At 59.7% G+C, this 57671-nt stretch carries 46 protein-coding genes (2 of these 46 cut by a window edge); 23 read left to right on the top strand and 23 right to left on the bottom strand.

The genetic code is table 11. The annotated features are described in order from the left end of the window. Window positions 1–1175 carry the 3' portion of an acetyl-CoA carboxylase biotin carboxylase subunit gene (locus ACZZ0G_RS11380; RefSeq protein ID WP_025112637.1) on the top strand. 241 nt of this gene lie to the left of the window's left edge, so only the last 1175 of its 1416 coding nucleotides appear in the window; its start codon lies off the left edge, out of view; the stop codon is at window positions 1173–1175. A 101-nt stretch (window positions 1176–1276) separates the two neighbouring features. After that, window positions 1277–3085 carry a sodium-extruding oxaloacetate decarboxylase subunit alpha gene (gene oadA, locus ACZZ0G_RS11375; RefSeq protein WP_322845322.1) on the top strand — a complete coding sequence of 603 codons (1809 nt, stop codon included), beginning with the start codon at window positions 1277–1279 and terminating at the stop codon, window positions 3083–3085. A 198-nt stretch (window positions 3086–3283) separates the two neighbouring features. Here the strand turns inward: oadA and ACZZ0G_RS11370 are convergent, their stop codons facing one another. Both ACZZ0G_RS11370 and ACZZ0G_RS11365 read right to left on the bottom strand, forming a co-directional pair. Next, on the bottom strand, window positions 3284–5467 hold the full coding sequence (locus ACZZ0G_RS11370) for an autotransporter outer membrane beta-barrel domain-containing protein (RefSeq protein ID WP_463556191.1): 2184 nt from the start codon (window positions 5465–5467) through the stop codon (window positions 3284–3286). A 198-nt stretch (window positions 5468–5665) separates the two neighbouring features. After that, window positions 5666–8623 (bottom strand): autotransporter outer membrane beta-barrel domain-containing protein, encoded by a 2958-nt coding sequence (locus tag ACZZ0G_RS11365; RefSeq protein ID WP_463556190.1) that lies wholly within the window; start codon window positions 8621–8623, stop codon window positions 5666–5668. 243 nt (window positions 8624–8866) lie between these two features. On the opposite strand from ACZZ0G_RS11365, the gene ACZZ0G_RS11360 reads away from it, so the two are divergent. Beyond that, window positions 8867–9145, top strand: a complete 279-nt coding sequence (locus ACZZ0G_RS11360) for a helix-turn-helix domain-containing protein (protein WP_463556189.1) — start codon at window positions 8867–8869, stop codon at window positions 9143–9145. A gap of 32 nt (window positions 9146–9177) precedes the next feature. On the opposite strand, the gene ACZZ0G_RS11355 is transcribed toward ACZZ0G_RS11360, so the two are convergent. Together ACZZ0G_RS11355 and ACZZ0G_RS11350 are read right to left on the bottom strand one after the other, a co-directional pair. Then, window positions 9178–10014, bottom strand: a complete 837-nt coding sequence (locus ACZZ0G_RS11355; protein WP_007912085.1) for an amino acid ABC transporter permease — start codon at window positions 10012–10014, stop codon at window positions 9178–9180. Beyond that, entirely contained in the window at window positions 10011–10832 is an 822-nt protein-coding gene (locus ACZZ0G_RS11350; RefSeq protein ID WP_463556188.1) for an ABC transporter substrate-binding protein, read from the bottom strand. The genes ACZZ0G_RS11355 and ACZZ0G_RS11350 overlap by 4 nt, the downstream gene beginning before the upstream one ends. A 113-nt stretch (window positions 10833–10945) precedes the next feature. On the opposite strand from ACZZ0G_RS11350, the gene ACZZ0G_RS11345 reads away from it, so the two are divergent. Further along, window positions 10946–11845, top strand: coding sequence for a homocysteine S-methyltransferase family protein (locus ACZZ0G_RS11345; RefSeq protein WP_463556187.1), 900 nt, complete (start codon window positions 10946–10948; stop codon window positions 11843–11845). A 112-nt stretch (window positions 11846–11957) separates the two neighbouring features. On the opposite strand, the gene ACZZ0G_RS11340 is transcribed toward ACZZ0G_RS11345, so the two are convergent. The 3 genes from ACZZ0G_RS11340 to ACZZ0G_RS11330 are packed head-to-tail and all read right to left on the bottom strand — an operon-like array spanning window position 11958 to window position 13722. Then, complete coding sequence (locus ACZZ0G_RS11340; RefSeq protein ID WP_463556185.1) at window positions 11958–12629, bottom strand: GNAT family N-acetyltransferase; 672 nt, start codon at window positions 12627–12629, stop codon at window positions 11958–11960. A 12-nt stretch (window positions 12630–12641) separates the two neighbouring features. Then, a complete protein-coding gene (locus tag ACZZ0G_RS11335) occupies window positions 12642–13088 on the bottom strand; it encodes an N-acetyltransferase family protein (RefSeq protein ID WP_463556184.1) in 447 nt (148 codons plus the stop codon). A 10-nt stretch (window positions 13089–13098) separates the two neighbouring features. Next, a complete protein-coding gene (locus ACZZ0G_RS11330) occupies window positions 13099–13722 on the bottom strand; it encodes an FMN-binding negative transcriptional regulator (RefSeq protein WP_463556183.1) in 624 nt (207 codons plus the stop codon). A gap of 92 nt (window positions 13723–13814) precedes the next feature. Between ACZZ0G_RS11330 and pdxR the strand changes: the two genes are divergently transcribed. Further along, a complete protein-coding gene (pdxR, locus tag ACZZ0G_RS11325; protein WP_463556182.1) occupies window positions 13815–15368 on the top strand; it encodes a MocR-like pyridoxine biosynthesis transcription factor PdxR in 1554 nt (517 codons plus the stop codon). Here pdxR and ACZZ0G_RS11320 read toward each other — a convergent pair. The 6 genes from ACZZ0G_RS11320 to aspA form a co-directional block, all read right to left on the bottom strand. Then, window positions 15325–19929, bottom strand: a complete 4605-nt coding sequence (locus ACZZ0G_RS11320) for a dermonecrotic toxin domain-containing protein (RefSeq protein WP_463556181.1) — start codon at window positions 19927–19929, stop codon at window positions 15325–15327. The two genes, pdxR and ACZZ0G_RS11320, sit on opposite strands and share 44 nt — an antisense overlap. A 151-nt stretch (window positions 19930–20080) precedes the next feature. Continuing rightward, entirely contained in the window at window positions 20081–21106 is a 1026-nt protein-coding gene (locus ACZZ0G_RS11315; RefSeq protein WP_463556180.1) for a histone deacetylase family protein, read from the bottom strand. 257 nt (window positions 21107–21363) lie between these two features. Next, window positions 21364–22359, bottom strand: a complete 996-nt coding sequence (locus ACZZ0G_RS11310; RefSeq protein WP_463556179.1) for an AraC family transcriptional regulator — start codon at window positions 22357–22359, stop codon at window positions 21364–21366. A 248-nt stretch (window positions 22360–22607) separates the two neighbouring features. After that, entirely contained in the window at window positions 22608–23612 is a 1005-nt protein-coding gene (locus tag ACZZ0G_RS11305) for an asparaginase (RefSeq protein ID WP_463556178.1), read from the bottom strand. Between the two features lie 167 nt (window positions 23613–23779). Further along, a complete protein-coding gene (locus tag ACZZ0G_RS11300; protein WP_463556177.1) occupies window positions 23780–25228 on the bottom strand; it encodes an alanine/glycine:cation symporter family protein in 1449 nt (482 codons plus the stop codon). A 530-nt stretch (window positions 25229–25758) separates the two neighbouring features. After that, window positions 25759–27183, bottom strand: a complete 1425-nt coding sequence (gene aspA / locus ACZZ0G_RS11295) for an aspartate ammonia-lyase (protein WP_463556176.1) — start codon at window positions 27181–27183, stop codon at window positions 25759–25761. A 180-nt stretch (window positions 27184–27363) separates the two neighbouring features. Between aspA and ACZZ0G_RS11290 the strand changes: the two genes are divergently transcribed. The 5 genes from ACZZ0G_RS11290 (at window position 27364) to ACZZ0G_RS11270 (ending at window position 31132) form a co-directional block, all read left to right on the top strand. Next, on the top strand, window positions 27364–28272 hold the full coding sequence (locus ACZZ0G_RS11290; RefSeq protein ID WP_463556175.1) for a LysR substrate-binding domain-containing protein: 909 nt from the start codon (window positions 27364–27366) through the stop codon (window positions 28270–28272). Window positions 28273–28562: 290 nt separating this feature from the next. Next, entirely contained in the window at window positions 28563–29054 is a 492-nt protein-coding gene (gene purE, locus ACZZ0G_RS11285; RefSeq protein WP_007920220.1) for a 5-(carboxyamino)imidazole ribonucleotide mutase, read from the top strand. Between the two features lie 10 nt (window positions 29055–29064). Further along, window positions 29065–30147 carry a 5-(carboxyamino)imidazole ribonucleotide synthase gene (locus ACZZ0G_RS11280; protein WP_463556174.1) on the top strand — a complete coding sequence of 361 codons (1083 nt, stop codon included), beginning with the start codon at window positions 29065–29067 and terminating at the stop codon, window positions 30145–30147. 109 nt (window positions 30148–30256) lie between these two features. Further along, entirely contained in the window at window positions 30257–30502 is a 246-nt protein-coding gene (locus tag ACZZ0G_RS11275; RefSeq protein WP_007920223.1) for a GlsB/YeaQ/YmgE family stress response membrane protein, read from the top strand. A 93-nt stretch (window positions 30503–30595) separates the two neighbouring features. After that, window positions 30596–31132, top strand: a complete 537-nt coding sequence (locus ACZZ0G_RS11270; protein WP_007920225.1) for a DUF3299 domain-containing protein — start codon at window positions 30596–30598, stop codon at window positions 31130–31132. 83 nt (window positions 31133–31215) lie between these two features. On the opposite strand, the gene ACZZ0G_RS11265 is transcribed toward ACZZ0G_RS11270, so the two are convergent. Together ACZZ0G_RS11265 and ACZZ0G_RS11260 are read right to left on the bottom strand one after the other, a co-directional pair. Beyond that, complete coding sequence (locus ACZZ0G_RS11265; protein WP_463556173.1) at window positions 31216–32115, bottom strand: D-hexose-6-phosphate mutarotase; 900 nt, start codon at window positions 32113–32115, stop codon at window positions 31216–31218. Between the two features lie 58 nt (window positions 32116–32173). Next, window positions 32174–32578 carry an acyl-CoA thioesterase gene (locus ACZZ0G_RS11260; protein WP_003229628.1) on the bottom strand — a complete coding sequence of 135 codons (405 nt, stop codon included), beginning with the start codon at window positions 32576–32578 and terminating at the stop codon, window positions 32174–32176. Window positions 32579–32954: 376 nt separating this feature from the next. Here ACZZ0G_RS11260 and ACZZ0G_RS11255 point away from each other — a divergent pair, with 376 nt between their 5' ends. From ACZZ0G_RS11255 to ACZZ0G_RS11220, 8 genes are all read left to right on the top strand, one after another. After that, a complete protein-coding gene (locus ACZZ0G_RS11255; protein ID WP_463556172.1) occupies window positions 32955–34253 on the top strand; it encodes an MFS transporter in 1299 nt (432 codons plus the stop codon). Between the two features lie 240 nt (window positions 34254–34493). Continuing rightward, window positions 34494–35495 carry a phosphate ABC transporter substrate-binding protein PstS gene (locus ACZZ0G_RS11250; protein WP_123454734.1) on the top strand — a complete coding sequence of 334 codons (1002 nt, stop codon included), beginning with the start codon at window positions 34494–34496 and terminating at the stop codon, window positions 35493–35495. A 422-nt stretch (window positions 35496–35917) separates the two neighbouring features. Beyond that, the gene (locus ACZZ0G_RS11245; RefSeq protein ID WP_463558843.1) at window positions 35918–37951 is read left to right on the top strand and encodes an ABC transporter permease subunit; all 2034 of its coding nucleotides are present in this window, start codon (window positions 35918–35920) and stop codon (window positions 37949–37951) included. A 16-nt stretch (window positions 37952–37967) separates the two neighbouring features. Continuing rightward, window positions 37968–39638 carry a phosphate ABC transporter permease PstA gene (pstA, locus tag ACZZ0G_RS11240; RefSeq protein WP_463556171.1) on the top strand — a complete coding sequence of 557 codons (1671 nt, stop codon included), beginning with the start codon at window positions 37968–37970 and terminating at the stop codon, window positions 39636–39638. Between the two features lie 93 nt (window positions 39639–39731). Beyond that, window positions 39732–40565 carry a phosphate ABC transporter ATP-binding protein PstB gene (gene pstB / locus ACZZ0G_RS11235; protein ID WP_042561817.1) on the top strand — a complete coding sequence of 278 codons (834 nt, stop codon included), beginning with the start codon at window positions 39732–39734 and terminating at the stop codon, window positions 40563–40565. A gap of 125 nt (window positions 40566–40690) precedes the next feature. Beyond that, window positions 40691–41452: a phosphate signaling complex protein PhoU gene (gene phoU, locus ACZZ0G_RS11230; protein ID WP_016985766.1), complete on the top strand. Its 762-nt coding sequence runs from the start codon at window positions 40691–40693 to the stop codon at window positions 41450–41452. A 177-nt stretch (window positions 41453–41629) separates the two neighbouring features. Then, window positions 41630–42586, top strand: coding sequence for a response regulator (locus ACZZ0G_RS11225; RefSeq protein WP_463556170.1), 957 nt, complete (start codon window positions 41630–41632; stop codon window positions 42584–42586). A gap of 206 nt (window positions 42587–42792) precedes the next feature. Then, a complete protein-coding gene (locus tag ACZZ0G_RS11220; RefSeq protein WP_158958408.1) occupies window positions 42793–43689 on the top strand; it encodes a peptidoglycan DD-metalloendopeptidase family protein in 897 nt (298 codons plus the stop codon). A gap of 113 nt (window positions 43690–43802) precedes the next feature. Here ACZZ0G_RS11220 and ACZZ0G_RS11215 read toward each other — a convergent pair whose 3' ends face one another. The 3 genes from ACZZ0G_RS11215 to phoB form a co-directional block, all read right to left on the bottom strand. Continuing rightward, window positions 43803–45143: a hemolysin family protein gene (locus ACZZ0G_RS11215; RefSeq protein WP_007920256.1), complete on the bottom strand. Its 1341-nt coding sequence runs from the start codon at window positions 45141–45143 to the stop codon at window positions 43803–43805. Window positions 45144–45253: 110 nt separating this feature from the next. Beyond that, window positions 45254–46540 carry a phosphate regulon sensor histidine kinase PhoR gene (gene phoR, locus ACZZ0G_RS11210; RefSeq protein WP_463558842.1) on the bottom strand — a complete coding sequence of 429 codons (1287 nt, stop codon included), beginning with the start codon at window positions 46538–46540 and terminating at the stop codon, window positions 45254–45256. Between the two features lie 139 nt (window positions 46541–46679). After that, window positions 46680–47369 carry a phosphate regulon transcriptional regulator PhoB gene (phoB, locus tag ACZZ0G_RS11205; protein ID WP_007896474.1) on the bottom strand — a complete coding sequence of 230 codons (690 nt, stop codon included), beginning with the start codon at window positions 47367–47369 and terminating at the stop codon, window positions 46680–46682. 151 nt (window positions 47370–47520) lie between these two features. Between phoB and ACZZ0G_RS11200 the strand changes: the two genes are divergently transcribed. After that, complete coding sequence (locus ACZZ0G_RS11200) at window positions 47521–47904, top strand: COG4315 family predicted lipoprotein (RefSeq protein WP_160042376.1); 384 nt, start codon at window positions 47521–47523, stop codon at window positions 47902–47904. Window positions 47905–48017: 113 nt separating this feature from the next. Here ACZZ0G_RS11200 and ubiA read toward each other — a convergent pair whose 3' ends face one another. Both ubiA and ACZZ0G_RS11190 read right to left on the bottom strand, forming a co-directional pair. Continuing rightward, the gene (ubiA, locus tag ACZZ0G_RS11195) at window positions 48018–48908 is read right to left on the bottom strand and encodes a 4-hydroxybenzoate octaprenyltransferase (protein ID WP_463556169.1); all 891 of its coding nucleotides are present in this window, start codon (window positions 48906–48908) and stop codon (window positions 48018–48020) included. After that, window positions 48908–49468 carry a chorismate--pyruvate lyase family protein gene (locus tag ACZZ0G_RS11190; protein ID WP_463556168.1) on the bottom strand — a complete coding sequence of 187 codons (561 nt, stop codon included), beginning with the start codon at window positions 49466–49468 and terminating at the stop codon, window positions 48908–48910. Before ACZZ0G_RS11190 ends, ubiA begins: the two co-directional genes overlap by 1 nt. 200 nt (window positions 49469–49668) lie before the next feature. Between ACZZ0G_RS11190 and ACZZ0G_RS11185 the strand changes: the two genes are divergently transcribed. The 3 genes from ACZZ0G_RS11185 (at window position 49669) to ACZZ0G_RS11175 (ending at window position 51472) form a co-directional block, all read left to right on the top strand. After that, window positions 49669–49836 carry a rubredoxin gene (locus tag ACZZ0G_RS11185; protein ID WP_003437744.1) on the top strand — a complete coding sequence of 56 codons (168 nt, stop codon included), beginning with the start codon at window positions 49669–49671 and terminating at the stop codon, window positions 49834–49836. Window positions 49837–49857: 21 nt separating this feature from the next. Beyond that, window positions 49858–51006, top strand: coding sequence for an NAD(P)/FAD-dependent oxidoreductase (locus tag ACZZ0G_RS11180; protein WP_463556167.1), 1149 nt, complete (start codon window positions 49858–49860; stop codon window positions 51004–51006). A 190-nt stretch (window positions 51007–51196) separates the two neighbouring features. After that, on the top strand, window positions 51197–51472 hold the full coding sequence (locus ACZZ0G_RS11175) for an HU family DNA-binding protein (RefSeq protein ID WP_003213368.1): 276 nt from the start codon (window positions 51197–51199) through the stop codon (window positions 51470–51472). Window positions 51473–51568: 96 nt separating this feature from the next. Here ACZZ0G_RS11175 and ACZZ0G_RS11170 read toward each other — a convergent pair whose 3' ends face one another. From ACZZ0G_RS11170 to tssI, 3 genes are read right to left on the bottom strand one after another with little or no spacing between them, the layout of a single operon-like run. Further along, entirely contained in the window at window positions 51569–52648 is a 1080-nt protein-coding gene (locus ACZZ0G_RS11170) for a hypothetical protein (RefSeq protein ID WP_463556166.1), read from the bottom strand. A gap of 13 nt (window positions 52649–52661) precedes the next feature. Then, entirely contained in the window at window positions 52662–53333 is a 672-nt protein-coding gene (locus ACZZ0G_RS11165) for a DUF2931 family protein (protein ID WP_463556165.1), read from the bottom strand. After that, window positions 53326–56673, bottom strand: a complete 3348-nt coding sequence (gene tssI, locus ACZZ0G_RS11160) for a type VI secretion system tip protein TssI/VgrG (protein WP_463556164.1) — start codon at window positions 56671–56673, stop codon at window positions 53326–53328. Before tssI ends, ACZZ0G_RS11165 begins: the two co-directional genes overlap by 8 nt. 715 nt (window positions 56674–57388) lie before the next feature. Between tssI and tssA the strand changes: the two genes are divergently transcribed. Beyond that, window positions 57389–57671 carry the 5' portion of a type VI secretion system protein TssA gene (gene tssA / locus ACZZ0G_RS11155; RefSeq protein ID WP_463398312.1) on the top strand. Its footprint extends 1280 nt past the window's final position, so the window shows 283 of its 1563 coding nt (coding positions 1–283); the start codon lies at window positions 57389–57391; its stop codon lies beyond the right edge, outside the window.

The following is a 57671-nucleotide window of genomic DNA, read 5'->3' as shown; positions in this document are numbered from 1 at the left end:
ACGGTTTCCTCTCGGAAAACGCCGAACTGGCAGACATCTGCGCTGAACGCGGAATCAAATTCATCGGCCCGTCGGCAGAAGTCATTCGCCGCATGGGCGACAAGACCGAAGCGCGCCGCAGCATGATCAAGGCTGGCGTACCGGTCACGCCGGGCACCGAAGGCAACGTGGCCGACATTGAAGAAGCTTTGGCCGAGGGCGACCGCATTGGTTACCCGGTCATGCTCAAAGCCACCTCCGGTGGTGGCGGGCGCGGCATCCGTCGCTGCAACAGCCGCGAAGAACTCGAACAGAATTTCCCTCGGGTGATTTCCGAAGCCACCAAGGCATTTGGTTCTGCCGAAGTGTTCCTGGAAAAATGCATCGTCAATCCCAAGCACATCGAAGCGCAGATTCTCGGTGACAGTTTTGGCAATGTGGTGCACCTGTTCGAGCGGGACTGCTCGATCCAGCGCCGCAACCAGAAACTCATCGAAATCGCCCCGAGCCCGCAACTGACCCCGGAACAGCGTGCCTACATCGGCGACCTGTCGGTGCGTGCGGCCAAGGCTGTTGGTTACGAGAATGCCGGCACCGTGGAGTTCCTGCTCGCCGAGGGCGAGGTGTACTTCATGGAGATGAACACTCGGGTGCAGGTGGAACACACCATCACCGAAGAAATCACCGGGATCGACATCGTCCGCGAGCAGATTCGCATCGCTTCCGGCCTACCGTTGTCGGTGAAGCAGGAAGACATCCAGCATCGTGGTTTCGCGTTGCAGTTCCGTATCAACGCCGAAGACCCGAAGAACAACTTCCTGCCGAGCTTCGGCAAGATCACCCGTTACTACGCCCCCGGTGGCCCGGGCGTGCGCACCGACACGGCGATCTACACCGGCTACACCATTCCGCCATTCTACGACTCGATGTGCCTGAAACTGGTGGTCTGGGCACTGACTTGGGAAGAGGCGATGGACCGTGGCCTGCGCGCCCTCGACGACATGCGTCTGCAGGGGGTGAAGACCACCGCCGCGTACTACCAGGAAATCCTGCGCAACCCGGAATTCCGTAGCGGCCAGTTCAATACCAGCTTCGTTGAAAGCCACCCGGAACTGACCAACTACTCGATCAAGCGCAAACCCGAAGAGCTGGCCCTGGCCATCGCCGCCGCCATCGCCGCCCACGCAGGCCTATGAATGAAACAGCTGCGAGCTTTTAGCTGCAAGCGGCAAGTAAAAGCAGATTGGCTTTTTCTTGCAGCTTTTAGCTTGAAGCTTGCCGCTATGAGGAGATACCAATGACTAAGAAGATCTTCGTTACCGATACCATCCTGCGCGACGCTCACCAATCGCTGCTCGCCACCCGCATGCGCACCGAAGACATGCTGCCGATCTGCGACAAGCTCGACAAAGTCGGCTACTGGTCGCTGGAGTGCTGGGGCGGCGCGACATTCGACGCCTGCGTACGCTTCCTGAAAGAAGACCCGTGGGAGCGTCTGCGCCAACTGCGCGCGGCACTGCCTAACACGCGTCTGCAAATGCTCCTGCGCGGGCAGAACCTGCTGGGCTACCGCCACTACAGCGACGACGTGGTCAAAGCCTTCGTCGCCAAAGCTGCCGTCAATGGCATCGACGTGTTCCGCATCTTCGACGCGATGAACGATGTGCGTAACCTGCGTGTGGCGATCGAGGCGGTGAAAGCGGCCGGCAAACATGCGCAAGGCACCATCGCCTACACCACCAGCCCGGTGCACACCATCGATGCGTTCGTGGCGCAAGCCAAGCAGATGGAAGCCATGGGTTGCGACTCGGTGGCGATCAAGGACATGGCTGGTCTGTTGACCCCATACGCCACCGGTGAACTGGTTCGTGCATTGAAAGCCGAGCAATCGCTGCCGGTGTTCATCCACTCGCACGACACTGCCGGTCTGGCGACCATGTGCCAGCTCAAGGCGATCGAAAACGGCGCCGACCACATCGACACCGCGATCTCCAGCTTCGCGTCGGGCACCAGCCACCCGGGCACCGAGTCGATGGTCGCTGCGCTCAAAGGCACCGAGTACGACACCGGTCTGAACCTCGAACTGCTGCAAGAGATTGGCCTGTACTTCTACGCCGTGCGCAAGAAGTACCACCAGTTTGAAAGCGAATTCACCGCTGTCGACACCCGCGTGCAAGTCAACCAGGTGCCGGGCGGGATGATCTCCAACCTCGCCAACCAGTTGAAAGAGCAGGGCGCCCTGAACCGCATGGCTGAAGTCCTCGCGGAGATCCCGCGTGTACGTGAAGACCTCGGCTTCCCGCCACTGGTGACCCCGACTTCGCAGATCGTCGGCACCCAAGCGTTCTTCAACGTCCTGGCCGGCGAGCGTTACAAGACCATCACCAACGAAGTGAAGCTCTACCTGCAAGGCGGCTACGGCAAGGCGCCGGGCGTGGTCAACGAGAAGCTGCGTCGTCAGGCCATCGGTAGCGAAGAAGTCATCGACGTGCGTCCGGCCGATCTGCTCAAGCCGGAAATGACCAAGCTGCGTGCCGATATCGGCGCACTGGCCAAGTCGGAAGAAGACGTGCTGACCTTCGCCATGTTCCCGGACATCGGTCGAAAATTCCTCGAAGAGCGTGCCGCCGGCACCCTGACGCCAGAAGTGCTGCTGCCGATCCCAGAGGCTGGCAGTGTTGCTTCGGCGGGCGGCGAAGGCGTGCCGACCGAGTTCGTCATCGACGTCCACGGTGAAACCTACCGCGTCGACATCACCGGGGTCGGCGTCAAGGCTGAAGGCAAGCGTCACTTCTATCTGTCCATCGACGGCATGCCGGAAGAAGTGGTGTTCGAGCCACTCAACGAATTCGTCGGCGGTGGCAGCAGCAAGCGTAAGCAAGCTTCGGCACCGGGCCATGTCAGCACCACCATGCCGGGCAACATCGTCGATGTGCTGGTCAAGGAAGGCGATACCGTCAAGGCCGGCCAGGCGGTGCTGATCACCGAAGCGATGAAGATGGAAACCGAAGTCCAGGCTGCGATTGCCGGCAAGGTCACCGCGATTCATGTGGCCAAGGGTGATCGGGTCAATCCTGGCGAAATTCTGATCGAGATCGAAGGCTGAGATAACGGCCGCGATCCAACGCTTTAAACCTCGGGGGGGCATGTGCTCCCCTTTTTTTTCATGCGGAATTTGTCTGCATCACATGAGGCCAGGGTGGGAGCGAGCCTGCTCGCGAAGAGGAGTGTCAGTCGATATTTATTCAACTGACAGATCGCATTCGCGAGCAGGCTCGCTCCCACAGTGACGATGTTCAATCCGTCAGAACGCCATGCGCCATTGGCCCATCACGCCGTGGGTGCGGCTATCAGTGGCCATTTCTGCGGTGAGACCAACGCCGACCGTGTGATTGGCAGACAGCCCGAGGTCGAGTCCTGCATCCACCGACAGACTGTTTCGATCCAGCGCTGCACCGGCAACCTCAAACCGCTTGCCACCCTTGACCAGTTGCTGACGGGTGTCGCTTTCGATCTCGCCAAAGGTGTGTTTCCAGCCGGCACTGAAACGCGGGGTCAACGTCATGCCGTTATCCAGCCGATTGATTTTTGCCGTGCGCAGGCCAAAGGTGCTGCTGAGGTTGTCGCGGGTTTGCCCAAAGACTTTCAGCGCCGCATCCCCGCCTTTTTCGCTGTAGCTGTCGCGCTGGTAGCGCTGATAACCGAGGCTGGCGAACGGTTCGAGCGTGGCGTTATGGCGGCCAATATTGACCGCCAGTTCGGCAAAGGCCTGTTGGGTGTTGGCGTCGTAATTGCCCTTGAGGCGATCGCTGAAGCCGTTGAAGGCCACGCGACGTTTGCTGTCGCCGTCATGACTGGCATAGGTCGCCCCGAGACGCAGTGAGAACGGTCCGTCCTGGCGCACGGCATAGGCACCGAGGTGCCAGCTGTCGAGGTCGCCATCGTATTGGCGGGCGTCGAGTCTGGTCTGCGATTTACCGCCGACCAGGCCGACATACCATTGCTCATCGAGCCGCCAGTCGGCGCCCATGACCAGACCTTGGGTGGCGTGTTTGAGGGTGCTGTCGAACTCGCGATCGACCTTGCCGCCATGACCGAGCGCCTGAATCCATACCCTACCGGAATCGGCCGCGCCGGTCGCCTGGCGGGGCGAGTTGCCCGAACTGTAGGCAGAACCGTAACGGCTGTTCAGCTGCTGCATGGCCGAAAGCATGCTTGTGCTCACCGGAGTGATGCTGCTCAACGTGGCTTTGGCGAGGTTCGCGTTGCTGCTGGCGGCGAGTTGTTCGATGGCGATGGGGGCGGTGGTTTTGTCGCTGGTCAGTAGTGCGGCGACTGCTGCGTTTGTGGGTTTTAGTGGCGCAGGGGCGGACTGTTCGACGGCCTCGTTAACTTGCGCAGTAAGAGGTTCGTCCTGCATTGGCGATGGGACGGACTCTGCAACGAGAGTCGGCGCCGATGGCGGAACTGGAACTGGAACTGGTGCGGATGCCGTCAATGGCGTTGGCGTTGGCGTTGGCGTTGCGAATGGCGCAGGCGTTTGTGGTTCGACAATGCTGTCGGCAACTGCACGGCCGTTGTCTGTCGTGGCAACGCTCGCAAGCGGCTCACCGTTACGGGCGTAAGTCAGCCCGACGGATTTTTTGTTGTATTGAGGTGTGGCGGTCATAAAGGCGAGGTTGTTAAGGACCTTGCCGAATTCGCCTTCTACCTTGCCGGCTTCGATGATTTTGTACTGGCGACTTTGCGGATACTCACCTGGAACGGCAACGACGTTCAGGGTTGCACCTTCCAGCCTGGCAGTGCCATCGACCTTGATCGTTTGACTGCCACTGGGCGTGACCTCATAAGCCAGTTCGGCGGTTGGGGACAAGCGCAAGTCCCCTTTCACGCGCGGGCTGCCTAGCACTCCGTTGACGGTGAGCAGGCCGGCCACCTCCAGGCTCCCCACAGCGCCTTTACCTGCAAAGCTGCCACCTCTTTCGACATAGACGTCGCCCTTGATGCTCCCCTGGTTGGTCAAAGCGCTACCGCTGTTCACCAGCACGCCTTCCTTGAAGTCTGCCTTCGAACTCAGCGTCCAGTCGCCCCGGCTGACGAACAGCCCGTTGAAATTACGCGTGTCTTTCAACTCGCCGCCTGCCGCTGCATCCAGGAACAGGACGTTATCTCCCCCGCCACCATCCAGCAGGCCGGTAAAGCTTGCGCCGTCCGTGAGCGTGATCAAATCGTTTACAGCGGTACCTTTAAACGTTTCTTCAGGGGTTTTAAAAGCGATGGGTACCGTACTTGGGTTGGTGAGAAATCCCTTGAGTCGTTCAAGCGCCATTTCTTTAGCGCTGGTTTCGGGCAATTCAGTGGCATTCACTACTGCGGTTGAATCAGCGACTTCAGAGGATTGCTGAGCGTTGGCAAGCTCTACACAAGCCAGCGCCAGCGAAATGGCCAAAGCCAAGTGTTTTGGTTTGAAAGTGTGTTGACGGGGCATTAGGTTAGGCCTTTTGTGAAAGGAGACCCAACTCTATTGATGCCCCAGAAAATCCGATGTCGGCTGCTTCCCGCACGCTTGCAGGCGACATCGCATCGTTTTGTAGAAAATGACCGTGTGATCTGGAACCTGAAGTTTTACTCGGTTGCAGCGGTCCTTTTTCCTACAACCAATCAAGATCCCGCCGACTGTTCAACCTCAAAAACTCATTCGCCACTGCCCGATCAACCCGTGATTGCGGCTGTTGCTGCCGATCTCACCGCTGTATCCCACGCCTAACGTGTGCCGCGCGGAAATCCCCACATCCAGCCCGGCTTCGAGTACCAGGCTGTCGCGATCCAGCGAGCTGCCATCGACGCTGAACGCCGTGCCGCCAGTCACAAACGCCTGACGCGTCGAGCTGCTGACATCGCCGTAGGTGTGTTTCCAGCCAGCGGCCATGCGCGGGGTCACGCTCATGCCGTTGTCCAGGCTGCTCAGGTGCGCCAGGCGCAGGCCGAAGGTGCTGCTGAAGTTGTCCTGGGTCTGGCTGTCGACTTGCAGCGCGGCAGCGCCACCTTTTTCCTGATAGCTGTCGCGGTGGTAGCGCTGATAGCCGAGGCTGGCGAACGGCTCGGCGCTGAGGCGGCCGCTGCCCATGGCATAGCCGAGTTCGGCGAAGGCTTGCTGGCTATCGGCGTCGTAGTCGCCTTTCGGGCGGTCGCTGAAACCATTGAAGGCGATGGTGCGTTTGCTTTCGCCCTGATGGCCGCTGTACGCCGCGCCGAGACGCAGCGAGATCGGGCCGTTTTGATGTAACGCGTAGACGCCGGCATGCCAGCTATCGAGGTTGCCGTCGACGCCGGTCGCGTCCAGATCGGTTTTCGAATAACCGCCCAGTACGCCCAGGCGCCACGCCGGGTTCAGTGACCAGTCGGCGCCCAGTACGCTGCCCTTGGTGCGTTGTTCCAGACCGCTGCTGCCGTGTTCGCCATCGAGCTTGCCGTAGCCGCCGATACCTTGCAGCCAGAGCCGCCCGCGCGCATTCGGATCGCTCAGATTACGCGCCTCGGAGGGCACGCCATTGGCCGCCAGCACGGGGGTGTCACGCTGATCGAGACCGACCATCAGTCCCGGGCTGCCGCCCATTTGCTGCATGGCCGAGAGCATGCTGCTGCCGACCTGACTACTGGCGCCGAGGGTAGCGCTGGTCAAATTGGCGTTGCTGGCGCCGGCCAGTTGCTCGATTGCCGCGCCGGCGCTGCTTTGGCTGGTATTAAGCAAGGCGTTGTACAGCGCACTGTTTTTGCCGATCGATGCCAGGCTGTTGGCGGCGTTTGTACCGTTGCCGGTCGTGGCGAGCTCATTAAAGGCTACGTCATTGCGGGTGTAGGTCAGATCGACCTGCGTTGGCGTGTAGGCGAGGGTCGGCGTGAGGAACGCATAGTCGCTGCTGACTTTGCCGAAGGTGCCGTTGATCTGCGCCGCTTGCAGCACGGTGTAATGGCTCTGCCATGGATACGTGCCGCTGCCGGGATTCACCGCAAGCGTTGCGCCGTTGAGATTGGCGATGCCGCCGACCTGTACGGGTGCGCTGCTGCCATCGGCATTGACGCCGTAGGCGAGGGTGCCAGCGTTGCCCATGTTCAAGTCGTGAGTAATGGTTGCGCGCCCCAGGGCGGTGTCCGTGCGCAAGGTGCCGTTGACGTTGAGCGTGCCGACGGAACCGCCGCCGGCATACACACCGCCCGTGTCCACGGTCAGGCTGCCAGCGATGCCACCCTGGTTGATCAACGTTGCACCGTTGCGCACGGCGCCGCCATCGCTGAAATCGCCACTGCCGGACAGCGTCCACGCGCCTTGCTTGACCTCCAGCCATTCGAAATTGCGACTGGCGCCGAAACTGCCACCGGCCGCGTCATCCATCACCACCCGGTCGTAACCGCTGCCGCCGTCGACCACGCCGTCAAAACGGCTGCCGGTGCGCAGGGTCAGGCTGTCGTTGCCGCCGCCCAGATCCAGCGCCAGGCCATTGCTACCGCTGATCGTGCCGCCGTTGGTGACGTTGTCGTCGAACTCGCCGACGAATTTCACACCGAAGCCGTTGAGGCCTTGAATCGTGCCGAAGTTTTCCAGCGTGGTCGCCGCCAGTCCCGAGCCGCCGCTGCCATCGTCGACCAGAATGGCGCTGTCGGCACCGCTGATCAAAGCGTTGCTGGCGTTGAGGATGTAACCGCCGCCCAGCGCGATACCCTCGCTGCCATTGGCGAAACCGCCCTTGTCCACACCGCCCGCGCCGACGCCCTGAATGGTCCCGTAGTTTTCGATATGGGCGATCTTGTCGATGTCCACGCCGTCGCCGTCACCGTTCGCTTGCAAGCCTGAGTAAGCGCCAGTGATGGTGCCGTGGTTGATCACCGTGCCATCGCCGTCGGAGCCGAAACCCGAACCGTTGCGGCCAGTGATCTGCCCGTAGTTGACCAGCGTCGCGCCAAGATCGGTGGTGATGCCATGGCGGCCAGCGGAAATCACCCCGTAGTTGGTAACGCTGACGCCGCTCGCGGAATCGATATCGATGCCGTCGAACTTCTCGTCGGCATTGTGCGAATCGCCGGTGGAAATCTCGCCGTAGTTGGTAATGCTCGCGTTGGCGCCGGTCTTCATGCCGTCGCTGGCGTTGCCGCGAATCAGCCCGCCTGCGCGGTTGATGATGGTGGTCTTCACGCCGGCACTGCGTAGCGCGTCGAGGTCCAGCCCCTGGCCAGTGGTGGAGCGAATCACGCCGCTGTTGTCGATCAACAGACTGCCGCTGGCGAAATTGCTGTCGATGCGCAAGGCGTCGTTGGCGCCGAGAATCTGCCCACCGCTGCGGTTGTAGATTGTGTAGTTGCGCACCTGGGTCAGGTCGCCACTGCTATCGATGGCCCGGCCACCGCTGGAAACGATTTTGCCGGCGTTATCGATCACCACACCGGCACCACTGGTCTTGTCTTTCAGGCTCACAGCCTTGCCGCTGTTGGTGATGCTGCCCGGCGCGGAAATCGTCAATGTGTCGCTACCCCCCAGCGTTTGCGCTGCAGTGGTGGCGGTGTCGATCTGCACGGTTTTGCCGTGGGCTGCCGTGGCGGCGATCAACAGGGCGATGGCGAGAGACAGACGCTGGGGCGGGAACGGCATGGTCGGACAGCCTTTTTGTTATAAGCGGGCCGTCCTGTATAGCGAAGGGTTTTTACAGAATGATGTCGGTGGTTGATCTGCATTGTTTTGCATTCAGATTTCGCTTATCAGGGGTAAATCTGCATTTTGTTGCAGATTTTGACGTTCTATCAGGCTTTAAATGCACTACATTGCATCCGGCATCAGTGAAGGCTCTGTTGAAATGTATTTAAAAGCAGAGGAAATGAAAGCGTGGGATCTGCAATGAGCCTGACGGTAGCTGAGCGCATGGCGCTCATCGAAAGCATCCAAGAAGCGCTGGCCGACGGGACGTTGGAAATCAGCGAAGCCGTCCGCCGTTTACGAGTGGAGGTGACAGGGCTGCATCAAATCCAATTCGCTAAGATGTGCAAAATTTCGGTCCGCACGTTGATACACATAGAGCACGCTGAGGGTAATCAGACGTTGAGGTCGTTGGACTCAATATTCCGATTGTTTGGCCTGAAAATGGGCGTTGTGCGGGTACGCCGAGAGCCCCATTAAAACCCGACGCAGCCCGCAAGGTGCCGATCCCCCTAGCTCCGCCGCACGTAAGCCTTGCCGTAATGCCGCTCCATCCGCGCCTGAATCAACTCGAGGCCAATCGACATCAGCCAGTAAATGATCGCCGCCGTCGTCAGCATTTCGATATAGCGGTAGCTTGAGCGTCCATAGGACTGGGCGAGAAACATCACTTCCCAGACCCCCATCACCGAGATAAGCGACGAGTCCTTGAGCATCGAGATGAACTGGTTCGTCGTGGGCGGGATGATCGTGCGCATGGCTTGCGGCAGGGTGATACGCCAGAAAATCACTGTCTCGCGCATCCCCAAGGCCAGCGAAGCTTCGCGCTGGCCGTGGTCGACACCGAGGATGCCGGCGCGGAAGATCTCGCTGAGGTAGGCGCCGTAGTTCAACGACAGGGCAATGATGCCCGCGACGATGGCGCCCGGCACGATGCCCAGTTGCGGCAAGCCCAGGTAGATCAGCAGGATCTGGATGAGCAGTGGCGTGCCGCGAAAGAACGAGGTGTAAAAACTGGCGATGCCGAACGCCACGGCGCTTTTCGACAGGCGCGCCAATGCCGTGATGAAGCCCAACAGGGACGAAGCGACAATCGAGCACACGCAGAGGAACAGCGTCAGCGCTGCACCCTGCAAGAAGCCGTTGGGCGCCAGGTGCAGGCCGACCAGATTGGGCAGTTTGTCGAGGATGATCGAGAACTTCAGGTCGAAGCTCAGGAAGAACCCGGCGAACAGGCAGAACAGCGTTGCCCAGGTCAGGTACAGCCGCGTACGAAACCCGAACATCCGTTGCAGGCGTGATTCAGCCACCGGTTGCGGTGGCTGTGGCGGTGTCGGGAAAGAAGTCATTGGCTGATATCAGCGCCGATCCATTTTTGCGACAGCTTGCTCAGGGTGCCGTCCTGCTTCAGTTGCGCGAAGACTTCACGCACTTTGGCGTCCCATTGCGCGTCGCCCTTTTCGATGGCCACCGAGTTCGGCTCCGAGTACAGCGGTGCGCCGGCCAGTTTGAAGCGTTTGTCCTGGTTCAGGCGTGGCTGTGCGGTGACGAGGTTGGTGAGGATTGCATCCAGGCGCACGCCGGCGCCCAGGCCCAAGTCCTGGAAGGCGACATTGTCGGTGTCGTACGGCGCGATCTGCACATCGTCGAACGGGTACTGCAGCTGCGTGTCTTCGGCGCCTTCGATGACCAAGTTCTTGTTCAGATAGCTTTCGTAACTGGACGCGCTGGTGAGGCCGACTTTTTTGCCGCTCAGGTCCTTGGCGTCGTGGATCCGCTCATCCTTGGCATTGACCACGATCACCGCCGGCGAAGCGTAGTACTCGACCGGGAAATCGAATACCTCGGCGCGGGCCTTGCTCGGCGTCATCGAGCAAATGCAGATATCGTAGCGCCCGCTCCAGCGGCCGGCGGCAATGACATCCCAGGACGGCGTTTCGAGTCGCAGCTTGACGCCTAACTTGTCCGCCACGGCTTTGGCGACGTCCACGTCGAAGCCATCAAGCTGATTCTGGTCGTTGAGAAACGAGAACGGTGGATAGCTTTCCATCAGCACGCCGACCAGCTCTTTTTTCTGCTCGATACGATCCAGCGTCGTGCCACCAAAGGCTTGCGTGGAGGCGGCCAGAATCGTCAGGCCCAGGGCCAGTAGCGGTTGAAATTTCACAGTCGATCCCTGGGTAAAAAAGAGGTTGTTTTTAACGGAATGGTGCGTATTAAATAGTTATAAGAACGACTCTGATAGTGAGTTATTTTCATAAGCATATGAGTGAAAAGCATATGGGCGCAGGCAGCACGATTATTCTCGATGGCGGCATGGGCCGTGAGTTGCAGCGCGCCGGGGCGCCATTTCGTCAGCCAGAGTGGTCGGCGCTGGCGTTGAGTGAAGCACCGCAAGCGGTTGAGGCGGTACATGCCGCGTATATCGCCAGTGGCGCCAATGTGATTACCACCAACAGTTATGCCGTGGTGCCGTTCCATATTGGTGAGGAGCGCTTCGCCGCTGAAGGGCAGGCACTGGCGGCGTTGGCCGGTGAACTGGCGCGACGTGCGGTGCAGGCCTCGGGAAAATCCGTGCGGGTGGCCGGCTCATTGCCGCCGCTGTTTGGCTCCTACCGTCCGGATCTGTTCGAGGCCGCACGAGTCACCGAGTTGCTGGCGCCCTTGGTCAACGGCCTGACACCGCACGTTGATCTATGGCTGGCGGAAACCCAGAGTTCGATCGTTGAGGCGCGAGCCATTCACGCTGGGTTGCCGAAGGATGGCAAACCGTTCTGGTTGTCGTTCACTTTGAAGGACGAAGACACCGATGAAGTGCCGCGCTTGCGCTCCGGTGAGCCGGTCGCCGAAGCGGCGGCGGTGGCGGCTGAGTTGGGCGTGCAGACGTTGCTATTCAATTGCAGTCAGCCGGAAGTGATCGGTGCCGCGATTGATGCCGCGCGTGACACCTTCGAGCGTCTAGGGGTGAAGATAAAGATTGGCGCTTACGCCAATGCTTTTCCGCCGCAGCCAAAAGAAGCCACGGCCAATGACGGGCTCGATCCGTTGCGTGAGGATCTTGATCCGCCGGGTTACTTGCATTGGGCAATTGACTGGCAGCAGCGCGGTGCCAGCCATTTGGGCGGGTGCTGCGGGATCGGGCCGGAACACATCGCGGTGCTTGCGCAAAAGCTGGGCTGAAAACAGATCAAAAGATCGCAGCCTGCGGCAGCTCCTACACGGTGAACGTCAATCCCGTGTAGGAGCTGCCGAAGGCTCAGGCCGCGTTCGGACGATCTTTTGCTTTGACGATTTAATTACGGCACTCGACCAAACCTTTCACCTGCCCGTCGGACGTCTGATTTTCATCCGACAGCCACTGCTCGAAACCTGCCGCAATCGCCGGCCATTCGCCATCCAGAATCGAATACCACGCGGTGTCGCGGTTCTGCCCCTTGACCACCATGTGCTGACGGAACACGCCTTCGAAGCTGAAACCAAGACGTTCGGCAGTGTATTTGGAGCGGGCGTTGCCGTTGTTGCATTTCCATTCGAGACGGCGGTAGCCGAGGTCGAAGGAGTGCTTGGCCAACAGGTACACCGCTTCGGTACTTCTCGGCGAGCGCTGCATTGGCGCGCCAAAGGTGACGTGGCCGATTTCAATGCGGCCCTGGGCCGGGACGATCGACATCAGGCTGAGGATGCCTTGCACCTGATTGGTCGCGCGGTCGATAACACTGAAGAAATACGGGTCGCTGGCGGCCGCGTGGTTGTTCAGCCAAGCGTCGAAAACGTTGCGTTCCGGGAAGGGGCCGTAGGGCAAGTAATCCCAGAGTTTCGGGTCGGCGCCCGGGCCTTCGAGGGCAGCGAACAGCTGGTCTCCGTGGCGCGCCGGATCGAGTCGTTCCAGGCGAATGAAGCGTCCTTCGAGCAATGTGGCGGTGGGGGCGGGAACGCCTTTCCAGTCAGCGAGTGAAGCGGTCATGTACGCGTCTCCTTAAATGGCTTTGCGAAACTGGATGAAGCCCGGGCGTTCGGCAATGCGCTCGTAGAGCTGGATCGCGGTGGCGTTGGTTTCGTGGGTCAGCCAATGCACTTTGCAGCAACCGTCAGCTTTGGCCGTGGCGTAAACGTGTTCGATCAGCAGACGACCGATGCCGCTGCCACGGGTTTCCGGCACCACCAGCAAATCTTGCAGGTAGCAGGAGTTTTCGATGCTCCAGTTCGAGCGATGATAGATGTAATGCACCATGCCCAGCGCTTTGCCGTCGGCCCACGCCAATGCTGCGTGGGTTGGTTCGCTCGGGTCGAGAAAGCGCTGCCAGGTGCTGTCGGTGACCGCGTCCGGCAATTCAGTGTTGTAGAACTGCAGGTAGGCCTGCCACAGCGGCAGCCACGCGGCGTGGTCGTCGGCGCTGACCGGGCGAATGTCGATCTGACTCATGGTGATTTCCTTAGCGCATCAATCGGGCGAGGGTTTGATCATTGATTTCCGGGCTGGCAGCGAGGCCTTCGCGCACGCCGGCAATGTCTTCGGCGCTGCGGTTCTGACTGAGCTTGCGCTTGCCTTCGAGACGGTCGATGGGAATGGCAAAGCCGACGATCGCTTTGAGCATGCCGTCGATGTAATCGGCAGGCGCGTCGGCGACTGACCACGGCTGGGCGCTGCCAGCCTCATGACGGTCGGTAAGGGTGCTGACGATGTCGAGCAGGCGACCGCCATCGCTGAAGGTTTCGGCGTGACCATAGGCGTGCACGGCGATGTAGTTCCAGGTCGGCACGACTTTGCCGTGCTCGGCCTTGCTCGGGTAAAAGCCCGGACTGACGTAGGCATCGGCGCCAGCGAAGATCAGCATGGCTTCGGCGCCGTCGCGCAGGTCTTTCCACTGCGGGTTGGCGCGGGCCAGGTGCCCGTACAGCGTGCCGTACGCACCTTGTTCGCAATGCAGCAGCACCGGCACATGGCTGGCCTGCAAGCCACTTTCGCCGTGGGTCACCAGAATGGCGAGGCGAGTAGCAAGGATCAGTTCGTGCAGTTGGGACAGGTCTTCGATGGCAAAGGCGCGTGGCGTGTACATGGACAGATTTTCCTTGGCGAATGCCCGCATCGTAGGCAGGCTATTGGTCTGTTGTAAGAGCCATTGACGACCAATTTCATAGGTCCATTGTCATGTCCGATTCGCCGACGCTATCCATGCCCTTCAACCCTGCAGGTATCGAGCTTGATCGCCGTCAGGGTTTGAGTCGCCAGCTCTATCAGGCTTTGCGCCTGCGGGTACTGGATGGGCGACTGGCAAGCGGCACGCGGTTGCCGGCGAGTCGTGATCTGGCCACGGCGCTGGGGATTTCCCGTAACAGTGTGGTGCGCGCCTACGACCAACTGTATGCCGAAGGCTTTATTGAAGGGCGGGTGGGGGACGGAACTTACGTCGCCCAATTGATGCCGGTAGCGGCCCCGGCGAAAAAATTATCCACAAAAGTATCCACAGGGTTTTCAACAGGCTTACCCACAGCCTTATCCACAAATTGGCTGGATTTACCTGTGATTTCATCCAGTAAAGTTATCCACAGCGATAGTTTTTCGCGCATCGAAAAGAACCATTTGGCCCGGCCACCGAGTGGTCCGCCGCGAGCATTTCGGGTCGGTGTTCCGGCGTTTGACCTGTTCCCGTTCGAGGTGTGGGCCAAGCTGAATGCGGCTTTCTGGCGAAAACCGGATCTGGAGCAACTGTGTTACGGCGATCCGTCCGGCGATGCGCGCTTGCGCGCAATGATCGCCGCCTATTTGCGCAGTTCGCGCGGCATGCAGTGTTCACCTGAGCAAATTGTGATCACCAGCGGCGCACAACAGGGCATTAGCCTTTGTGCACAGTTGCTGGTGGAGCCGGGCGATGGCGTGGCGATCGAGAATCCGGGCTACCGCGCGGCCGGTCATGCGTTCGCCGTGGCGGGCGCTCGTTTGCACGGGATTGCTGTGGACGAAGAGGGCATGGATTGCTCGGCGCTGTCGGCCGCCGGGGATTGTCGCGTGGCCTATGTCACGCCCTCTCATCAATATCCGACCGGCGTGGTGATGAGCCTGGCGCGACGCCTGGAACTGCTTGCCTGGGCCGAGCGCAACCAGGGCTGGATCGTCGAGGATGACTACGATGGCGAATACCGCTACACCGGTGCGCCGCTGGCACCGTTGGCGGCGCTCGATCGACAGGGGCGAGTGCTGTACGTCGGCACCTTCGGCAAGGTTGCGTTCCCGGCATTGCGCCTCGGTTATCTGGTGCTGCCCCCGGCGCTGGTCGATGCATTCTCGCAGCGCCGGGCGGTGGATGTCCGGCATTCCGAGGTGAGTACCCAGGCAGTGATGGCTGAGTTCATGGCGGCGGGACACTTCCAGCGGCATATCCGGCGGATGCGCCGTGCAGCGCTCAGCCGCCGCAATACCTTGCTCGAAGGTTGGCCGGCCACCATTGCCGGTGTGGGCGAGTTACCCGCGGTTTCCGCCGGGCTGCATCTGACCGTGGCCGTTGACAGCATCGAACGCGAGCAGCAGTTGATCGCGCAAGCTGCTCGCGTCGATGTTGAGGTCAACGGCTTGAGCAGCTATTGGCTGCCCGACTCCACCACGCCTCTGGAGCAGCGTGCCGGGCTGGTGCTGGGTTTTGCTGCAGTCCCTGAGCCGGCGATCAAAGCGGCGTTGATCCGGTTGCGACAGGCGTGGCAGGTGTGAGAAACAGCGCTCGAGCAGACTTGTCGGAAATACCGCTTCGATGGATTTCGATCAGCGCCTGATTGCTGAGAAACCGGGGCTCATAGGCCCCGCCCATAAGTCGCTGAGCTACGGTTTTCATATGCCCGGGGGGAAACGGCGTGACAGGGGCTTTCACGCTGCCGTAGTGAAAATGTGCGTAGCACAAGACCTTGTTGGTGCGAACGTCGCGTATTTCGTACTCGTCGAGGAAGCCCAGATCTGGACCTTTGAGCCGGCGTCGAGTCACGGTTTGTGAGGTCCTCACTTCACCCTGTTCTTTCAACCACTGGACCCCGGCCGCCGTCGGTGGCTGTTGCTTGACCATCCTGACCCGGGTGCTGGTGCCTTTTTCGTCAAGGGCGTTAGCGGCCTCATCAAGCTTGTGACCGAGTTCCTCGGTTGGCTTTTTGAGGTCGGCGGTCAGATTGCTGGCGGTCAATGCTCTGTCGATATCCGCGTTGGCCTCTCGCAAGGTGGCAGCATGCCTTTGGTATTGCTCCTCGATCTCGACGGGAATCCGTGGCCCGCGTTTGAGCTGAGCCTCGATACGCCGGTGGAATACGGCCAAACCATCGAGCAGGGCCTGGCCTCCTCGGATAGCACTCTTCAGGCTGGTGCTGGTCTTGGGCGGCCTGGGTTTTCGGGTACGCTGCTCGACCCAGACTCCGGGTGACTCTTGCTTGAATGTTGCAATGACTCCCGTCAGGGTCGTTCGCACTTCAACCAGGTCGGAATCTTGACCTTCAAGGCTCTTTTTCCGATCACCGACCAGCGTGCCCCTGGATTTGGTTTTGATGATCTGGCGCGTCGAGGATGATGCAGATTTCGCTCTGGAAGGCCCGGGTCCCGGTTCCAGCAGGTCTCTGTAGCGCAGCAGCTCGACCAGCTTTTTATCGGTGTGGGCTTTGAACGCGACCACCCGGGTACGCACATGCGCCAGTCGCTCGGTGTTGATCTGTTCGGGGTAGTCGATGAGCAGATCGCCAAAGCGTTGATCGATGGAGGAAAACCGCTCGGCAACATTGCTCAGGACGTCCGCGCGTGCGCGCAGATTGTCCAGGCTTTCATCGGCGGTCAGGTTCAGGGTGCTCTGGATACTCAACGCGGCGTCTTCGATGAGATTGGCCAGTGTCTGATAGGCGTTGGCGCCAGTCGCGGAGTCACGGGCCTTGATGCAGATTTCCTGGCCGAGACTTATCTGCAAAAGTTTGAGATCGTTCAGATCATATTTGGGCAATGCCTTGCGATAGGTTTTAACCACCTCGACAGCTTTTTTCCCAAACGGCATCAATTCGTCAAAGCGGGTCTCGGCCAGCTCCATTTTTTCAATGATGGCTTGGGTCTGATCGGTCATTTCTTCGAAAACCTGAACAAACGCCTGGGTTGTGAAACCTGCTTCATCGGCAAGCATTGCGGTCATTGTCTTCAGGTTGGTCTGGAGCTCCTTGGAATACAGCTGGAGCCATTCCTGGCCAAGAAACAACTGCATCTCCAGTCGCTGAATCATCACTTCCCGATAATTGGGAATCGGTTGTTCTTTATGCAGCGCCTTGATTTGTTCGACGCTCGTAGCGTACGCCTTGCGTTGCGATTCGAGCGTAGCCAGATACTGCTGGCGTGCCTGGGTTCGGGCTTCCGGGCGCGCCTTATCAAAGGCGTCGTGGTCGGCGTCACGTTGAACCTTCTTGGCTTCCATCGTGGCGTCAAAAGCGCTGATGTCAGCGGTCAATTGTATCGCGTCCACTTTGTTCACCTCTTCAACCTCCAGATGAGCGCTGTCGAGTCCGCCACCTCGCAGGCGCAACCGAAGGTCGATCACCCATTCACCGCTGGCGGTGCGGTACAGCAGCGGTCCGTTACGCGGCGGTTTCTGACGAGAGTCGATGATCTGGACCTCGGCGTGGTCATTGATGATGACTTCGAACCAGCGCTGGCCCACGGAGGCGAACCATTGTTGCTGACGTGGATACAGGTGCCTGTGCGTGCCCTCACTGGCGGCAGTGCCGATCCCTCTCGGTTTGGCGATCTGGAAACTGTCGAGCAGCGCGGCCAGTGCGACGGGCGAACGTTTCAGCGCCGTAAAAGGGTTGACCACCCTCCCATGGGTGATGGGCAGTGCGGTGCTGGAGATGTCCGCCAACTGCACCGGTTTGCTGACGGCGATGTCGGGTGTGGCCGTCGGAGTGGGTTCTTCCTGCGCGATCGATTCGCTGATTGGCTGGTCACCCACCGCTGCGCGATGAGCGAGGACCATGCCCAATGCCAGAAGAATGTCGGCCAGTGCGGCCCAGGCGATCTTGCCGGATTGCTCATTGGCGACGTCGCTGACCTCTTGCAGGTCGTCCATGATTTGCCAGATCCACGCGGCTGCGCCGGCGCTTCGCCCGAGGAACGGCAATGCTGCGTTGAATATCATCCAGCCGCCGTGTTTGAGCGTGGCCCAGCGTGCCTCGGCATCGGAAACGGACTGGCGGTCGGCCTGGGTAATGACAGCCTGCACGTTGCTTTTGTGCAGGGTCGCCAATGCATCGTATCCAATCGTTGCTGTAGCCAGTGCCACGGGGCCGGACATATCGAGGGCGGTGAAGGGGTTCACCAGCGATTGCGGGATCGTCCAGACCGAAGGCAGTCGGGCGGTGAAGACGAACTGGCTGTAATTGAAGCGCACATCGTCCGGCAACCAGGCCAGCACTGACTCGCGCAGAGGTTGCGAGTGCTGGATCTCGTACAGCAGATTGGCATGGGAGGGAAACTGCATCAGCGCCATTTCGAACAGCGGCCGGTAAAGCACGCACGGTCCTTTATCCACTGCACGCGGGCCGATGACGAACATGTTGTTGACGGTATCCGCCTGTGAACGGCTGCGATGGGCCTTGAACGCCAGCGGGCGAATGACGATTTCTTCGCGATCGACATGACGTTCATCGCCGGTGTCGGCCAATGCGGCAACGACATAGCGGTAACCCTGCTCGGTGATGCCGGCCTTGCCTTGTATCTTGTGTTGCAATGCCAGCAGCGGCAGTTCGACAGGCAATTGGCTGGTGTATAGCCCTTGCAGCGCCGCCGCTTTCTCGCTGTCGTCGACCAGCAGGTTTTGCAGGTGCGCCGGGTAGCTCTTGCCGATGTCGACACTGCTCACCAGTTGTTCCAGGTAGCTCACGGTCAACCACTCAGGCAACACGCTGCCGTCCTTGTGACGTACGGTTTTATTGCCCATTGGCTGCCCCGCGAGGTTTTGCAGGGCAAGCTCCATGAGCGACAGCGTCTGGGTCTGGGTATTGCCCGGCAAGACGAACGTGCCCCAGACCACCAGGCTGGTGATGCTGATTTCGATGTCATCGATGTTCATCTCGCCGGCGTGCGGATGATCCTTGAACACCTGTTTTTTCAAGGCATCACGGGTGAAGGCTTGCAGGCTGATGACTTCGCTCTGGAAGGATTTTCCCTTGTTTGTATGCTGCACCACGGTCAAGTCCAGCAGGTGTCGGCTGTAACGGGTTTGGTCGGCCGGGGACGCGCTGTCGAGCCAGGCTGGCAGCATCGGACGCAGACGATCGATATGGGGTTTGAGGCGCGGTGTCGGTTCTCGAGGATTGCCAATAGTCCCGGTGTGCGGGTAATGCCTGCTGGCGTTCGCGCCCTGAAAAAAATTGATCGCACCCAGCGCCTCGGCTTCCAGAGCGATCAGTGTGCAGGCCTGATAGTCGAAGAAATTGCCCTGCGGTTCGACCAGGCGCCATTTCAGTCCGGCACCGGGGGTGCCTTTCCAGTAACGGCTCGGCAGGGCTGCACCGAGTTTTTCCAGCGACTCGAAGTTCTCGAAACCCTGAATCACTGAGTGAGTCATGATCACGGTGCGCTCGCCGGCGGTGCCGATCAGCACTGCCGTATCGAGCAGGGTCACGTGGGTCTGGTCATCACCTTCGCCACGGTCCAGATCGATCAGGCAGGCGCGGGTCTTGTAGGTGTCGGCGGGCAGCCGCCGGGTTTTGTCCGGATGCTTGTAGACTGCCTCGACCATGGCGCGCTGGTCGGCATCCCAGCCAGTATTCGCGTCGACCTTCCATAGGTTGTGCAGAGCCTGCGACATTTGCTGCCAGCGCGGTTGTCCCGGGTAGGTGAAATCGTCCCAGTAATTGACCTGGTGTTCCTTGTAGGCGATGAACAGTAACGGCGCCAGCTCATTGAGCAACTTGCCGATCGCGCTGATTTTCACCGGTAGCTGGATGGCTGAGGGCAGGTCCGGCTGCAAGGTCAGATAATGTTCGCCTTCGATATACGCCACAGTGGTACCGGAGAGGCCCAGGCGTACTAACGTGTCGGTCAGCGATTCGATCAGGTGACGGCCAGGGACAACGCGATCATCTTCAATGACCCAGGTGGGTCTCACGACCATGGCCAACTGCGGGTCGAGATCGAGGTCCGGGTAAAGCGTCTTGAGTTTCGGGCGCAAAGTTTTCGAGGCGACTTCTCGCAGCGAAGGGCCGGTCACCAGTTGAGTCACGATATCGACGGCACTGGGGGAGGGGATTTCGGGCATGGGCAACTCCTGCTCTGATGGGCGCGCCGAAAGGGCGGCGGTTGCGGGCAAGGTAGAGGCGGGTTGTGGAGCGCGGGCGGTAGATACGTATTGCAGGCAAAAAAAGACCCGCAGGCGCGGGTCGGTTTTTACAGGTGCGGCTTGTGTCTGGTTATTGTTCGAATCCTTCCAGCACGTTCACCGCGTTGATGCCGATTTCTTCCACGGCGTAGCCACCCTCCATGACGAAAAGCGTCGGTTTGCCAAGGGCGGCAATTCGTTTGCCCATCGCCAGATAATCCGGGCTGTCGAGTTTGAACTGCGAGATTGGATCATCCTTGAAGGTGTCGACGCCGAGTGACACGACAATGACGTCGGCGCCGTAGCGATCGATCTCGTCGCAGGCCTGATCCAGCGCCGCACTCCACACGTCCCAGCTGGAGCCGGCGGGCAGTGGATAGTTGAAGTTGAAGCCTTCCCCAGTCCCTTCGCCACGCTCATCATCGTAGCCGAGGAAGAACGGGAATTCTGCTTCCGGATGGCCGTGGATCGAGGTGAACAGCACGTCGCTGCGCTCATAGAAAATCGACTGCGTGCCATTGCCGTGGTGATAGTCGACGTCGAGGATCGCGACCTTCTTGTGGCCCTGATCGAGGAACGCCTGCGCGGCGATGGCCGCGTTGTTGAGGTAGCAATAACCGCCCATCAAATCGCTGGCGGCGTGGTGTCCCGGTGGCCGGCACAAGGCGAAGGCAGCACGCGCGCCACGCTGGATTTGCGCTTGTGCGGTCAGGGCAACTTGCGCCGCGCTGTACGCCGCTTGCCAGGTGCCGGCGGTGATCGGTGCGCCGCCGTCGAAGCTGTAATAACCGAGCTGGCCGTGCAGGCTGGTCGGTTTGATTGCACGCAAGGTGCGCGCCGGCCAGGTGTAGGGCAGCAGATCACCGTCGGTATTGAATTCAGTCCAGCGCGCCCACGCACCTTTGAAGAAGTCGAGATAGTCGCGGCTGTGGATGCGGGCGATCGGGTCCAGACCGAAATCCTTCGGCGCTTCGACCGGGCCGAGGTTTTGGTTTTTAACACGTTGCAGCACGTGATCGGCGCGGGACGGCATCTCGAAGCACGGCTTGAGCTGGCCATCGATGAGTTCGCAGCGGCCATGGTGCAGGTGGTGATCATCCGAGTAGATCGTCAGCATTTGTTGTTCTCCGCAGGGCTGAATCGGTTGCCCACAGTGTTGCGGCGCGCGGCGAATCGGAAAACGGCAGGAAAGGCCAAAAGGAGACCGATATGGCCAAAAATCCTGACCGAAATTCGCCCCTTATCGATAGTGCCGGGAATCAAGTGATCAATCTCCTGTGGGAGCGAGCCTGCTCGCGAAGAGGGCGTGTCAGGCAATACAGATGTGATTGATCTGGCGCTTTCGCGAGCAGGCTCACTCCCACAGGTCAGCAATCAATGCGGTCGAAACTGACTCGGCGCCACGCCGCTCCAGCGCACAAAGGCGTGGCGGAAACTGGCGGTCTCGCTGAAGCCGAGGGTTTCAGCGATGCGGTAGATCGGCAACTGATCCTCACACAACATCTGCTTGGCCCGCTCGAAGCGCAGCTCATCGAGCAGTTCCTGATAGCTGCTGCCCATATCCTTGAGATGCCGGCGCAAGGTACGTGGCGAGCATTTCATCTGCTGGGCCAAACCCTCCAGCCCCGGTGCCGCGTTCAGCTGGGCGCTGAGCAACTGGCGGATGCGCCCAAGCCACGCCTGACGCCCGGTGAACTCCAGATTCTGTTTGCGGCAACGTTCGGCCATGGCTTGATGCGTGATCGCGTCGGCCAGTGGCAGCGGCTGATCCAGCCAGCGTCGGTCGAAGGCAAAGGCGTTGTCCTTGGCAGCGAAGTGCAGCGCACTGTTGAAGTGTTCGGCATAGCTATCGCGATAGTCCGGCGCGGCGTGCTCGAACCGCGTGGCGAGCAAGGGCAGCGGACGCCCGAGCAAGTCATCGCAAATGACTTTCAGCGACACCAGGCAGAACTCGGCATTGAACACCGCCATCGCCGGGCTCTCGCGGTAATCGGCGGCAACGAACCAGACGCGCTCGCCATCGTCTTCCAGACTCAGTTCGAAAAGTGTTCCCAACAGCGCCGGATAACGGATCGCCAGACGCAAAGCGTCACCGAAGGTGGCACAGGTCAGCAAGGCGTAACCGAGGATGCCGTAGCAGGAAACGTGCATGCGCCGGCCCAGTTCCAGACCGATGTCATGCTTGAGCGCGACCGCGTTGGCGCACACCTGCATCTCCTGATTGGTGGTGATGCGCGTGTCGGCACGACTGAGATCCGCTGCACTGATGCCGCTGCCGACCAGCAGCGCCTCGCTCGACAGGCCTTCGGCCTTGAACGTGTTGAGGATCAGCGAGACGGCGTTGAGGGTGGTGAGGTGGGAGTGGAGCATGGGATCTTCCAGCCTTGAGATGGCTGGAACGCAGCAAGTTGCATGCCGCAGCAACCCCTCACCCCAGCCCTCTCCCGAAGGGAGAGGGGGCTGATCGGGGGAGATTGGCCAGATACGCCGACCTGAAAAAACGCTGGCGAATCCATAATCGACTGCTTTTTTCAGGTCGGCGTATAGCGCGAGACACTAAGGTCAGTCCCCTCTCCCTCCGGGAGAGGGCTAGGGTGAGGGCCATTCCAGAGCCATGCTCAGAGCAACTCACCACACAAATCCAGTTCGATCAGCCGACGCACTTCAGCGGTTTCCAGTCCTGCACCGAGCAGCCCATGCAACTTGCCAAACGCCGCCTCACGGGTCATGCCGCCACCGGACAACACGCCCACCCCACGCAATCGACTGCCAGCCTCGTAAACATCCAGCTCGACGCCACCTTCATGGCACTGCGTTACAGCAACCACCACCACGCCGTTATCGCGCGCACGGCCGAGGCTTGCGAGAAACTCAGGATTGTCACTCGGCCCGGTGCCGCTGCCGTAGCACTCCAGCACCAGACCTTGAATGCCGCTGTCGAGCAGGCCGTCGAGCACTTCGGCGCTGATGCCGGGGAACAGTGGCAACACGGCAACCTTGGCCAATTGCTTCGTTTGGTTGTAGTTCAGCGACGCTGGAATCGAAGAGGCTTTCACGCCGCCGCCCTGACGCTCCAGACGTTTGAACGGATGACGGCCGAAGCTGCGCACTTTCGCGCAACGGGTCGGCGCCAGCAGTTCACCGTGGAAGTACAAGTGCACGCCCGGCGCCAGGCCTTGGCCGAGGGCGACCAGTGCGCCGCTGAGGTTTTCCCAGGCATCGCTGTCGGTGACGCCCGCCGGCAGCATCGAGCCGGTGAAGCACACGCGCGCATGCAGGCCGAGCAGCTGGAAGCTCATGGCTGCCGCGCTGTAGGCCAGGGTGTCGGTGCCGTGCAGGATCAGCACGCTGTCGCAACCTTGCACGTCCACGGCATCGACCACCGCTTCACGCAGTTGCTGCCAATAGGCCGGGGTCATGTTGGCGCTGTCGATCAGCGGCGACATTTCACGGAAGCGCCACTGCGGCACGACGAGTTCAGGCTGGCTGTGCAGGTAGTCGCGCATCCGCGCTTCGAAACCGGACGCCGGGGCCAGGCCGTTGGCGCTGGCCTGCATGCCGATGGTGCCACCGGTGTAGAGCACCATGACGTTTTGAGCGGCGGGATAAGTCGAAGGGTTCATAGGATTCTCCGAAACGATGAGTTCCTGTGGGAGCGAGCCTGCTCGCGAAAGCGGTGTGTCAGTCAGCCTATGTATCAACTGACAGATAGCCTTCGCGAGCAGGCTCGCTCCCACAGTTTTCCGAACTGTAACCGACGGGCGCAGGGGATGCGCCCGTCATTCACCTGTCAGCGTTGCGCTGCAGGCATGCCTTGCGGCTCGGCTTCAGTCTTGCCCGCAGCTGCTGGCGGGTTGGTCGGCCAGGCCTTCAGGTCGAGGTCCAGATCAGCAAATTTGCTGGAGTCGAACACTGGCTGTTTGACGCCGGCGCGGCGCTGCCCGTCGTAGTCGCGCATTACGCGCATGCCGACCTTGAACAGCATGGCCAAGGCCACCAGGTTGACGAACGCCAGGCAGGTCATGGTGATGTCGGCGAAGGCGAACACCGTCGACAGATCCTGCATCGAACCCCAGACCACCAGCGCCAGCACCAGGCCGCGGAAAATCATCAGCGCGGCGCGGTTGCGAGTGAGGAACTGCAGGCTGTTTTCGCCCAGGTAGTAGTTGTAGAGGATGCAGGTGAAGACGAACAGCGACAGCGCGACGCTGACGAACATGCGACCCCAGTCACCGACCACGGCGGCCAGCGAGTTCTGGGTCAGGACGATGCCGTCACCTTCGAAGCCCGGGGTATAGAAGCCCGACAGCAGGATCAGCAATGCGGTGCAGGTGCAGATCACGAAAGTGTCGAGGAACACGCTGAAGGCCTGAACCACGCCCTGCGCGCCCGGGTGCTTCACGGCGGCCACGGCGGCGACGTTCGGCGCACTGCCCAGACCCGCTTCGTTGGCAAACACGCCACGCTTCACGCCCATGACGATGGCGCTGCCGAGCAGGCCACCAAAGGCCGGGTCAAGACCGAAAGCGCTCTTGAAGATGGTTTCCAGCATGGCGGGCACGTGTTCGATCTGGGTGCCGATCACGTACAGGGTCACGCCGATATAGGCCAGGGTCTTGATCGGAACCAGCAGGTCGGACACCGAGGCGATGCGCTTGATGCCGCCGATGAAGGTGATCGCCAGCAGTACGGCCAAGACGATACCGGTGTGTTGTGGGTTGAATTCAAAGGCGTTCTGCAGCGAGTGGGTCACGGTGTAGGACTGCAGGCCAATGAAGGCGAAGCCGTAGGTGACCAGCAGCAGGACGGAGAACACCACCGCCATGCCTTTGAGCTTGAGGCCGTGCTGGATGTAGTAAGCCGGGCCGCCACGGTACAAGCCGTCGCCATCGGCGCGCTTGTAGACTTGGGCCAGGGTGCACTCGAAGAAGCTGCTGGACATGCCGACCAGTGCGGTCACCCACATCCAGAACACCGCACCCGGACCACCCAGGGTCACGGCGATGCCGACACCGGCGATGTTGCCTGCACCGACACGGCCGGCAAGGCTGAGCATCAAGGCCTGGAACGAGCTGAGTTGCCCGGCGCTGCCTTTGAGGCTATCGCGGAACACCGCGAACATGTGGAAGAAGTGACGCAATTGAACGAAACGCGAGCGAATCGTGAAGTAGCTACCGAGCCCGACAATGAGCACGATCAGTACTTTCCCTGAGAGGAAGTCGTTAATGACTTCGAGCATGGATTTTTCCTCGCTGTTTATTGTGTAAGCAAATGCTGGATGGAAGAAACATCGTGTTACACCGGTGTGCGCGCGGCACGACGGGTGAGGCGAAGGTTCGTCCCGGTCCATTTCGCGGGTTTGTTATTAGTTCGGGTTTCACATGGGTTGTGGCCTCGTTACCGACGACCGCTCATGCGAAGAGGGGCGGCACTATACCGATCAGTGACGCGCCCGTCTGCACGGTAGTGGTGCAAGCGACGAAACGAGGCTTTGAAACACCCGACGTTACCGGCGTCGGGTTTGTGCAGGGACTGCTCTGTGTGGGAGCGAGCCTGCTCGCGAAAGCGATATCGCAGACACATCGTTTTTGAATATGCCGCCGTCTTCGCGAGCAGGCTCGCTCCCACATTGCTCAGTTCCCAGACATACGGGTCTCAGGGTCAGAAAGTTAAAAAAAAGGGCTTGGGGACTAGATCCCCAAGCCCTCAAAAGGTGAGAGGTGTCTAGTCCCTCGACCTGGTGAGCGGTGCTACAAGTAACGTGTCGGTTCAGGCTTTCAGCGGAACCAGACGCGGAGCAATCATGTTTTCCGGGCGCAGGATGTCGGCGAGCATGGCTTCGTCGAGCAGACCTTCTTCGCGCACCAGTTCCAGCACGCCGCGGCCGCTTTCGAGGGCGAGACCGGCGATGCGGGTGGCGTTTTTGTAGCCGATGTACGGGTTCAGTGCGGTCACCAGACCGATCGAGTGCTCGACCAGTTCACGGCAGCGCGTTTCGTTGGCGGTGATGCCGACGATGCAGTGCTCGCGCAGCATGTCCATGGCGCGTTGCAGCAGGCGGATCGAGTCGAAGATCTTGAAAGCGATCAGTGGCTCCATCACGTTCAGCTGCAGTTGGCCGCCTTCGGCTGCCATGGTCAGCGCCAGGTCGTTACCGATCACCTGGAATGCCACCTGGTTAACGGCTTCCGGGATCACCGGGTTGACCTTGCCGGGCATGATCGAGCTGCCTGGCTGACGCGCTGGCAGGTTGATTTCGTTGATGCCGGTGCGTGGGCCGCTGGACAGCAGGCGCAGGTCGTTGCAGATCTTCGACAGCTTGACCGCAGTGCGCTTGAGCATGCCGGAGAACAGTACGAAGGCGCCCATGTCGGAAGTCGCTTCGATCAGGTCGGCGGCTGGAACCAGCGGTTGACCGCTGATCAGGGCCAGACGCTGAACAGCCAGCGCTTGATAACGCGGGTCGGCGTTGATGCCGGTACCGATCGCGGTGCCGCCCAGGTTCACTTCAGTCAGCAGTTCCGGGGCCAGCGTCTTCAGACGGGCCAGGTCTTCGCCCATGGTGGTGGCGAAAGCACGGAATTCCTGGCCGAGGGTCATCGGCACGGCGTCTTGCAGCTGGGTGCGGCCCATTTTCAGGACATGATCGAACTCTTTGCCCTTGGCCGCGAACGCCTGAATCAGGCTGTCGAGGCTGGCCAGCAGGGTGTCGTGACCCAGCAGCAGGCCCAGACGAATCGCGGTCGGGTAGGCGTCGTTGGTCGACTGCGCCATGTTGACGTCGTCGTTCGGGTGCAGGAACTGGTACTCGCCTTTCTGGTGACCCATTGCTTCGAGCGCAATGTTGGCGATCACTTCGTTGGCGTTCATGTTGGTGGAAGTACCGGCGCCACCTTGAATCATGTCGACCACGAACTCTTCGTGGTAATCACCGCGGATCAATCGGGCACAGGCTTCGCTGATGGCAGCGTGCTTGGCTTCGCTCAGGTGACCCAACTCGCGGTTGGCGTCAGCAGCGGCCTGTTTGACCATTGCCAGACCGACAACGAGTTTTGGGTAATGCGAAATCGGAACGCCGGAGAGACGGAAGTTGTTCACCGCTCGCAGGGTCTGGATGCCGTAATACGCTTGAGCCGGTACTTCGAGGGCGCCAAGCAGGTCGTTTTCTGTGCGGAAAGATGCAGCGGAGGACATGATAGAAATCATCTCGATATGGACCCGGTCTGTGCCGGAACGCTGCGAATGCTAGGCTTGTAGGAATTTTTGGGCCAATGCTGTTCAGCACTGCCCTATGCACATTCGGCATAATGCCCGTGTGACGCCGCGTGCGCGGCAGACGTGTGACCTGTTTTGGTGCGTGTCCGGGAGGACGTGATGAATCTGGAAAGCAAATGGCTCGAGGACTTCAGTGCTCTGGCCGCCACCCGCAGCTTCTCGCAAGCGGCCGAACGGCGCTTCGTGACTCAGCCTGCCTTCAGTCGGCGGATCCGCAGTCTGGAAGCTGCTCTGGGGCTGACCCTGGTCAATCGCTCGCGCACGCCGATCGAACTGACGGCGGCGGGGCAGTTGTTTCTGGTGACCGCACGCACCGTGGTCGAGCAGCTCGGTGAAGTGCTGCGCCATCTGCATCATCTCGAAGGCGGGCAGGGCGAAGTGATGCAGGTCGCGGCGGCTCACTCGCTGGCGTTGGGCTTTTTCCCGCGCTGGATCGCGCAGTTGCGCAATGAAGGTTTGAACATTGCCACGCGGTTGGTTGCGACCAACGTCGGCGATGCAGTGCATGCGTTGCGTGAAGGTGGCTGCGATCTGATGCTGGCGTTCTACGATCCGGATGCGGCGATGCAGATGGATCCGGAGATTTTCCCTTCGCTGCATTTGGGCCAGACTGAGATGTTGCCGGTGTGCGCGGCGGATGCCGAGGGCAAGCCGTTGTTCGATCTGGAGGGGGAGGCGAGCGTGCCGTTGCTGGCGTACAGCGCCGGAGCGTTTCTCGGGCGGTCGGTGAATGGCTTGCTGCGTCAGCGTCAGCTGCGCTTTACCACTATTTACGAAACCGCGATGGCCGACAGCCTGAAGAGCATGGCGCTGGAAGGACTGGGCATCGCCTGGGTGCCGCAGTTGAGTGTGCGCGCGGAGTTGGCTCGCGGCGAACTGGTGGTGTGCGGCGGCCCGCAATGGCACGTGCCGCTGGAGATTCGCCTGTATCGCTGCGCGCTGGTGCGCAAGGCCAACGTGCGTCTGTTGTGGCGCAAGCTCGAAGGTGGCGCCGCACAATCTTCCTGAAAAGATCGCAGCCTGCGGCAGCTCCTACATTGGGATGCATTTCCCTGTAGGAGCTGCCGCAGGCTGCGATCTTTTGATCTTTTAGGCTGACCTTCAAGTCAATAAAACCGGGCATTTGCGGCAGATGACAGATGGTCGCGCGGGGGGCTGTTTATTGCTTTCTTTGCGGTATACTGCGCGGCCTTCGGCCGGCACGTCCGGCCATTTTTCGTACAATCAAGCCACGCAACCTGCGTGGCTTGTTGTTTTATGACGCGCCTGCGGGCGCTCCAGAGAGAAGAGGCGCGACGATGAGTGCACTGGTTGGCGTGATCATGGGCTCCAAGTCCGATTGGTCCACCCTTAGCCACACCGCCGATATGCTGGAAAAGCTCGGCATCCCGTACGAGGTCAAAGTGGTCTCTGCCCACCGTACCCCGGATCTGCTGTTCCAGTACGCCGAAGAGGCTGAAAGCCGCGGCATCGAGGTGATTATCGCCGGTGCCGGTGGCGCAGCCCACTTGCCAGGCATGTGTGCGGCCAAGACCCACCTGCCGGTGCTGGGCGTGCCAGTGCAGTCGGCCATGCTCTCGGGCGTCGACTCGCTGCTGTCGATCGTGCAGATGCCAGCAGGCATTCCGGTCGCCACCCTGGCCATCGGCAAGGCTGGCGCGATCAACGCCGCGCTGCTCTCGGCGAGCATCCTCGGCGCCAAGCATCCGCAGTTCCACGCGGTACTGAAAACCTTCCGTGCCGAGCAGACAGACAGCGTCCTGGACAATCCAGACCCACGTATTGCCTGAGGTTGTTGAGATGAAGATCGGTGTAATCGGTGGCGGCCAGTTGGGTCGCATGTTGGCCTTGGCGGGCACTCCGCTGGGCATGAACTTCGCTTTCCTCGACCCTGCGCCGGACGCCTGTGCGGCGGCATTGGGCGAACACCTGCGGGCCGATTACGGCGATCAGGATCATCTGCGCCAACTGGCCGATGAAGTCGATCTGGTGACCTTCGAGTTCGAAAGCGTCCCGGCGGAAACCGTGGCATTCCTCTCGCAATTCGTCCCGGTCTACCCGAGCGCCGAAGCCCTGCGCATCGCTCGCGATCGCTGGTTCGAGAAGAGCATGTTCAAGGATCTGGGCATCCCGACTCCGGCCTTCGCTGACATTCAATCGCAAGCCGATCTGGACGCCGCCGTGGCTTCCATCGGTCTGCCGGCCGTGCTGAAAACCCGTACCCTGGGTTATGACGGCAAGGGCCAGAAAGTCCTGCGCAAACCGGAAGACGTGGTTGGCACCTTCGCCGAACTGGGCAGCGTGTCCTGCCTGCTCGAAGGCTTTGTGCCGTTCACCGGTGAAGTCTCGCTGATCGCCGTGCGTGCTCGCGATGGTGAAACCAAGTTCTATCCGCTGGTGCACAACACCCACGACAGCGGCATCCTCAAGCTGTCGGTGGCCAGCACCGATCACCCGTTGCAGGCGTTGGCCGAAGACTACTCGAGCCGTGTGCTCAAGCAGTTGAACTACGTCGGCGTGATGGCGTTCGAGTTCTTTGAAGTCGACGGTGGCCTCAAGGCCAACGAAATCGCCCCGCGTGTGCACAACTCCGGGCACTGGACCACCGAAGGCGCCGAGTGCAGCCAGTTCGAAAACCATCTGCGTGCCGTTGCCGGCCTGCCGCTGGGTTCGACGGCCAAGGTCGGCGAGAGCGCGATGCTCAACTTCATCGGCGTTGTGCCGCCGGTTGAGAAAGTCATCGCCATCGAAGACTGCCATCTGCATCACTACGGCAAAGCTTTCAAGGCCGGACGCAAGGTCGGTCACGCCAACCTGCGCTGCGCCGACATGGCCACGCTGCAGGCGCAGATCGTCAAGGTCGAAGCGCTGATCGCCGAGTAAAACAGTTTCATGCGGCAGCGGCGGAACCATTCAGGGGCCGCCGTTCTCTCATGGCAGGATGCCAAAGTCTGACTAGGCTTCGCATATCTATCTTTGAGAGGGAATTGCCATGGGAATTATCGGAACCATCTTTATCGGCTTGATCGTCGGCCTGCTGGCTCGGTTCCTGAAACCGGGCGATGACAGCATGGGCTGGATCATGACCATCCTGCTCGGTATCGGCGGTTCGCTGGCGGCCACCTACGGCGGCCAGGCTCTGGGCATCTATCACGCGGGCGAGGGCGCAGGTTTCATCGGCGCACTGGTTGGCGCAATCGTGTTGCTGGTGATCTACGGCCTGATCAAAAAGAACTGATCCAAAGCGACAAAGCCCTCTCTGCCAACGTGGCCGGGAGGGCTAGAATGCTCGGCGATTGACTGATCCTTCCTTTCTATACCGAGCACCTTCATGCGCCGTCTTCTGTTGACTCTCCTTTTCTTGGGCAGCGGTTTGGCCCACGCCGGCGAACTGCCGGAAACCGACTGGCTCGAACTGATGCCCAAGTCGGATCAAAAGGCCCTCGAGGCCATGCCTGAAATCGACCACAACTCCCCGGAAGCCACCGGCACCTTCACCGAGAAGGGCGGGATGAAGCAGGCCAAAGGTCTGCCGGCGGTGATGTATTCGACCAAAACCGTGGCGTCTATGAATGACAAACACATCCGCATCGGTGGTTACCCGGTGCCGCTGGAGTCTGACGCCAAGGGCCGCAGCACGTTGTTCTTCCTCGTGCCGTATCCGGGCGCCTGCATCCACGTGCCGCCACCGCCACCGAATCAACTGGTGCTGGTGCGCTATCCGAAGGGTTTGAAACTGGACGACATCTACACGCCGTTGTGGGTGACCGGCACGCTGAAAGTCGAGAAGGTCAGCAATGATCTGGCTGACGCGGCGTATGCGCTGGAAGCGGACAAAGTGCGGGTGGTGCAGGAATCTGATCTCTAAAGCAAAAGATCGCAGCCTGCGGCAGCTCCTACAGGGATATGCATTCCAATGTAGGAGTTGCCGAAGGCTGCGATCTTTTGATCTTAAAGCGCTTTGCTGGCGACACTGACGCCCATGGTACAGCTCGCACCCGGCGCGAGCGTGACGATGTCATCCATCACATTCGCCGTCTCGATGCATAGCATGCGCTGCCAGCCATCGTTATCCATGTCGGCCAATGCAGCGGCGCGATCAATCCACGGATTCCAGATCACCGCCGTGCGTGAACCGGTCGCGGTCAGGACAATGCGCCGCTCCCAGGTCGGGTCGACGATGCTCAGTTGTGGTGGAGCGTCGAGGTAGATGCGGTCGGTTTCCCCGGCAAACTGCAGGTCACCTTGCTGGCTGTTGGTTTTCCAGTCATCCAGCGTCTCGATGTACTTCAAGCCATCCACGCCATCGACGTGCATATTGCGCACATCACTGACCGCGAAATAGGTGTGCAGCGCCTGGCTCAGGCTGACGGTGTCACTGCCACGGTTGTGGCTGGTCAGGCTGAAACTCAGCTGTTCGGACAAAAGCAGGGTCAGGGTCAGATCGACCTGATGCGGCCAGTCCGGCAGGCCGCCTTCGGGATAAGGCAGTTTAAATTCGACCTTGATACCGTTGCTTTCGGCTTCGATACCGCCCAGTTCCCAATCCATCGCCCGCACCAGACCGTGCGCGGGTGCCGGCTGCTCGCCGGTGTACATGGCCTGCACGCTCTGCGGGTTGCGTTCGAACTTGCCGAACCACGGCCAGCACACCGGCACGCCGGCGCGAATGTTTTTACCCGTTTTGAAGTCGGCCTTGTCGTTGAGCCAGATGATCGGCGGCTGGCCATCGATCTGATAACTGAGGATGTGCGCGCCTTGCTGGGCCACCAGCACTTCGGCCTGACCGTGGCGAATGCGCCAGCAGTTCAGTTCATCCAGTTTCACCGCTTCAACGTTGGGCGTGTTCATGGGGCAGCTCTCGATCAGACACTTGGGACGGTTATCGACCGCAAAACGGCCGCGAGGTTTAACGCGCGCGTGGCGGAACCGAGCGAGTGCGGCCGCTGCCGTCGATGGCGACGAAGACGAATACCGCTTCGGTCACTTTACGCCACTCGCTGGACAGCGGATCGTCGCTCCACACTTCGACCATCATCTGGATCGAGCTGCGGCCGATTTCCAGAGTCTGGGTATAAAAGGACAATTGCGCGCCGACAGCGACCGGCACGAGGAAAGCCATGCGATCGATGGCAACGGTTGCCACACGACCGCCAGCGACACGGCTGGCCATTGCGGTGCCGGCCAAATCCATCTGCGCCACCAGCCAGCCGCCGAAAATATCGCCAAAGCCGTTGGTTTCGCGGGGAAGTGCAGTGATTTGCAGGGCCAGGTCGCCTTGCGGGATCGGATCTTCTTGTTCGAGCTCTATCATGCCGGGGGTGCCTCTGACCCGTGACTCTTGTTGGTATTGCTGGTGGTAGCCGTCTTCGGGAAAAACGATTCAGCACCGAACATACTACGTTCGTCACGTTTTCCATCAGGCGCCTAAAGGAGAAACTCTGCGAAACCGGCTAATCCCGAGCAAAGGCCGGGCCAACGACGTTTTCGCACAGCAACCCCTTACAAACCGGAGCAGGTTGCGAGTATATCGGTCGGTAGACTCCACGACGACCATCCGGTTCTCATTTCGACCGTCAAATACGCGCCTCTATGTGCTTTTTCGAACAATTTGCTATGGTGCCGAACCTGCCCAAGCCACCGCCAGCGTTGTTGTGGCGGCAGATCCGACTATAAGAGAAGCCCTTGCCATGACCACAGCGCCTTCGAGCCTCGCGCAGCCCGAGCAACCCGCACGACCGTTGACCCGCAATGACTACAAGACTCTGTCGCTGTCCGCCCTTGGCGGCGCGCTGGAATTCTACGATTTCATCATCTTCGTCTTCTTCGCTACCGTGGTCGGCAAGTTGTTCTTCCCGGCCGACATGCCCGAGTGGCTGCGCCTGATGCAGACCTTCGGCATCTTTGCCGCCGGCTATCTTGCGCGGCCGTTGGGCGGCATCGTCATGGCGCACTTCGGCGATCTGCTGGGGCGCAAGAAGATGTTCACCCTGAGCATTTTCATGATGGCCGTGCCAACCCTGATCATGGGGCTGCTGCCGACTTACGCACAGATCGGCATGTGGGCGCCGATCCTGCTGCTGGTGATGCGGGTGATTCAGGGCGCGGCGATTGGCGGGGAAGTGCCGGGCGCGTGGGTCTTCGTTTCCGAACACGTACCGCAAAAGCACATGGGCTACGCCTGCGGCACCCTCACCAGCGGCCTGACTGCCGGTATTTTGCTCGGCTCGCTGGTCGCCACCGCGATCAACAGCATTTATACGCCGGCGGAAGTTTCCGATTACGCTTGGCGCATCCCGTTCCTGCTGGGCGGTGTGTTCGGCCTGTTCTCGGTCTACTTGCGCCGCTGGCTGCACGAAACTCCGGTGTTCGCCGAGCTGCAACTGCGTAAAGCCTTGGCTGAAGAAGTCCCGCTGCGCGCCGTGCTGCGTGATCATCGCGGGGCGATTGCGATCTCGATGCTGCTGACCTGGCTGCTCTCCGCTGGCATCGTCGTGGTGATTCTGATGACCCCGACTGTGTTGCAAACGGTCTATCACTTCACGCCGACGGAGTCGCTGCAATCGAACAGTCTGGCGATCGTGTTCCTGAGCTTTGGTTGCATCATTTCCGGCGCACTGGCGGATCGCTTCGGTGCCGGACGCGTGTTTGTGTTCGGTTGCCTGGGTCTGCTGGCCAGTTCATGGACCTTCTATCACAGCCTCGCCGATCATCCGAACTGGCTGTTCCCGCTGTATGCGCTCACCGGTTTTCTGGTCGGCACCATTGGTGCGGTGCCGTATGTGATGGTCAAAGCGTTTCCGCCGGTGGTGCGCTTTAGCGGGTTGTCGTTCTCGTACAACGTGGCTTACGCGATCTTTGGTGGCCTGACGCCGATGGTGGTCAGCCTGCTGCTGAAAGAAAGCGCGATGGGGCCTGCCTACTATGTGGCAGTGCTGTGTGCGATGGGGATTCTGGTCGGGGCGTGGCTCTGGAAGAAAGGGCGCTGATTTTCTCTTCCGCCTGATCGTTCCCACGCTCGGCGTGGGAATGCATCCTTTGACGCTCCGCGTCACCTCTCAAATGCGGACGCAGAGCGTCCATGGCGGCGTTCCCACGCAGAGCGTGGGAACGATCTGTCGCGACATGCTGGCCTTTCATCCAATTGTCATATTTCAGCCATAGAGTGTTCACACGGCCTGCTGATACTTGGCCCCGACTTAACACACCCTATCTGCTAGGAGTAAGGCATGAAACTGAAGCGTTTGATGGCGGCAATGACTTTTGTCGCTGCTGGCGTTGCGACTGCCAACGCGGTTGCCGCTGTTGACCCTGCTATCCCGAGCTACACCAAGACCACTGGTGTGTCGGGCAACCTGTCCAGCGTCGGCTCCGATACCCTGGCCAACCTCATGACCCTGTGGGCTGAGAACTACAAAAAAGAATACCCGAACGTCAACATCCAGATTCAGGCCGCTGGCTCCGCCACTGCGCCACCTGCGCTGACTGAAGGCACCTCCAACCTGGGCCCGATGAGCCGCAAGATGAAGGACACCGAACTGGCTGCTTTCGAGCAGAAGTACGGCTACAAGCCAACCGCTATCCCGGTTGCCGTGGACGCCCTGGCGGTGTTCGTGCACAAGGACAACCCGATCCAGCACCTGACCATGGAACAGGTTGATGCGATCTTCTCGTCGACCCGTCTGTGCGGCGCCAAAGCCGACGTTAAAACCTGGGGTGACCTGGGCGTGACCGGTGACCTGGCCAACAAGCCGGTTCAGCTGTTTGGTCGTAACTCGGTATCCGGCACCTACGGCTATTTCAAAGAAGAAGCCCTGTGCAAAGGCGACTACAAGCCAAACGTCAACGAACAACCAGGTTCGGCGTCGGTTGTGCAGTCGATCAGCTCCTCGCTGAACGGCATCGGTTACTCGGGCATCGGTTACAAGACCGCTAGCGTGAAAACCGTGGCTCTGGCCAAGAAGGGCGGCACTGACTTCATCGAAGACACCGAAGAAAACGCCCTGAACGGCAAGTACCCGCTGTCGCGCTTCCTCTACGTTTACGTCAACAAAGCTCCGAACAAGCCTCTGGCTCCGCTGGAAGCTGAGTTCGTGAAGCTGGTGCTGTCGAAACAGGGCCAGGAAGTTGTGGTGAAAGACGGCTACATCCCACTGCCAGCCAAGGTTGCTGCAAAAGCACTGGCTGACCTGGGTCTGCAAGAAGGCGGCGCTGAAGTCGCAAAGAAGTAACAAATTGAGTCCGGGGTGAACCCCGCCGGACTCAGGTAAAAGGCCGGATCTGCTTGCAGGCCGGCCTTTTCCACACCTCAAATTTTTGATCCTCTGCCAGCCCTGCTGGCGGTGGATTTGCTGCGTCACTGCATTGTCATCTTTCTGTCATACAGGATCGCTAGGGTGAGCGCATGAATGATCTGGCCAATTCCCACATGACTACTAATCCTCCCAAGCGCATTGATTTCAATACGCCTGAGCTGCAACGCAAGCGCCGTATTCGCGCGCTCAAGGATCGCTTCACCCGCTGGTACGTCCTCGTTGGCGGTCTCGCGGTGCTGGCAGCCATCACCTTGATCTTCTTCTTCCTCGCCTACGTGGTTGCGCCGCTGTTCCAGGGCGCCGACCTGACCGCGAAAGACTCGATCACCCCAGCCTGGATGCAGGACGCCGGCAAGCCGCTGATGATTTCGCTCGAAGAGCAGAATCAGGTGGCGATGCGCGTTTCCGACAAGGGTCAGGCATTGTTCTTCGATATCGACAGTGGCGCTGAACTGAAGCGCGTCGATCTGCCGGTGCCTGCCGGTACAACCGTGACCTCGATTGGTGAAGACCAGCCGGGCCAACCACTGGTAGCCGTGGGCCTGTCCAACGGTCAGGCGCTGGTGTTCCGTCACACCTATAAAGTCAGCTACCCCGATGGCAAGAAAACCATCAGCCCGGCCATCGAGTATCCGTATGGCGAGGCCCCGATCGCGCTCAACGAAGCCGGCGGTGCGCTGGAGCACGTCAGCCTGAACGCCACCGACACGACGCTGATGCTGGTCGGTTCGACCGGCTCGCAACTCAATGTGCTGTCGCTGACCAGCGAAGAAAACATGATGACCGGCGAAGTCACCAACGAGCAGAAGCGTATCGATCTGCCGCAGATGACCGAGTCGGTAAAAAACATCTTCGTCGATCCGCGTCAGCAGTGGCTGTACGTGGTCAACGGTCGTGCCCAGGCCGACGTGTTCAGCCTGCGCGACAAGAGCCTCAACGGTCGCTACAAACTGCTGGAAAACGCTGACGCCGAAGTCACTGCCACCACGCAACTGGTCGGCGGTATCTCGCTGATCGTCGGTGACTCCAAGGGTGGTCTGGCTCAGTGGTTCATGGCCCGCGACACCGATGGCGAGCAGCGTCTGAAGCAGATCCGCACCTTCCAGATGGGCACCGCGCCAATCGTTGAAATCACCGCTGAAGAACGTCGCAAAGGCTTCCTCGCGCTGGATGCCAGCGGCAAGCTCGGCGTGTTCCACAGCACCGCGCACCGCACCTTGCTGGTCGATCAGGTTGTTGAAGGCCAGGGCCTGTTCGGTTTGTCGCCACGCGCCAACCGTGTGATCGTCGAAGCCGGCGGCAAGCTGCAACCACTGCTGCTCGACAACCCGCACCCGGAGGTTTCCTGGAGCGCGCTGTGGAGCAAGGTCTGGTACGAGAACTACGACGAGCCTAAATACGTCTGGCAATCGACCGCCGCCAACACTGATTTCGAACCGAAACTGAGCCTGTCGCCACTGACCTTCGGCACCCTGAAAGCCGCGTTCTACGCGATGCTGCTGGCCGCGCCACTGGCTGTCGCCGCTGCGATCTACACCGCGTACTTCATGGCCCCGGGCATGCGCCGCAAGGTCAAACCGGTGATCGAGCTGATGGAAGCAATGCCGACGGTGATCCTCGGTTTCTTCGCCGGTCTGTTCCTCGCGCCCTATGTCGAAGGGCATCTGCCGGGCATCTTCAGCCTGCTGATGCTGTTGCCGATCGGCATTCTGGTCGCCGGTTTCACCTTCAGCCGCTTGCCTGAATCGATCCGCCTGAAAGTCCCGGACGGTTGGGAAAGTGCGCTGCTGATTCCGGTGATTCTGTTTGTGGGCTGGCTGTCGCTGTACATGAGCCCGTTCATGGAGAACTGGTTCTTCGGCGGTGACATGCGCATGTGGATCTCCCACGACCTGGGCATCACCTACGACCAGCGCAACGCACTGGTGGTCGGCCTGGCCATGGGCTTCGCGGTCATCCCGAACATCTACTCGATCGCTGAAGACGCCGTGTTCAGCGTGCCGCGTGGCCTGACCCTCGGCTCGCTGGCGCTCGGTGCCACACCGTGGCAGACCATGACCCGCGTAGTGATCCTGACCGCCAGCCCGGGGATCTTCTCGGCGCTGATGATCGGCATGGGCCGTGCGGTCGGCGAAACCATGATCGTGCTGATGGCCACCGGTAACACCCCGGTCATGGAAATGAACCTGTTCGAAGGCCTGCGCACCCTGGCCGCCAACGTCGCGGTGGAAATGCCCGAGTCGGAAGTCGGCGGCAGCCACTACCGCGTGCTGTTCCTCTCGGCGCTGGTGCTGCTGTTGTTCACCTTCGTCATGAACACCCTGGCAGAACTGATTCGTCAGCGTCTGCGCAAGAAATACTCGTCGCTTTAAGCAAAGGTAGAAGTCTGTGAAACAGAACTCCCTGAAAGGATGGTTCAAGAGCGGCGCCCCGGGCGTCTGGATCAGCGGTGGCGCGGTGTCCATCGCGGTCATCATGACCATTGGCCTGCTGGCCGTGATTGCCGTGCGCGGTCTGGGTCACTTCTGGCCGGCGGATCTGGTGCATGCCAGCTATGACGTACCGGGTCAGGCCAATCATCTGGTCATCGGTGAAGTGGTACAGAAAGAAGAAGTGCCACGTGCCCGTCTGAAGAGCGCCGGATTGCCGGTGCCTGACGTCGGCCCGGAATTCATGACCCGCGAGCTGATCAAGGTCGGCAACCGCGATTTGAACGGCAACGACTTCACCTGGATCGTCGGCGAGTGGCTGACCAACCAGACTACGCCGCCCGAGTTGATGGCGATCGAGCGTCGCGAGTGGGGCAACTTCTACGGCTACCTGGTCAACGTCAAACAGGATGGCAAAGTCATCGCCGAGGGCGAGGCCGCGTGGCCTGAGTTGCAGGCGCGGATCAACCGTGTAAACGGTCTGGCGGCACAACTGAAGTCGCTGGAAAAGACTGACATCGGTGCGATCAACGCAGGCCTGGAGCGCATCCGTCTGCACGGTCGCAAACTGGAACTGGAAGGCAAGCTCGACGCCACGGCGCAAGCGGACATGGAATCCGAGCGCGCCGAGCTGAATGCGCGTTATCAGGACATCGAAGCGCGCCTGGCCGATCTGCATGCGCAGTTCAACCGTGATGCCTTGACCGCTCGCGATGCCAACGGCAAAGAGATCGAAATCGGTCTGGGCAAAGTGGTTCACGCCTACCAGCCGAACGCGATGAGCACCTTCACCAAAGTTGGTTTCTACTTCGGCAAGATCTGGGAATTCCTCTCCGACGACCCACGTGAAGCGAACACTGAGGGCGGGATTTTCCCGGCGATCTTCGGCACCGTGATGATGACGTTGATCATGGCGATGATCGTCACCCCGTTCGGCGTGCTGGCGGCGGTGTACCTGCGTGAATACGCCAAACAGAACACCCTGACGCGGATCATCCGTATCGCGGTGAACAACCTCGCCGGCGTACCGGCGATCGTTTACGGCGTGTTCGGGCTGGGCTTCTTCGTTTACGTGCTGGGTGGTTCGGTCGACCGCTTGTTCTTCCCCGAAGCGCTGCCGGCGCCGACCTTCGGTACACCGGGTCTGCTCTGGGCCTCGCTGACTTTGGCACTGCTGGCGGTGCCGGTGGTGATCGTCGCGACTGAAGAAGGTCTGGCACGTATTCCGCGTACCGTGCGTGAAGGCTCGTTGGCCCTCGGCGCGACCAAGGCTGAAACCTTGTGGAAAATTGTGATCCCGATGGCCAGCCCGGCGATGATGACCGGCATGATCCTCGCCGTGGCTCGCGCCGCCGGTGAAGTGGCGCCGTTGATGCTGGTGGGTGTGGTGAAACTGGCGCCGTCGCTGCCGGTGGACGGCAACTACCCGTACCTGCACCTGGACCAGAAAATCATGCACCTGGGCTTCCACATTTATGACGTCGGCTTCCAGAGCCCGAACGTCGAAGCGGCCCGCCCGCTGGTGTACGCCACGGCGCTGTTGCTGGTGCTGGTGATCGCCACGTTGAACCTGTCGGCGGTGTATATCCGCAACCACCTGCGCGAAAAATACAAAGCACTGGATAGCTAAAGCCATTAGCCACAAGCGGCAAGCTACAAGCCGCTTTTGCTCAAACTTGCAGCTTGCAGCTAGAAGCTCGCAGCTACGAACGGAGTGAGAACCATGCAGCACGAAACACACACCCACGGCATCAACATGTCCGCCCTGGGCCGCGACAAGCAGAGTCTGAATCTCGAGCAGGAAACCGTGGCCATCGAAGTACCGGGCCTGAGCCTGTACTACGGCGAGAAACAAGCGTTGTTCGACGTCAGCATGAACATCCCGAAACAGCGCGTAACCGCGTTCATCGGCCCGTCCGGCTGCGGTAAATCGACGTTGCTGCGTACCTTCAACCGCATGAATGACCTGGTTGACGGCTGCCGCGTAGAAGGCGCGATCAACCTCTACGGCAACAACATCTATCGCAAAGGCGAAGACGTCGCCGAGCTGCGTCGTCGCGTCGGCATGGTGTTCCAGAAGCCCAACCCGTTCCCGAAGACCATCTACGAAAACGTGGTCTACGGCTTGCGCATCCAGGGCATCAACAAGAAGCGCATCCTCGACGAAGCGGTCGAGTGGGCGTTGAAAGGCGCGGCACTGTGGGACGAAGTCAAAGACCGTCTGCACGAATCGGCACTCGGTCTGTCCGGTGGTCAGCAACAGCGTCTGGTGATCGCCCGCACCATCGCGGTGGAGCCGGAAGTACTGCTGCTCGACGAACCGTGCTCGGCCCTCGACCCGATCTCGACGCTGAAAGTCGAAGAGCTGATCTACGAGCTGAAGTCCAAGTTCACCATCGTCATCGTGACCCACAACATGCAGCAGGCGGCGCGTGTGTCCGACTACACGGCGTTCATGTACATGGGCAAACTGGTGGAATTCGGCGACACCGATACCCTGTTCACCAATCCGGCGAAGAAGCAGACCGAAGACTACATCACGGGGCGCTACGGCTGATTGAAGCAGCTGCGAGCGGCAAGCTTCGAGCGGCAAGTTAGAAGCGAAGCGGCATGGATCACCACATAACAGCTTGCAGCTTGTAGCTTGCAGCTCTTGGTTAAACGCTTTTTCGGAGCGAATGCATGATTTCCAAAGAAGGCCTCACTCATCACATCTCTGCGCAGTTCAACGCTGAGCTTGAGGAAGTGCGCAGCCACCTCCTGGCCATGGGCGGGCTGGTCGAGAAGCAGGTCAACGACGCGGTGACCGCGCTGATCGAGGCCGATTCCGGTCTGGCTCAGCAGGTGCGCGAGATCGACGACCAGATCAACCAGATGGAACGCAACATCGACGAAGAATGCCTGCGCATTCTCGCCCGTCGTCAGCCGGCGGCGTCCGACCTGCGCCTGATCATCAGCATCTCCAAGTCGGTGATTGACCTTGAGCGCATCGGTGACGAAGCGACCAAGATCGCCCGTCGCGCCATTCAGCTGTGCGAAGAAGGTGAAGCGCCGCGCGGTTACGTCGAGGTTCGTCACATTGGCGACCAGGTGCGCAACATGGTTCGTGATGCGCTGGACGCGTTTGCCCGTTTCGACGCCGATCTGGCGTTGTCGGTGGCGCAATACGACAAGATCATCGACCGCGAATACAAGACCGCCCTGCGCGAGCTGGCGACCTACATGATGGAAGACCCGCGCTCTATCTCGCGGGTCTTGAGCATCATTTGGGTGCTGCGTTCGCTGGAGCGTATCGGCGACCACGCGCGCAACATCTCCGAATTGGTCATCTACCTGGTGCGCGGCACCGACGTGCGCCACATGGGCCTCAAGCGCATGAAAGAAGAAGTTGAAGGCACAAGCGGCGAAACCGCTAATGTTCCGGGCAATGCTGACGATAAGTAAGATTGCCTGAGAAAAGCGCCCGGCCCTTTGGCCGGGCGTTTTTGTTTGTGCTTTTCACAAGGCAGATCGAATTAAAAAGCAGCACCCGCGAACGAAAAGTCCCGGCGTGACTGAAGAGTTTTGGCAATGTGCCATCAGCCAGCGTTATGCTTGCCGGGATTTTAATAGGGGTGTTGGATGAGCAAGATCAGTGTGTTGGTCGTGGACGATGCTTCGTTCATTCGTGACCTGGTGAAAAAGTGCCTGCGTAATTACTTCCCGGGGATCCGCACCGAGGACGCCGTCAACGGTAAAAAGGCCCAGGCCATGCTGGCCAGAGAAGCCTTCGACCTGGTCCTGTGCGACTGGGAAATGCCGGAAATGTCCGGTCTAGAACTGCTGACCTGGTGCCGCGAGCAAGACAACCTCAAGACTATGCCCTTCGTCATGGTCACCAGCCGTGGCGACAAGGAAAACGTCGTGCAGGCGATTCAGGCCGGTGTTTCCGGTTACGTCAGCAAGCCGTTCACCAACGAGCAACTGCTGACCAAGGTTAAACAGGCGCTGAACAAGGTCGGCAAGCTCGACACCTTGATGAACAGCGCGCCGACTAAAATGAACTCGGCGTTCGGCAATGATTCGCTGAGCGCGTTGACCGGTGGCAAAGCTGCCGTGGTCGGCGGCGCCCCGGCAGCCGCTGCGGTCAACCCGTTTGCGAAACCTGCTGCTGCCGCACCAGCACCCGCTGCTGCGCCATCCCGTGGTTTGCTCAACAGCCCACCGGTCAAGGCGCCAGTCGCCGCGTCGGCTCCGGCCAGCGGTCGCGGTCAGGGCCAATTGCGCCTGCCAAGCGGTACTCAGCAATGCGTGATCAAGGCCCTGAGCATCAAGGAAGCGTTGCTGGTGGTGAAACGCACCGAGACCCTGCCGCAGATCCTCGACAGCGCTGTGCTCGACCTGGAGCAGGGCGACAACGCCGAAATTGCGCGCCTCAACGGCTATCTGCACGCGGTTGTCGCGTTTGAGCCGAAGCCTGACAGCGACTGGCTGCAACTGACCTTCCGCTTTGTCGACCAGGACGCGCAGAAACTCGATTACATCTCGCGCCTGATCGCCCGCGGCACGGCGCAGAAGCACTTCGTTCCGGGCGCTTGATCACAGCTTTACGCTGATCGTTCCCACGCTCTGCGTGGGAATGCCTCAACCGGACGCTCCGCGTCCTCTCGCATGGGACGCAGAGCGTCCCGGGCTGCATCCCCACGCAGAGCGTGGGGACGATCATTTGAAACATCTGTCGACTAGCCTGGTCTGCTTCACCTGCTAGGCTCATTTCCAGGCCTTACTTCGACAGACTCTTGCCCATGCTCGCGCGCCTACTGTTTTTCTGTGGTCTCTTCATGGCCTGCACCTCGGCTGTGGCCATGACCATTTACAAATCCACCGATGCCAACGGCGTGGTCTCGTACAGCGACCGGCCGAGCAAAGGCGCGCAGGTGTTCGTCTTTCAGGACCGCATGGTCGAACGCCTGGAGCGCCAGGTGTACCTCGATATCAAGAAGCAGAAGGGCACCGACGTGGTGTTCGTGCGCAACGATCTGTATGCGCCAGTCAAAATTGCCTTGGCATTCACCGGGCTGAGCAATGTACGCGGCGCCCCGGCGCAAACCATCCACCGTGTGCTGCCCGCGCGCAGCAATACACGGTTGGCGCTGCTGACGGCGGTGTCTGGCAAGCAACCGTTGGTGTACACGCCACAATTTCACTATTCCCTCGGCGACCCCGCTGGCATCGCGCAGGGCTATCGCTATCCACTGCCATGGCGTGGCGGGCCGTTCCGTTTGAGCCAGGGCGCCAACGGCCAATACAGCCACTATGGGCCGAAGAATCGTTATGCGATGGACATCGCCATGCCGGTAGGCACACCGATCATTGCCGCGCGGGCCGGGGTGGTGGTGAAAACCGAGAATTCACAGAGTGGGCGCGGATCGGATGCGTCCGGCAATTTTGTGCGGGTGCTGCATGACGACGGCACCATGGGCGTGTACCTGCACCTCAAGCAAGGCTCGGTGAGCGTGCGCGAAGGGCAAAGGGTGGCGGTGGGCAGTCCGTTGGCGCTGTCGGGCAATACCGGCAACAGCAGCGGCCCGCATTTGCACTTTGTGGTGCAGCGCAATACCGGTGAGGGGCTGGTGTCGATTCCGTATCAGTTCGTTCAGCCGCTGGGGGCGTTGCCCAACTTTGCGCTGGGCAAGCAGTGATGAGGTGTCTGATCTGACGCCTTCGCGAGCAGGCTCGCTCCCACAGGTTCGGTGTGATCCCTGTGGGAGCGAGCCTGCTCGCGATAGGGGCGGCGCGGTGCCGGATCAGCCCATCAATCCAGCATCAACACCTTGGCCAGCACAATCTTCGGCCCTTTCATCTTCTTGATGATGATCCGCAGGCCTTCGACTTCCAGCACTTCTTCCTCTTCAGGTACGCGCTTCAAAGTCTCGTAGACCAGCCCGGCAAGGGTTTCCGCTTCGATGTGATCCAGGTCGATGCCCAACAGGCGTTCTACCTTGAACAGCGGCGTATCACCGCGCACCAGCAGCTTGCCCGGTTGATAGGCGAGGATCCCGCGCTCAGCCTTGCGGTGTTCGTCCTGGATGTCGCCGACCAGCACTTCCAGCACGTCTTCCATGGTCAGGTAGCCGATGATGTTGCCGTCAGCCTCCTCGACCACGGCGAAGTGTGAGCCGCCCTTGCGGAACTGCTCCAGCAACTGCGACAGCGGCATATGACGCGACACGCGTTCCAGCGGACGGGTCAGTTCGGCTAGGTTGAACGACTCGGGAATGTGGTCCAGCGCCGCCAGTTCCAGCAGCAGGTCCTTGATGTGCAGCAGGCCGACGAACTCCTGGCGCTCGCTGTCGTACACCGGATAACGGCTGAACTTGTGGCGACGGAACATCGCCAGGATTTCTTTCAGCGGCGCGTTGAATTCAAGCGTGATCAAGTCTTCACGGGAGTTGGCCCAGTCAACCACCTCCAGCTCGCCCATTTCCACCGCTGAGGCCAAAACGCGCATGCCCTGATCGCTCGGATCCTGGCCACGGCTGGAGTGCAGAATCAGTTTCAGTTCTTCACGGCTGTAATGGTGTTCGTGGTGCGGGCCGGGTTCGCCCTGGCCGGCGATCCGCAGAATCGCGTTGGCGCTGGCGTTGAGCAGGTAGATCGCCGGGTACATCGCCCAGTAGAACAGGTACAGCGGCACCGCCGTCCACAGCGACAGCAGCTCGGGTTTGCGGATCGCCCAGGATTTCGGAGCCAGTTCGCCGACCACGATGTGCAGGTACGAAATGATGAAGAACGCAGTGAAGAACGACACACCCTTGACGATTTCCGGCGATTGCACGCCGACCGCGCTCAGCAGCGGCTCGAGAATGTGCGCAAAGGCCGGTTCACCGACCCAGCCGAGGCCGAGGGAGGCGAGAGTGATACCGAGCTGACACGCCGAGAGGTACGCATCGAGCTGACTGTGTACGGTGCGCAGGATGTGTCCGCGCCAGCCGTTCTGATCAGCGATGGCCTCGACCCGGGTCGAGCGCAGTTTGACCATGGCGAATTCTGCCGCAACGAAAAAGCCGTTGAGCAAAACCAGGATCAGAGCAAAAAGGATCATGCCGAAATCGGCGAATATTGTTGCGAGGGACAAGCCAGGGGAAGGGTCCATGATGGAGTTTTGCGGGTTCCGTGTGATTCAAGAGAGAGAAAAGTCGTGCCTGAAAGGCAGGCACAAGTCAGCCAATGTAGCGGCTGACCTGGCGATTGCCTAGTGCGACATTACTCAGCGGCGCTGATCGCCCGCGCTTGGGCCACCTGAGCCGGGGCGAAATGGCAGGTGAAGGTGCTGCCGTGACCGGGCACGCTGCTGATCTCCATGCGTGCGCGGTGGCGCAGCAACACGTGCTTGACGATGGCCAGACCCAGGCCGGTGCCGCCGGTGTTGGAATTGCGGCTGGAGTCGACGCGGTAGAAGCGTTCGGTCAGGCGCGGCAGGTGTTTGCTGTCGATGCCGATCCCGGAATCCTGCACGCTCAGGTGTGCGCCCTGATCGTCGCCCCACCAGCGAATGCGGATGTTGCCCTCGGCCGGGGTGTACTTAACCGCGTTGAACACCAGATTGGAAAACGCACTGCGCAATTCCGCCTCGCTGCCCTTGAGTAGAAGGCTGGCGTCGGCTTCGAGGCTGATGCGCTGGTTCTTCGTGCCGGACAATTGTTGCGCATCGCTCTTGATCGATTGCAGCAGCGTGTCGACCTGCACGGGCTGGTTGTCCGACGGGTAGTCGGTGGCTTCCAGCTTGGCCAGCAACAACAAGTCGTTGAGGAGCGTCTGCATGCGTCCGCCCTGTTGTTGCATCTGCTGCAGGGCGCGGCTCCAGCGCGGATTAACCTCTTCGACGTTGTCGAGCAGGGTTTCCAGATAGCCGCAGATCACCGTCAGTGGTGTGCGCAACTCGTGGGAGACGTTGGCGATGAAGTCTTTGCGCATCTGTTCCAGCTGATGGATGCGCGTGACGTCGCGCACCAGCATCAAGTGTTCGTTGTTGCCGTAGCGGGTCAGGTACAGCTGAATGCGTACGCGATCATTGGTCGGCGAGGGGATTTCCAGCGGCTCGGCGTAGCTGTCCTGTTCGAAGTATTCCTTGAAGCGCGGATGGCGCACCAGGTTGGTCACCGGTTGGCCACTGTCCTGCGGGGTCTTGAGGCCGAGCAGGGTTTCGGCGGCGCGGTTCCACCATTCCAGGTTGCCGTCGCTGTCGAGCATGATCACCGCGTCTTTCAGCGCAGCAGTGGATTCCTGAACCCGGTCGATCACCGCTTGCAGGCGCCCGCGCACGCGTTGGTCGCGGCGTTGCAGGTGATAGATGCTGTCGAACACTTCGCCCCACAGGCCGTAACCATCGGGCGGTGCTTCGTCGGGTTGATGCTGGCGCAGCCACTCGTGCAGGCGCAGCAATTGCTTGAGCGTCCAGGCCAGATAAATCCCCAGACCCGCCGCGAGGCTCCAGCCGTAATAGCCGGTGATCAGGCTGATCACCAGGCAAGCGGTGACCAGCAACAGCATGTGGCGAATCAGGGTGCCATGCCAGTTTTGATTCACGGGGGCGTCCTTAGCCGCAGCTTCAAGTTTCAAGCTGCAAGCTACAAGCTTGAGCGGCTCGCAGTTTCTTGCCGCTTACAGCTAGAAGCTTGCAGCTGTTTTTTTATGCTTTGGTGGAAAACCGGTAGCCGGTGCCGCGCACGGTTTGTACCAGATTTTCGTAGGCGTCGCCGAGGGCCTTGCGCAGGCGGCGGATGTGCACGTCGACGGTGCGCTCTTCAACATAGACGTTGCCGCCCCAGACCTGATCCAGCAACTGGCCACGGGTGTAGGCGCGTTCCTGGTGGGTCATGAAGAATTGCAGCAGACGGTATTCGGTCGGGCCCATCTCGGCTGGTTTGCCGTCGATGGTCACGCGGTGGCTGATCGGGTCGAGCAGCAGACCGCCAACTTCGATCGGCGCTTCTCCGTCGGTCGGGCCGGCGCGGCGCAGCACGGCTTTGAGACGGGCGACCAGTTCGCGCGGGGAAAACGGTTTGGTGATGTAGTCGTCGGCGCCGACTTCCAGACCCTGGATCTTGTTGTCCTCTTCGCCCTTGGCGGTGAGCATGATGATCGGGATGTCTCCGGTCAGCTCGTCGCGCTTGAGGCGACGGGCCAGTTCGATACCGGACGTGCCGGGCAGCATCCAGTCGAGCAAGATCAGGTCCGGCTTGCGGTCGACGATGATGGCGTGCGCCTGCTGCGAGTTCTCTGCCTCGAGGCAGTCATAGCCGGCCATTTCCAACGCAACGGCGATCATTTCGCGAATGGGCGCTTCGTCGTCGACGATCAGAATGCTCCTGCCAACCATGCCTTAATCCTCTTGTCATTTAACTGTCTTGCGCCGCATTAGATAACGGAATTATTGCAGTCGTGTGACAGTATTTTAGTCCGGCAGCGATTGTGCAAATCCTGAACTAAGCTCTAAGTCCGAATCCTGACAACCACAAAAGAAGGCTTCCATGACTCAAATGACTGTTTCTTTTAAAGCACTGCTGATGGCTGCGGCCCTGACTCTGCCTGGATTTGCCATGGCCGCCGAGCCGGCCATGATGAAGGACGGCATGATGGTCGACCACAAAGGCATGACCGTTTATACGTTCGACAAGGACGCTGGCGGCAAGTCGATGTGCAACGGCGATTGCGCGAAAAACTGGCCGCCGATGATGGCGCCGGCGGGTGCCAAGGCTGAAGGCAAATGGACAGTGATCAAGCGCGATGACGGCATGATGCAATACGCCTACGACGGCAAGCCGCTGTATACCTTCGTCAAGGATGAGAAGCCTGGAGATATGACGGGCGACAAGATGAAAGACGTCTGGCACGTGGTGCACGAGCACAAGTAACCGCAAGTCCCCTGTGGGAGCGAGCCTGCTCGCGAAAGCGGTGTGTCAGTTAAGCAGTTTGTCGACTGACACGACGCCTTCGCGAGCAGGCTCGCTCCCACAGTTCGTGTGAATCAGCGCAACGCGTAATCCAGCACGATCCCGACGAAAATCGCCAACCCGGCCCAGTGGTTGTGCAAGAACGCCTTGAAGCAACGCATGCGGTCACGATCCCGCGTGTACCAGAACTCCCACGCATAACACCCGGCAGCCACCAGCAAGCCGAGATGGAACCACGTCCCCAACTCAAACTTCGACCCCGCCAGCAACAGGCAACCCAGCGACAACGCCTGCAAACTCAGGATGATCACCCGGTCCGCCTCGCCAAACAGAATCGCCGTCGACTTCACGCCGATCTTCAAATCGTCATCGCGATCAGTCATCGCGTAATAGGTGTCGTATCCCACCGTCCACAGCAGATTGGCGATCCACAGCAGCCACGCCGCCGCCGGCAGCTCGCCAGTCTCGGCGGTGAACGCCATCGGCATGCCCCACGAGAACGCCGCGCCCAGCACCACTTGCGGGTAATAGGTGTAGCGCTTCATGAACGGATAGGTGAAGGCCAGCGCCAGCCCGCCCAGAGACAGCCAGATCGTCGGCGCATTGGTGCACAGCACCAGCAAAAAGCTCACGCCCATCAACAGGGCGAAGAACACCAGCGCTTCTTTCGAACTGATTCTGCCGGCAGCCAATGGCCGTTGTGCGGTGCGTTTGACGTGGCCGTCGACCTTGCGATCGGCCCAGTCGTTGATCACGCAGCCGCCGGCGCGGGTCAGCACCACGCCGAGGACGAAAATCACGATATTGGCCAGCGACGGCGAGCCTTTGCCGGCAATCCACAGCGCCCACAGCGTCGGCCAGAGCAGCAGATAAATACCGATCGGCTTGTCCATCCGCGTCAACTGAATGAAATCCCAGGCGCGCGGGTTCAAGCGGTTCAGGGACTTGAGCAGGCTCTGATACATCAGCAGTTCTCCGGATGGGCGCGGGCGGCGACCCACAGGCTCGGCAAGAATATTTCCGCGACCAGCACGCTCAACGCGCCACGGTCGAAGCGCGACCGGCGACCCCACAGCTCAGGCGCTTTCGCGGCTGGTGGCAGCCATTCCTCAGGGTAGTGACAAACTTCGAGAGCGCGGCGCTGGAACGCCTGATCGCAAAAAAGCAGTTCGCCCAGCGAGCGGCTGCCCAGTTCGTCCATGTGCAAACCGTCGCCCTGCAAGGCGGCGCGTGAGGCGACGCTGCGGGCGAATACCCAGGCCTCGCCATGGCCACGCAAATACACCTCGCGCACCCAGCCTTCGCTGCCTTCGGCCAGATCCAGCGCCGCGCATTCGTCGCTGCGCAGGGTGTCCCAGCCTTCGAACAACGGCGTGACGCTGAAGCCGTCATTGGACAGCCGGGTCAGTCGGCGGGTGAGGGAGCCTTCGTCGAACAACCAATCGAGGGTCAACGAATCGGGGAGGGGCGTCAGTCGGCTTTGGGTCAGCCAGAGCGGGGTCGGGCAGGCATTTGAATGTTGCACAATGAGTCATTATTGGCCGCAAATGAGGCGGCGAGCTTACCATGGCGAGCTGTGCTATTGATTGATCCGGGTCGCCGTTGCGCCGAACAGGCTTGCATCTGCCCGGCTCCATCAGTACAAAACGCCCTGAGCCGGATGGCAGCGCAACTCCATCGACCGTCCGCGCCGGCACCAAGCCTGAACCCTGAGGAAGTACCTGAATGAAAAAGTGGCAATGCATCGTTTGTGGCCTGATCTACAACGAAGCCGACGGCTGGCCGGATGACGGCATTGCGCCGGGCACCCTGTGGCAGGACGTGCCGGAAGACTGGCTGTGCCCGGACTGCGGCGTCGGCAAGATGGACTTCGAAATGATCGAAATCAACTAAGTAAATCCAAAGGAGTAGGGCATGAGCGCACCTGTCGTCATCATCGGCACCGGCCTGGCGGGCTATAACCTGGCCCGCGAGTTTCGCAAACTCGACAGCGAAACCCCGCTGCTGTTGATCACTGCCGATGACGGTCGCTCTTACTCCAAGCCGATGCTGTCTACCGGTTTCGGCAAGAACAAGGATGCCGACGGCCTGAGCATGGCCGAGCCGGGCGCCATGGCCGAGCAGTTGAAAGCCGAAGTGCGCACCCACACGCGCATCAGCGGAATCGACGCTGGCCACAAGCGCTTGTGGATCGGCGAAGAAGCGGTGTACTACCGCGACCTGATCCTCGCCTGGGGCGCAGAAACCGTGCGCGTGCCGATCGAAGGCGATGGCGCGGATCTGGTATTCCCGATCAACGATCTCGAAGACTACGCGCGTTTCCGTGCGGCAGCGGCCGGGAAGCGCCGCATCTTGCTGCTGGGCGCCGGTCTGATTGGCTGCGAATTCGCCAATGACCTGATCCTCGGCGGCTACGAAGTGCAACTGGTGGCGCCGTGCGAACAAGTCATGCCGATGCTGCTGCACCCGGCGGCTGCGGCAGCGGTGCAGGCCGGACTGGAAAGCCTGGGTGCGAAATTTCACCTCGGCCCGGTGCTGACCCGTCTGCAAAAAGTCGCTGAAGGTCTGGAAGCGCATCTGTCCGACGGCCAGGTCATTCCTTGTGACGTGGTGGTCTCGGCCATCGGCCTGCGCCCACGCATCGATCTGGCGGCGGCTGCCGGCGTACAGGTCAATCGAGGCGTCGTGGTCGACCGACACCTGAAAACTTCCCACGCCAATATCTACGCCCTGGGCGATTGCGCCGAGGTCGATGGGCTGAATCTGCTGTACGTGATGCCCCTCATGAGTTGTGCGCGAGCACTGGCACAAACTCTCGCCGGTAACCCGACTGCCGTGAGCTACGGCCCGATGCCGATCACCGTGAAAACCCCGGTGTGCCCACTGGTGGTTTCGCCGCCGCCACGCGGTAGCGAAGGCGTCTGGACGGTTGAAGGGCAGGGCGCCGACATCAAGGCCCTGTGCCACGGCGCCGACGGCCAATTGCTCGGTTATGCGCTGACCGGCGCGGCGGTGATGGAAAAACTCACCCTGAACAAACAGCTTCCGGCCCTGCTGGCGTAAATACCGGTCGTTCTGTCGGAATCACCCCGCTTTTGCCCCTACAAAGGTCGCGGGGAGACTGGCGCCGCCGGTATCCGCGTGCCATTCTCACTCCCGTCTGCCGCAGCGTAGAGCCTGCGGCGCCTTGGGCGCTGTTCCAACGAGAACAGCACGGACATAACAACAAAAAACCGTCAAAGGGGCTTCACTAATGCGTAAACCAGAACTCGCCGCTGCAATCGCTGAAAAAGCAGATCTGACCAAAGAACAGGCCAACCGCGTACTCAACGCCGTTCTCGAAGAAATCACCGGCGCTCTGCACCGCAAGGACAGCGTGACGCTGGTCGGCTTCGGCACCTTCCTGCAACGCCACCGCGGCGCCCGCACCGGCAAAAACCCGCAGACCGGCGAACCGGTCAAAATCAAGGCCAGCAACACCGTGGCGTTCAAGCCAGGCAAATCGTTGAAAGACAGCGTTAATCCATAAGTGCGGCGGATCCCCTGAATAGCGGGGGAACACTGTGATAAAAAATGGGCACACCGATTGCGGTCGGGTGCCCATTTTTTATGCCTGTAAATCGGCTTATTGGCGGCGGAAGCAGGCCTTGCCATTGCCGAAGTCCACGGCCAGGCAGTTTGGCTCGATCGCCAGTTGCAGATCTTTGAACAACACAGAAAGATCGCCGTTGGCAGGGTCAGGATAGGCTTGCCAGTCCAGCGTCGCCCATCGAGTTTCCGGCATGACGGTGAACCACTCGATTTCATCAGGAGAATTTTGTGTATGTAAGCCGATTTTTGCCAATGCTTTATTTGGGGAGAACGGCACTGTCAGCGTGTTTCGCTGCGAGTCTGTCCAAACCTCCTTCAACGTCGAACCGTCTTCGAATTGCCAATGAACTTCGACCGGATGAATCGCGGGTGGTGAGACTGGATCGAAGTGATAAAACGTCAACCAATAATTATGGTCAACTCGTTCTCGCTCTTCTGGAGCCAGATATTGGCTGGTAGTTGCCAGATCAAATCCGATGGGTTGTTCGAACGTTAAGGGCTGGTTTTTTCGTTTCTTCCAACCAATGTTGAAGGCTCGGCTATCCCCCGCGACATTGAACCATTGATAGGTTCCACAATTTTGATCTGTGCCAAAGCCAATTTTTTTCAGCGTTCTCTGGTGATCGTAAGGAAACCAGAGGTCTGTTTGTTGATTCGAGTTCAGAAGCAATTGACCCGGTGGACCTGAATTGAACTCGAGACTGACCATCACGGGCTTCAGGGGCGGCGGCGGAGGTTGGTGATCGTACCGTAGCTCTAGAACGTAGCTCTCTTTAGCCAACTCATTTTTTTCTTTGTCGGCATATTCCTTTAATTCGATCAGCGTTCTCTCGCGTGAAAGATTGTAGGAAAGCTTCTTTGCTGGTTGGGCAGCAGGCTCTTGCTCCAGCATTAGAGTGTTTTCCTCGACATACCAGTTTCCCTTGGCGACACCGCCAGCCGATCCGTAGGCGATACCAGCAGAAAAGGTGCCGTCCTTACGCAACAGCAACTCGGCGCCCATTTCCATGGCGCCCGTCAGGTAGTAATGGCCGTCCAGTGGCGGGTTGTCTGCGGATGCGTGGGTAGCGGGAAGCCACATCAGCGCTGCGAACAACAGCGGTTTCAATTCCATGAGGTAATGCTCCTTACCAGCTCCCGAAGGGAATGCCGAATTTTTCGATGTAGGCTTTAGATTCAGGTGATAGAGACAGTGCGTACCGCCCCTCGTTTTTTCCTTGATACGGGCCTTCCTTCATTACACTCCCTTCGACCCGAGCAATCTCGACAGACTTGAGGCAAGGGCCCCCTAGCCAGACCTTTGCAATACCGCCGGGTGCCAAGCCAATACCCATGTTATCGCGATAATCCGTGATCCATTTGGCGTCAGCCCTGCAGAAAGCTTTTTCCGGCTTACGCATGATTTCCCGAGCCGATTCGGAAATGGTGATGTAAGCCTCATAGGTTTGAGGTTCGGCCAGGGATTGCCATCGTACGTAGATCAAGCGGGGCAGGTCGGCGCCGGTGACATCCCGCCCTGCGCCACTTCCGGGGTTTTCTGGCCACCCTGCGGGCGTGCCTTTGTTATCAACGGGAGTTCTTACCGAAGCAATCCCGGCTCCGGCACGTCGGAATACTCGCTCTCGAATATCCACCACATCGGCGGTTTCAATCCACACCTCCATGTAGTCCGGTGCTCCAAAGCCAAGGAACCATGGCAGCTTGTCCGCAGCCTGGGAGACGTTTAGTCCGCAGCCGGCCACTAATATGCCTAGAAGGAAGTACATCGTTTTCCTGATAGGTCGAGTGAAGTCATTCATGGGGGTGCACCACTCGCTGGTTGTTCTTGGCTGGTCGGTTGATGAAAACAATATTCAAGTTGCTGCTGTTCAAGCCCTTGGCCGCATTCCAGTGAGCAGAAAGATGTATATAGCGGCTACGTAACAATGCCCTTTCTTTGATAGTCAGGCCTTCGACCGGAGACTCGCCCAAGGCGTAGGACTGGAGCTTCCTGTGAATGGGGACCAACTCTTCGGGCAGTTTCAGATTCGGCGTATCTGGGATGGCCTTGAACGGCACATTTGCTCTGACCGCAAGCTCACGCATGATGCGCAGATACACCAGTGACAGCTCGCCATGTACCGGTCGCTCAATGCTGGCCGCCGCGTAAACGCGCTTCTGGGGATCCTGTATGGATCTGCCCCTTTCTGTCGGTTGAGTAACGGCTCTTTCCCAAAATGCCACGCGCAAATGACTGCCCGGGACGTCCTCATCGATGACGCCTTTTGCATACCAGGCAAATGCTTCTTTCTCGGCCGCAACATAGGCCACACTGCGGGTCGCGTCCTTGTCTCGGCTGATAGTGCTGATGATCGGGTTGCTCAGCAGAAGTTTTTCCTTGGCCCTGGGCAAGTAGCCGCCGCCCAGATCCGAGTGAACACCGGGCAAAGCCAGATCGATGTCGCCCAGGCTGTTAAGTGCGAAGTTCTCGCGATATTCATCACGCGCAACCAGATGGACTACTTTGTTGGCGCAACCATCAGGCAGCTTTAAATCGAGACCGTGGTTTCTGCTGTTAGCGCCGGTAAAATCGAGCAGCCATGGGTTGGCGATTGCTGCAACGGTGTCAAACAGACCTATGAAATTAATGCTGATACTTGATTGCGGCTGCCAGTCAAAGGTGCTTGAGAGAGCCGGAGAACCTGCTGGAAGCGCATCCGCAAGAATACTGCGATTGCCTTTGAGAACTTCATTTGCAAAGTGTCGAGCCGCAGCGGCGCCTCGACTGAAGCCGAAAATATCGAATTCGATCTTTTCTATAAGTAGATTGGGGTTCTTATCGAACAGTGAGCGAAATTGGCGAATGATTTTTTCAGGGCTCTGCTCCACACGAGCCGATACGCCAGTCTCTCCTCGGCCTGTCGCTTGTGCGTAAAGTGAGTCACCTGCGTCAGCTGTTGTGCCAATACCTTCGATATACACGCGCAAAGAGGCGTTTCTCGTTTTCTCCGACAGTGTTTCGAAGGAATGATCCGTATACAGCTCATACAGCCGCACAATGTTGCTCACATCATTTCCGTAACTATTGTCCGGCGAACTCCCGTTTCCGTCGTAACCATAGGTGGCGCAGTGCTGCTGGATTTCTTCAGCCGCTTGCGCGAGGTTGGCATCCGGGGCATAGCACGCGGCGACCGTCTCGCTGTTGGCCTTATTGTTCCCGGTGCCATCGAAAAACACGCCGATACGCAAAGTAATTCCCTCCGTCGTCTCATCGTCCAGCTCGACTTCTTCCTCCTCTTCTTCGATCTCGTCCTCTGCACGTGCGGTTACCGCTGGCGCAACGGGTAATGCGCCATCCAGGCCTGGTAGCAGCAGATTGGGCGCTTCACTGTCGTGTGGCTTGCGGCCCGTTTCGATTTCCGTGCTGCTGAAAATGCCGCCCGCATCGATCACGAGGTGATGGCCGCCGGCTTTCAGCGTGATGCTGGCGCCGGCATCCAGCACCACACTGGCGCCGGCCTTCAGATGCACTTGCTGGCCGGCCTCGATGTCGAGAGACTTTCCAGCCTGGGTGTAACTGCTGCCATTGATGGTTTCGCGGCGTTCGTTGCCCACTTCCAGTTGAAGGCTGTTGCCGATTTTCTGCGCCATGTCGCGTTGCGCGCGCAGGTAAATCAGTTCCTGTCCGGCGCGATCTTCAATCGACAGTTCGTTGTAGCCGCCATTGCGCGGCGAGCTTTCGCTGCGCAAGACGGTTTTGGTCTTGTGGTCGGGTAAAGAGTAGGGCGGCGTGGTAACTCTGTTGGCCACACAACCGGTGATCAGCGGTTTGTCCGGGTCACCCTCCAAAAAGGACACCACGACTTCCATGCCGACCCGCGGAATGGTCACAGCTCCAAAATGATCACCGGCCCAACTGCTCGCCACGCGTACCCAGCAACTGCTGCGCTCACTGTTGAGTTCTTTGCGATCCCAAGGAAGTTCGATCTTCACGCGACCTAACTCATCGCAGTAGATCTCTTCGTCTTCGGGGCCGGTAACCCGTGCGGTCTGGATCACCAGCGGGCGGCGTGGTGCTGGCAGTGGAGGCCGGTACACCACCTCTGCGGGGATAACGCTAAAGCGATTTCGATAGCCCTGGGTAAAGCCATCGGCGGTTTTGACGTCGGTGGGGCTGGACTCCTCAAGCACCTGTGGCTGCCGGCCTTCATGGCCGACGCTGAGCAGAAGCCACAGGTCGTTGCACTTTTTACGCGGGTGTCCGGTCAGCTCAAACAGGTGGCCACAACGCAGATTCGTCTGATCGCTTTCGCCGTCGCCCAGTTCGTAATCGCTACGGTGGCGCTCCAGTGCCTGACGGGCAATTTGTTTGCCGCGCCTTTCGTTCTCGATCAGCAGCGGATAGCGGTAGTCCTCAAGCGTTGGAGTGAACCCGGCGGTGAAGCGGCTTTCAAGCAACAGGCTCGGGCGCTTCAGGTCGTAGTCACGGCGGGTGACGGAGCTGGTGCGCGTGCTGTTACGCACACCAAATCGGCTGATCACCTGATGCTCGGCCACCATGCCGGATTCCTGCTTATACGGTGTCGCAGTCAACCTGGGGAGAAACACCTGGTCATCGGTGAACACCAGCAAATGGCCGTCCGCCGAATGCTGGTGATGCCAGGCGATCCCGTCTTCAGCGCACAGCCTCTGGATAAATTCAAAGTCGCTTTCCGCGTACTGAGTGCAATAGTCGCGTGGCGGTTTCGGGGTGACATGAAAGGTGAACGCATCACCTTGAATACCGTGATCCTTGAGCACCTGCGCGATGATCTGCGGCACCGTGCGCTGCTGAAAAATCCGTTGGTCATGGCTGAACTGCAAGTAGTACAACGCCGGCACCAGCGTCAGTTGGTAATCGGTGAGGCGTTTTCCGGCTTCACTCATCCGCACATTTTCAATGCGTCCGTGAATGCCTTCTTGGTTAAACCCGAATTGCAGAAACGCCGGCTGACTGAGCAGACCTTCCAGATCGATATCCGCTCGTTCACTGACCAGTTCGACCCGGATGGCGTACAGGCAGCTGATGGCTTCATCACCATCAAATGCGAGCACCTTGAAGTCGTGGCGAACTCCGGGAATCTGCAGGGTAAAAGGCGCGCAACTGCCCGTGCTGAACATACGCTTGTCCTTAAGCAAAATGAGTCGATGCGCGGTGTTCGATCGTCCCTGATCGCCACGCGTAAAGAATTTGCCAAGGCACGCTAGCTGTGGGGGAAATAAATTGATGTAAGAACCGTCTCTGACATTTGTCAGAGACTTCCGGGTTGTAAGGTGTTGTATGAATTGAAGGAAATGACTGTAGGAGGGAGAGTTCGATAACTATTGAATTAGCACGAATGTGCAGTGTTTCCGGCCTGCTGGAAGTTTCACAAAGTAATTTGCCATCAAATTGATGGCACTTTTTCGGCTGGTCATTGTCCTCGCTAAATTATTCATAGAGACCAATGCATTTTAGGAAGAGTCCTACTTCTATTTTTTTCAAGAGTTGTCATGCTTGCCGCCGTGTATTGGGACGGGCGTAAGGCAGGATGCCCACCCGGTGGGTCGGAGCGCTCTAGCTCAGGGTTTTGGCAGGAGGCAGGGAAATGCGGCAATTATAAATGACACTCAGGGAATCCCTTGCGACATATAGGGCGATCTCCTACAGACCACAATGAACACTTCGTCTTGTTGTTTAATCAGATGCTTGCTAGTGGCCATCATAGTGATTACGATGCGCCCACTTGAAAGAGCACATCTCAATTGGATGAGTCGCACCACCGCTCTTCGATACTGTCCCGCGCCGCGGTTACTCCAATAGGCGCATGACTGTAATCCTTAATAAAGGCCATGGATGTCCTACTCAAGCAAACTTTCCGCCCATTACCTCGAACTCGCAAAAGTGTCTGTTTCCAAAGACAATTTCGCGGGCGAAGACGTTCGTTTTTCGAGCGAATTCGAGGCCCTGGAAAGCGAGCTGGCCAAAGCCTCGTCGATGCACGAAAGCGGGCAGATCGACTGGCTGAAAATCCGTGAAAACAGCGAAAATCTGCTGCGTACTCAATCCAAGGATTTGCGTGTCGGCGCCTGGCTGACCTGGTCGTTGTACCAGCGTGAATCCTTCCCCGGGCTGTTGG

The organism is Pseudomonas sp. AC169, assembly GCF_979258515.1.
Note: the sequence above shows the minus strand (reverse complement) of the source record. Positions and strands in the feature narration are given on the sequence as shown.

Coding starts and splice junctions, on each gene's coding strand:
- ACZZ0G_RS11305 (WP_463556178.1), bottom strand. CDS start 23,612: ATGAACCCTTCGACTTATCCCGCCGCTCAAAACGTCATGGTGCTCTAC.
- ACZZ0G_RS11370 (WP_463556191.1), bottom strand. CDS start 5,467: ATGCCCCGTCAACACACTTTCAAACCAAAACACTTGGCTTTGGCCATT.
- ACZZ0G_RS11360 (WP_463556189.1), top strand. CDS start 8,867: ATGAGCCTGACGGTAGCTGAGCGCATGGCGCTCATCGAAAGCATCCAA.
- ACZZ0G_RS11315 (WP_463556180.1), bottom strand. CDS start 21,106: ATGCTGACGATCTACTCGGATGATCACCACCTGCACCATGGCCGCTGC.
- ACZZ0G_RS11225 (WP_463556170.1), top strand. CDS start 41,630: ATGAGCAAGATCAGTGTGTTGGTCGTGGACGATGCTTCGTTCATTCGT.
- ACZZ0G_RS11340 (WP_463556185.1), bottom strand. CDS start 12,629: ATGACCGCTTCACTCGCTGACTGGAAAGGCGTTCCCGCCCCCACCGCC.
- aspA (WP_463556176.1), bottom strand. CDS start 27,183: ATGTCCTCCGCTGCATCTTTCCGCACAGAAAACGACCTGCTTGGCGCC.
- purE (WP_007920220.1), top strand. CDS start 28,563: ATGAGTGCACTGGTTGGCGTGATCATGGGCTCCAAGTCCGATTGGTCC.
- ACZZ0G_RS11365 (WP_463556190.1), bottom strand. CDS start 8,623: ATGCCGTTCCCGCCCCAGCGTCTGTCTCTCGCCATCGCCCTGTTGATC.
- phoB (WP_007896474.1), bottom strand. CDS start 47,369: ATGGTTGGCAGGAGCATTCTGATCGTCGACGACGAAGCGCCCATTCGC.
- ACZZ0G_RS11255 (WP_463556172.1), top strand. CDS start 32,955: ATGACCACAGCGCCTTCGAGCCTCGCGCAGCCCGAGCAACCCGCACGA.
- ACZZ0G_RS11245 (WP_463558843.1), top strand. CDS start 35,918: ATGCAGGACGCCGGCAAGCCGCTGATGATTTCGCTCGAAGAGCAGAAT.
- ACZZ0G_RS11335 (WP_463556184.1), bottom strand. CDS start 13,088: ATGAGTCAGATCGACATTCGCCCGGTCAGCGCCGACGACCACGCCGCG.
- ACZZ0G_RS11175 (WP_003213368.1), top strand. CDS start 51,197: ATGCGTAAACCAGAACTCGCCGCTGCAATCGCTGAAAAAGCAGATCTG.
- ACZZ0G_RS11215 (WP_007920256.1), bottom strand. CDS start 45,143: ATGGACCCTTCCCCTGGCTTGTCCCTCGCAACAATATTCGCCGATTTC.
- ACZZ0G_RS11290 (WP_463556175.1), top strand. CDS start 27,364: ATGAATCTGGAAAGCAAATGGCTCGAGGACTTCAGTGCTCTGGCCGCC.
- ACZZ0G_RS11165 (WP_463556165.1), bottom strand. CDS start 53,333: ATGAATGACTTCACTCGACCTATCAGGAAAACGATGTACTTCCTTCTA.
- ACZZ0G_RS11320 (WP_463556181.1), bottom strand. CDS start 19,929: ATGCCCGAAATCCCCTCCCCCAGTGCCGTCGATATCGTGACTCAACTG.
- ACZZ0G_RS11275 (WP_007920223.1), top strand. CDS start 30,257: ATGGGAATTATCGGAACCATCTTTATCGGCTTGATCGTCGGCCTGCTG.
- ACZZ0G_RS11265 (WP_463556173.1), bottom strand. CDS start 32,115: ATGAACACGCCCAACGTTGAAGCGGTGAAACTGGATGAACTGAACTGC.
- ACZZ0G_RS11185 (WP_003437744.1), top strand. CDS start 49,669: ATGAAAAAGTGGCAATGCATCGTTTGTGGCCTGATCTACAACGAAGCC.
- ACZZ0G_RS11355 (WP_007912085.1), bottom strand. CDS start 10,014: ATGACTTCTTTCCCGACACCGCCACAGCCACCGCAACCGGTGGCTGAA.
- ACZZ0G_RS11300 (WP_463556177.1), bottom strand. CDS start 25,228: ATGCTCGAAGTCATTAACGACTTCCTCTCAGGGAAAGTACTGATCGTG.
- ubiA (WP_463556169.1), bottom strand. CDS start 48,908: ATGTATCAGAGCCTGCTCAAGTCCCTGAACCGCTTGAACCCGCGCGCC.
- phoU (WP_016985766.1), top strand. CDS start 40,691: ATGATTTCCAAAGAAGGCCTCACTCATCACATCTCTGCGCAGTTCAAC.
- ACZZ0G_RS11170 (WP_463556166.1), bottom strand. CDS start 52,648: ATGGAATTGAAACCGCTGTTGTTCGCAGCGCTGATGTGGCTTCCCGCT.
- ACZZ0G_RS11220 (WP_158958408.1), top strand. CDS start 42,793: ATGCTCGCGCGCCTACTGTTTTTCTGTGGTCTCTTCATGGCCTGCACC.
- ACZZ0G_RS11280 (WP_463556174.1), top strand. CDS start 29,065: ATGAAGATCGGTGTAATCGGTGGCGGCCAGTTGGGTCGCATGTTGGCC.
- ACZZ0G_RS11200 (WP_160042376.1), top strand. CDS start 47,521: ATGACTCAAATGACTGTTTCTTTTAAAGCACTGCTGATGGCTGCGGCC.
- ACZZ0G_RS11270 (WP_007920225.1), top strand. CDS start 30,596: ATGCGCCGTCTTCTGTTGACTCTCCTTTTCTTGGGCAGCGGTTTGGCC.
- ACZZ0G_RS11180 (WP_463556167.1), top strand. CDS start 49,858: ATGAGCGCACCTGTCGTCATCATCGGCACCGGCCTGGCGGGCTATAAC.
- pstB (WP_042561817.1), top strand. CDS start 39,732: ATGCAGCACGAAACACACACCCACGGCATCAACATGTCCGCCCTGGGC.
- ACZZ0G_RS11260 (WP_003229628.1), bottom strand. CDS start 32,578: ATGATAGAGCTCGAACAAGAAGATCCGATCCCGCAAGGCGACCTGGCC.
- tssI (WP_463556164.1), bottom strand. CDS start 56,673: ATGTTCAGCACGGGCAGTTGCGCGCCTTTTACCCTGCAGATTCCCGGA.
- ACZZ0G_RS11330 (WP_463556183.1), bottom strand. CDS start 13,722: ATGTACACGCCACGCGCCTTTGCCATCGAAGACCTGTCCCAACTGCAC.
- oadA (WP_322845322.1), top strand. CDS start 1,277: ATGACTAAGAAGATCTTCGTTACCGATACCATCCTGCGCGACGCTCAC.
- ACZZ0G_RS11250 (WP_123454734.1), top strand. CDS start 34,494: ATGAAACTGAAGCGTTTGATGGCGGCAATGACTTTTGTCGCTGCTGGC.
- ACZZ0G_RS11310 (WP_463556179.1), bottom strand. CDS start 22,359: ATGCTCCACTCCCACCTCACCACCCTCAACGCCGTCTCGCTGATCCTC.
- phoR (WP_463558842.1), bottom strand. CDS start 46,540: ATGCTGTTGCTGGTCACCGCTTGCCTGGTGATCAGCCTGATCACCGGC.
- pdxR (WP_463556182.1), top strand. CDS start 13,815: ATGTCCGATTCGCCGACGCTATCCATGCCCTTCAACCCTGCAGGTATC.
- ACZZ0G_RS11345 (WP_463556187.1), top strand. CDS start 10,946: ATGGGCGCAGGCAGCACGATTATTCTCGATGGCGGCATGGGCCGTGAG.